The sequence below is a fragment of the Bradyrhizobium sp. CCBAU 11434 genome (genome assembly GCF_028128895.1).
GTDB lineage: Bacteria > Pseudomonadota > Alphaproteobacteria > Rhizobiales > Xanthobacteraceae > Bradyrhizobium > Bradyrhizobium zhengyangense.
In genome coordinates, this window is sequence record NZ_LBJX01000002.1 from 546,439 (window position 1) to 602,199 (window position 55,761).

56 protein-coding genes (2 of these 56 cut by a window edge) are annotated in these 55,761 nt (G+C 63.7%); 30 read left to right on the forward strand and 26 right to left on the reverse strand.

From position 1 onward, the window contains the following. A protein-coding gene (locus XI06_RS04860) for an ABC transporter ATP-binding protein (RefSeq protein WP_237866253.1) crosses the window boundary here: on the reverse strand, window positions 1-775 show its 5' portion. Its footprint begins 212 nt before the window's first position; 775 of the gene's 987 nt are visible here — the first part of the coding sequence; it begins with the start codon at window positions 773-775; its stop codon lies beyond the left edge, outside the window. 265 nt (window positions 776-1,040) lie between these two features. On the opposite strand from XI06_RS04860, the gene XI06_RS04865 reads away from it, so the two are divergent. Both XI06_RS04865 and XI06_RS04870 read left to right on the forward strand, forming a co-directional pair. Beyond that, window positions 1,041-1,748: a GntR family transcriptional regulator gene (locus XI06_RS04865; RefSeq protein WP_237873488.1), complete on the forward strand. Its 708-nt coding sequence runs from the start codon at window positions 1,041-1,043 to the stop codon at window positions 1,746-1,748. Between the two features lie 352 nt (window positions 1,749-2,100). After that, window positions 2,101-3,441 (forward strand): metal-dependent hydrolase family protein, encoded by a 1,341-nt coding sequence (locus XI06_RS04870; RefSeq protein WP_237866255.1) that lies wholly within the window; start codon window positions 2,101-2,103, stop codon window positions 3,439-3,441. Between the two features lie 77 nt (window positions 3,442-3,518). On the opposite strand, the gene XI06_RS04875 is transcribed toward XI06_RS04870, so the two are convergent. Beyond that, window positions 3,519-3,932 carry a hypothetical protein gene (locus XI06_RS04875; protein ID WP_237866256.1) on the reverse strand — a complete coding sequence of 138 codons (414 nt, stop codon included), beginning with the start codon at window positions 3,930-3,932 and terminating at the stop codon, window positions 3,519-3,521. A gap of 2 nt (window positions 3,933-3,934) precedes the next feature. Next, window positions 3,935-4,423 (reverse strand): hypothetical protein, encoded by a 489-nt coding sequence (locus XI06_RS04880; RefSeq protein WP_271604694.1) that lies wholly within the window; start codon window positions 4,421-4,423, stop codon window positions 3,935-3,937. 555 nt (window positions 4,424-4,978) lie between these two features. Between XI06_RS04880 and XI06_RS04885 the strand changes: the two genes are divergently transcribed. Further along, window positions 4,979-7,201: a tetratricopeptide repeat protein gene (locus XI06_RS04885; RefSeq protein WP_271604695.1), complete on the forward strand. Its 2,223-nt coding sequence runs from the start codon at window positions 4,979-4,981 to the stop codon at window positions 7,199-7,201. A 136-nt stretch (window positions 7,202-7,337) separates the two neighbouring features. Here the strand turns inward: XI06_RS04885 and XI06_RS04890 are convergent, their stop codons facing one another. From XI06_RS04890 to XI06_RS04900, 3 genes are all read right to left on the reverse strand, one after another. Continuing rightward, window positions 7,338-7,964 (reverse strand): transglutaminase-like cysteine peptidase, encoded by a 627-nt coding sequence (locus tag XI06_RS04890; protein WP_237866259.1) that lies wholly within the window; start codon window positions 7,962-7,964, stop codon window positions 7,338-7,340. A 330-nt stretch (window positions 7,965-8,294) separates the two neighbouring features. Continuing rightward, complete coding sequence (locus XI06_RS04895) at window positions 8,295-8,906, reverse strand: PilZ domain-containing protein (RefSeq protein ID WP_237866260.1); 612 nt, start codon at window positions 8,904-8,906, stop codon at window positions 8,295-8,297. A gap of 193 nt (window positions 8,907-9,099) precedes the next feature. Then, entirely contained in the window at window positions 9,100-10,341 is a 1,242-nt protein-coding gene (locus XI06_RS04900) for an MFS transporter (RefSeq protein WP_271604696.1), read from the reverse strand. A 133-nt stretch (window positions 10,342-10,474) separates the two neighbouring features. On the opposite strand from XI06_RS04900, the gene XI06_RS04905 reads away from it, so the two are divergent. The 3 genes from XI06_RS04905 (at window position 10,475) to XI06_RS04915 (ending at window position 12,758) form a co-directional block, all read left to right on the forward strand. Further along, entirely contained in the window at window positions 10,475-11,626 is a 1,152-nt protein-coding gene (locus XI06_RS04905) for a zinc-binding dehydrogenase (protein WP_237866261.1), read from the forward strand. Window positions 11,627-11,719: 93 nt separating this feature from the next. Next, a complete protein-coding gene (locus XI06_RS04910) occupies window positions 11,720-12,136 on the forward strand; it encodes a VOC family protein (RefSeq protein ID WP_271604697.1) in 417 nt (138 codons plus the stop codon). A gap of 109 nt (window positions 12,137-12,245) precedes the next feature. Beyond that, entirely contained in the window at window positions 12,246-12,758 is a 513-nt protein-coding gene (locus XI06_RS04915; RefSeq protein WP_271604698.1) for a hypothetical protein, read from the forward strand. A gap of 11 nt (window positions 12,759-12,769) precedes the next feature. On the opposite strand, the gene XI06_RS04920 is transcribed toward XI06_RS04915, so the two are convergent. After that, window positions 12,770-13,084, reverse strand: a complete 315-nt coding sequence (locus tag XI06_RS04920; protein WP_237866264.1) for a cupin domain-containing protein — start codon at window positions 13,082-13,084, stop codon at window positions 12,770-12,772. 351 nt (window positions 13,085-13,435) lie between these two features. Here XI06_RS04920 and XI06_RS04925 point away from each other — a divergent pair, with 351 nt between their 5' ends. Continuing rightward, window positions 13,436-15,436, forward strand: coding sequence for a DEAD/DEAH box helicase (locus XI06_RS04925; RefSeq protein ID WP_271604699.1), 2,001 nt, complete (start codon window positions 13,436-13,438; stop codon window positions 15,434-15,436). Window positions 15,437-15,455: 19 nt separating this feature from the next. On the opposite strand, the gene XI06_RS04930 is transcribed toward XI06_RS04925, so the two are convergent. Continuing rightward, on the reverse strand, window positions 15,456-15,959 hold the full coding sequence (locus XI06_RS04930) for a GNAT family N-acetyltransferase (protein WP_237866266.1): 504 nt from the start codon (window positions 15,957-15,959) through the stop codon (window positions 15,456-15,458). A gap of 143 nt (window positions 15,960-16,102) precedes the next feature. Between XI06_RS04930 and XI06_RS04935 the strand changes: the two genes are divergently transcribed. Next, window positions 16,103-16,492 (forward strand): COG4315 family predicted lipoprotein, encoded by a 390-nt coding sequence (locus XI06_RS04935; RefSeq protein WP_237866267.1) that lies wholly within the window; start codon window positions 16,103-16,105, stop codon window positions 16,490-16,492. A gap of 12 nt (window positions 16,493-16,504) precedes the next feature. Here the strand turns inward: XI06_RS04935 and XI06_RS04940 are convergent, their stop codons facing one another. Further along, window positions 16,505-17,059, reverse strand: coding sequence for a PAS domain-containing protein (locus XI06_RS04940; protein WP_237866268.1), 555 nt, complete (start codon window positions 17,057-17,059; stop codon window positions 16,505-16,507). Window positions 17,060-17,511: 452 nt separating this feature from the next. Here XI06_RS04940 and XI06_RS04945 point away from each other — a divergent pair, with 452 nt between their 5' ends. Together XI06_RS04945 and XI06_RS04950 are read left to right on the forward strand one after the other, a co-directional pair. Further along, the gene (locus XI06_RS04945) at window positions 17,512-18,321 is read left to right on the forward strand and encodes a rhomboid family intramembrane serine protease (RefSeq protein ID WP_237866269.1); all 810 of its coding nucleotides are present in this window, start codon (window positions 17,512-17,514) and stop codon (window positions 18,319-18,321) included. Window positions 18,322-18,509: 188 nt separating this feature from the next. Beyond that, window positions 18,510-18,938 carry a CBS domain-containing protein gene (locus tag XI06_RS04950; protein ID WP_237866270.1) on the forward strand — a complete coding sequence of 143 codons (429 nt, stop codon included), beginning with the start codon at window positions 18,510-18,512 and terminating at the stop codon, window positions 18,936-18,938. A 7-nt stretch (window positions 18,939-18,945) separates the two neighbouring features. Here the strand turns inward: XI06_RS04950 and XI06_RS04955 are convergent, their stop codons facing one another. Continuing rightward, window positions 18,946-19,977, reverse strand: coding sequence for a patatin-like phospholipase family protein (locus tag XI06_RS04955; RefSeq protein ID WP_237866271.1), 1,032 nt, complete (start codon window positions 19,975-19,977; stop codon window positions 18,946-18,948). Between the two features lie 235 nt (window positions 19,978-20,212). On the opposite strand from XI06_RS04955, the gene XI06_RS04960 reads away from it, so the two are divergent. Continuing rightward, complete coding sequence (locus tag XI06_RS04960) at window positions 20,213-21,286, forward strand: hypothetical protein (protein WP_237866272.1); 1,074 nt, start codon at window positions 20,213-20,215, stop codon at window positions 21,284-21,286. 36 nt (window positions 21,287-21,322) lie between these two features. Here the strand turns inward: XI06_RS04960 and XI06_RS04965 are convergent, their stop codons facing one another. After that, window positions 21,323-22,525 (reverse strand): MFS transporter, encoded by a 1,203-nt coding sequence (locus XI06_RS04965; protein ID WP_237866273.1) that lies wholly within the window; start codon window positions 22,523-22,525, stop codon window positions 21,323-21,325. Between the two features lie 89 nt (window positions 22,526-22,614). On the opposite strand from XI06_RS04965, the gene XI06_RS04970 reads away from it, so the two are divergent. Both XI06_RS04970 and XI06_RS04975 read left to right on the forward strand, forming a co-directional pair. After that, window positions 22,615-23,295 (forward strand): TetR/AcrR family transcriptional regulator, encoded by a 681-nt coding sequence (locus XI06_RS04970; RefSeq protein ID WP_237866274.1) that lies wholly within the window; start codon window positions 22,615-22,617, stop codon window positions 23,293-23,295. 10 nt (window positions 23,296-23,305) lie between these two features. Continuing rightward, window positions 23,306-23,827: a DUF2231 domain-containing protein gene (locus XI06_RS04975; protein WP_237866275.1), complete on the forward strand. Its 522-nt coding sequence runs from the start codon at window positions 23,306-23,308 to the stop codon at window positions 23,825-23,827. Between the two features lie 79 nt (window positions 23,828-23,906). On the opposite strand, the gene XI06_RS04980 is transcribed toward XI06_RS04975, so the two are convergent. Next, on the reverse strand, window positions 23,907-24,800 hold the full coding sequence (locus tag XI06_RS04980) for a LysR family transcriptional regulator (RefSeq protein ID WP_237866276.1): 894 nt from the start codon (window positions 24,798-24,800) through the stop codon (window positions 23,907-23,909). 104 nt (window positions 24,801-24,904) lie between these two features. Here XI06_RS04980 and XI06_RS04985 point away from each other — a divergent pair, with 104 nt between their 5' ends. Both XI06_RS04985 and XI06_RS04990 read left to right on the forward strand, forming a co-directional pair. Continuing rightward, window positions 24,905-25,888, forward strand: coding sequence for an aldo/keto reductase (locus XI06_RS04985; RefSeq protein ID WP_271604700.1), 984 nt, complete (start codon window positions 24,905-24,907; stop codon window positions 25,886-25,888). Window positions 25,889-26,193: 305 nt separating this feature from the next. Then, window positions 26,194-26,388, forward strand: a complete 195-nt coding sequence (locus XI06_RS04990) for a hypothetical protein (protein ID WP_237866278.1) — start codon at window positions 26,194-26,196, stop codon at window positions 26,386-26,388. Window positions 26,389-26,404: 16 nt separating this feature from the next. On the opposite strand, the gene XI06_RS04995 is transcribed toward XI06_RS04990, so the two are convergent. Then, entirely contained in the window at window positions 26,405-27,397 is a 993-nt protein-coding gene (locus XI06_RS04995) for a zinc-dependent alcohol dehydrogenase family protein (RefSeq protein WP_237866279.1), read from the reverse strand. Between the two features lie 106 nt (window positions 27,398-27,503). Here XI06_RS04995 and XI06_RS05000 point away from each other — a divergent pair, with 106 nt between their 5' ends. Both XI06_RS05000 and XI06_RS05005 read left to right on the forward strand, forming a co-directional pair. After that, window positions 27,504-28,364: a LysR family transcriptional regulator gene (locus tag XI06_RS05000; protein ID WP_237866280.1), complete on the forward strand. Its 861-nt coding sequence runs from the start codon at window positions 27,504-27,506 to the stop codon at window positions 28,362-28,364. 305 nt (window positions 28,365-28,669) lie between these two features. After that, entirely contained in the window at window positions 28,670-31,132 is a 2,463-nt protein-coding gene (locus XI06_RS05005; RefSeq protein WP_237866281.1) for a putative bifunctional diguanylate cyclase/phosphodiesterase, read from the forward strand. Window positions 31,133-31,190: 58 nt separating this feature from the next. Here XI06_RS05005 and XI06_RS05010 read toward each other — a convergent pair whose 3' ends face one another. The 3 genes from XI06_RS05010 to thrS all read right to left on the reverse strand — a co-directional run bounded on the left by XI06_RS05010 (window position 31,191) and on the right by thrS (window position 35,210). Then, entirely contained in the window at window positions 31,191-32,447 is a 1,257-nt protein-coding gene (locus XI06_RS05010) for a serine hydrolase domain-containing protein (protein ID WP_237866282.1), read from the reverse strand. A gap of 63 nt (window positions 32,448-32,510) precedes the next feature. Further along, on the reverse strand, window positions 32,511-33,074 hold the full coding sequence (locus XI06_RS05015) for a nitroreductase family protein (protein ID WP_237866283.1): 564 nt from the start codon (window positions 33,072-33,074) through the stop codon (window positions 32,511-32,513). 93 nt (window positions 33,075-33,167) lie between these two features. After that, a complete protein-coding gene (thrS, locus tag XI06_RS05020; RefSeq protein WP_237866284.1) occupies window positions 33,168-35,210 on the reverse strand; it encodes a threonine--tRNA ligase in 2,043 nt (680 codons plus the stop codon). A gap of 186 nt (window positions 35,211-35,396) precedes the next feature. Between thrS and XI06_RS05025 the strand changes: the two genes are divergently transcribed. Continuing rightward, on the forward strand, window positions 35,397-36,569 hold the full coding sequence (locus tag XI06_RS05025) for an MFS transporter (RefSeq protein WP_237866285.1): 1,173 nt from the start codon (window positions 35,397-35,399) through the stop codon (window positions 36,567-36,569). Window positions 36,570-36,659: 90 nt separating this feature from the next. Then, on the forward strand, window positions 36,660-37,052 hold the full coding sequence (locus XI06_RS05030) for a hypothetical protein (RefSeq protein ID WP_237866286.1): 393 nt from the start codon (window positions 36,660-36,662) through the stop codon (window positions 37,050-37,052). A 31-nt stretch (window positions 37,053-37,083) separates the two neighbouring features. On the opposite strand, the gene XI06_RS05035 is transcribed toward XI06_RS05030, so the two are convergent. Both XI06_RS05035 and XI06_RS05040 read right to left on the reverse strand, forming a co-directional pair. Then, a complete protein-coding gene (locus XI06_RS05035; protein WP_237866287.1) occupies window positions 37,084-37,410 on the reverse strand; it encodes a GrlR family regulatory protein in 327 nt (108 codons plus the stop codon). Between the two features lie 164 nt (window positions 37,411-37,574). Continuing rightward, window positions 37,575-38,879 carry an alpha/beta hydrolase gene (locus XI06_RS05040; RefSeq protein WP_237866288.1) on the reverse strand — a complete coding sequence of 435 codons (1,305 nt, stop codon included), beginning with the start codon at window positions 38,877-38,879 and terminating at the stop codon, window positions 37,575-37,577. Between the two features lie 367 nt (window positions 38,880-39,246). Here XI06_RS05040 and XI06_RS05045 point away from each other — a divergent pair, with 367 nt between their 5' ends. Both XI06_RS05045 and XI06_RS05050 read left to right on the forward strand, forming a co-directional pair. Next, window positions 39,247-40,611 (forward strand): APC family permease, encoded by a 1,365-nt coding sequence (locus XI06_RS05045; RefSeq protein WP_237866289.1) that lies wholly within the window; start codon window positions 39,247-39,249, stop codon window positions 40,609-40,611. A 2-nt stretch (window positions 40,612-40,613) separates the two neighbouring features. Beyond that, entirely contained in the window at window positions 40,614-41,828 is a 1,215-nt protein-coding gene (locus tag XI06_RS05050; protein ID WP_237891514.1) for a hypothetical protein, read from the forward strand. Here XI06_RS05050 and XI06_RS05055 read toward each other — a convergent pair whose 3' ends face one another. After that, window positions 41,829-42,041, reverse strand: a complete 213-nt coding sequence (locus tag XI06_RS05055; protein ID WP_237866291.1) for a hypothetical protein — start codon at window positions 42,039-42,041, stop codon at window positions 41,829-41,831. 91 nt (window positions 42,042-42,132) lie between these two features. Beyond that, the gene (gene yidD, locus XI06_RS05060; RefSeq protein WP_237866292.1) at window positions 42,133-42,471 is read right to left on the reverse strand and encodes a membrane protein insertion efficiency factor YidD; all 339 of its coding nucleotides are present in this window, start codon (window positions 42,469-42,471) and stop codon (window positions 42,133-42,135) included. A gap of 230 nt (window positions 42,472-42,701) precedes the next feature. Between yidD and XI06_RS05065 the strand changes: the two genes are divergently transcribed. Continuing rightward, entirely contained in the window at window positions 42,702-43,604 is a 903-nt protein-coding gene (locus XI06_RS05065) for a hypothetical protein (protein ID WP_237866293.1), read from the forward strand. A gap of 11 nt (window positions 43,605-43,615) precedes the next feature. On the opposite strand, the gene XI06_RS05070 is transcribed toward XI06_RS05065, so the two are convergent. After that, complete coding sequence (locus tag XI06_RS05070; RefSeq protein WP_237866294.1) at window positions 43,616-44,071, reverse strand: iron-sulfur cluster assembly scaffold protein; 456 nt, start codon at window positions 44,069-44,071, stop codon at window positions 43,616-43,618. 242 nt (window positions 44,072-44,313) lie between these two features. Between XI06_RS05070 and folE the strand changes: the two genes are divergently transcribed. The 4 genes from folE (at window position 44,314) to XI06_RS05090 (ending at window position 47,990) form a co-directional block, all read left to right on the forward strand. Beyond that, a complete protein-coding gene (gene folE / locus XI06_RS05075; protein WP_237866295.1) occupies window positions 44,314-45,006 on the forward strand; it encodes a GTP cyclohydrolase I FolE in 693 nt (230 codons plus the stop codon). A 27-nt stretch (window positions 45,007-45,033) separates the two neighbouring features. Then, window positions 45,034-45,456 carry a phosphoribosyl-AMP cyclohydrolase gene (gene hisI / locus XI06_RS05080; protein ID WP_237866296.1) on the forward strand — a complete coding sequence of 141 codons (423 nt, stop codon included), beginning with the start codon at window positions 45,034-45,036 and terminating at the stop codon, window positions 45,454-45,456. Between the two features lie 193 nt (window positions 45,457-45,649). Next, window positions 45,650-46,657 (forward strand): lytic transglycosylase domain-containing protein, encoded by a 1,008-nt coding sequence (locus XI06_RS05085; RefSeq protein ID WP_237873492.1) that lies wholly within the window; start codon window positions 45,650-45,652, stop codon window positions 46,655-46,657. Between the two features lie 157 nt (window positions 46,658-46,814). After that, a complete protein-coding gene (locus tag XI06_RS05090; RefSeq protein WP_237866298.1) occupies window positions 46,815-47,990 on the forward strand; it encodes a DUF2336 domain-containing protein in 1,176 nt (391 codons plus the stop codon). A 113-nt stretch (window positions 47,991-48,103) separates the two neighbouring features. On the opposite strand, the gene XI06_RS05095 is transcribed toward XI06_RS05090, so the two are convergent. The 3 genes from XI06_RS05095 to XI06_RS05105 form a co-directional block, all read right to left on the reverse strand. Further along, the gene (locus XI06_RS05095) at window positions 48,104-48,682 is read right to left on the reverse strand and encodes an Hpt domain-containing protein (RefSeq protein WP_237866299.1); all 579 of its coding nucleotides are present in this window, start codon (window positions 48,680-48,682) and stop codon (window positions 48,104-48,106) included. Between the two features lie 28 nt (window positions 48,683-48,710). Beyond that, the gene (locus tag XI06_RS05100) at window positions 48,711-49,256 is read right to left on the reverse strand and encodes a response regulator (protein WP_237866300.1); all 546 of its coding nucleotides are present in this window, start codon (window positions 49,254-49,256) and stop codon (window positions 48,711-48,713) included. 87 nt (window positions 49,257-49,343) lie between these two features. Continuing rightward, complete coding sequence (locus XI06_RS05105; RefSeq protein WP_237866301.1) at window positions 49,344-50,123, reverse strand: NAD kinase; 780 nt, start codon at window positions 50,121-50,123, stop codon at window positions 49,344-49,346. A 253-nt stretch (window positions 50,124-50,376) separates the two neighbouring features. Here XI06_RS05105 and XI06_RS05110 point away from each other — a divergent pair, with 253 nt between their 5' ends. Next, window positions 50,377-51,936 carry a S10 family peptidase gene (locus tag XI06_RS05110; protein ID WP_377803205.1) on the forward strand — a complete coding sequence of 520 codons (1,560 nt, stop codon included), beginning with the start codon at window positions 50,377-50,379 and terminating at the stop codon, window positions 51,934-51,936. On the opposite strand, the gene XI06_RS05115 is transcribed toward XI06_RS05110, so the two are convergent. Both XI06_RS05115 and XI06_RS05120 read right to left on the reverse strand, forming a co-directional pair. Beyond that, entirely contained in the window at window positions 51,923-53,311 is a 1,389-nt protein-coding gene (locus XI06_RS05115; RefSeq protein WP_237866303.1) for a serine hydrolase domain-containing protein, read from the reverse strand. The two genes, XI06_RS05110 and XI06_RS05115, sit on opposite strands and share 14 nt — an antisense overlap. A 110-nt stretch (window positions 53,312-53,421) precedes the next feature. Continuing rightward, the gene (locus XI06_RS05120; protein WP_237866304.1) at window positions 53,422-53,964 is read right to left on the reverse strand and encodes a tetratricopeptide repeat protein; all 543 of its coding nucleotides are present in this window, start codon (window positions 53,962-53,964) and stop codon (window positions 53,422-53,424) included. Between the two features lie 255 nt (window positions 53,965-54,219). Here XI06_RS05120 and XI06_RS05125 point away from each other — a divergent pair, with 255 nt between their 5' ends. The 3 genes from XI06_RS05125 to XI06_RS05135 form a co-directional block, all read left to right on the forward strand. Further along, window positions 54,220-54,588, forward strand: coding sequence for a His-rich protein BRANT (locus tag XI06_RS05125; RefSeq protein WP_237866305.1), 369 nt, complete (start codon window positions 54,220-54,222; stop codon window positions 54,586-54,588). Window positions 54,589-54,875: 287 nt separating this feature from the next. Beyond that, window positions 54,876-55,310 carry a hypothetical protein gene (locus XI06_RS05130; protein ID WP_237866306.1) on the forward strand — a complete coding sequence of 145 codons (435 nt, stop codon included), beginning with the start codon at window positions 54,876-54,878 and terminating at the stop codon, window positions 55,308-55,310. Window positions 55,311-55,597: 287 nt separating this feature from the next. Then, window positions 55,598-55,761: the 5' portion of an outer membrane protein gene (locus XI06_RS05135; RefSeq protein ID WP_237866307.1), read on the forward strand. The gene runs 544 nt beyond the window's last position; 164 of the gene's 708 nt are visible here — the first part of the coding sequence; its start codon is at window positions 55,598-55,600; its stop codon lies beyond the right edge, outside the window.

Sequence of the window (55,761 nt, forward strand, 5' to 3'; positions counted from 1 at the left end):
TGCCGAGCTGATCGGCGCGTACGGCGATGAGGCTGCCGGCGTCGCTGAGAACGTTGTGGCCGCCGATGAAGCGCGCCACGAATTCGGTGCGGGGATGGTGGAAGATGTCGCGGGCCGTGCCCTGCTGCTCGATCTTGCCCTGGTTCATCACCACGATGTGGTCGGCAAGCGCCATCGCCTCTTCCTGGCCGTGGGTGACCTGGATGAAGCTGATGCCGAGCTCGCGCTGCAGGCGCTTCAGCTCGCCGCGCATCTTGACCCGCAGGAACGGATCGAGCGCGGACAGCGGCTCGTCGAGCAGAAGGATCTGCGGCTCGGTGATCAGCGCCCGGGCGAGCGCCACGCGCTGCTGCTGGCCGCCGGAGAGCTGGGCCGGCAGGCGGCTGGCATAGGGGCTCATCGCCACCAGCTCCAGAAGCTCGCCGGCGCGCTTGTGCCTGGTCGCGCGGTCGATGCCGCGCATTTTCAGGGCAAACGCAACATTGTCGAGCACGGTGAGGTGCGGAAACAGCGCGTAGGACTGGAACATCATGGCCGTGCCGCGCTTGGCGGGCTCGAGGTCCGTGACGTTCTGCGGGCCGAGGATGATGTCGCCCTCGCTGACCGCTTCATGACCGGCGATCATGCGTAGCGTCGAGGTTTTGCCGCAGCCGGACGGGCCGAGCAGGCAGCAATAAGTGCCGGCCGGGATCTTCAGATTGACATTGTCCACCGCCAGCGTCGTGTCATAGCGCTTGGTGACGGCAACCAGTTCGAGAGCGGCAGGAGTGGCCATGGCGTGTCCGAGAGGAGGGCGGTGCTCCGCCTCTCTCCGCAAGGTCCGTGCCAACCGCGGCAGGATTGCCGAATTCGGAAACTGTGCTGCGGAGTCAGATCGTTAGATTGAATCCAGTACGATTGTGCGGCACATGGTGCCGGCAGAGATGTGCACACAAAATGGGCGAAGATTGTATAAAGTTTCGCCTGTGATTGGATACAGCTCGTCGATTACCATCGAAGGCCGAACGCTGATCGCGCCCTCAAACCCACACTTCGAACTGATGGCCGCCAAATCCCGCCCGAAACCCGATGCGCCCGACGTGAGCGATCGCGTCAGCCGGATCAGGGAGGGCGTGACCGCGGCGATCCTCGAGCATCGCCTGTTGCCGGGCACCAAGCTTGGCGAGGATGAGATCGGCGAGATCTATGGGGCGAGCCGCACGCTGGTCCGCACCGCGCTGCAACAGCTTGCGCATGAGGGCATCGTCAATATCGAGAAGAACCGCGGCGCTTTTGTTGCGCGCCCGACGCCCGCGGATGCCCGCGAGGTGTTCGAGGCGCGCCGCCTGGTCGAGCCCACTATCGTCGATCACGCCGTTGATGCCGTTTCGCCCGCGTGGATCGAGCGCCTTCAGCAACACCTCACTGAGGAGCGGGAAGCCGAGCTGCGCGGCGACGCGCGCGCCTCGGTCCGGCTCTCCGGCGACTTTCATCGGCTCATCGCCGAGATGAGCGGCCACAGCATCTATCTCGGCTTCCTCAAGGAGCTGATCGCGCGCTCCTCGCTGATCATCCTGCTCTATCGCCGCCACGACACGCCCGCCTGCGGCACTGATCATCATGCCGAGATCGTCACCGCGATCCGCAAGCGCGACAAGCAGGCGGCGCGCACGCAGATGCTGTCGCATCTGAATGAGATCGAAGCCGAGCTGTTCCTCAAGGATCCCGCCGCGGACGAGTTGCGGCTTGCCGACGTGCTCGGCGCGTAAGCGGGCCGCATCGCTCGGCTATGGCCGCGAAGATCCTTCGTTGCGCCTGACTGTGATGGTTGCAATCTTTCGTTGATTTGTCGGTTGCTCCTATTGCTCGACTTTTGAATAGAGTTCGATGCAAGCGAGGCAGCCTCGCTTACTTATGTGCCGCAACTTCCCGATAAATGTTTCTGGAAATGCATCTCCGTTGGACTCGAATGGCTGTAATGCAGAATCGCCCTATAGTTGCAAATTGACTCTGCCTGATGGCAGGCATCAACTCTCGCTCTCCCATGACATCGGCTGGCTGACTTTTGCCTGGCGACCTGTCGCAGTGGCCGCATAGCGGCACCCCAGCGGGGAGTTGAACATGTCGGGATTGCGTAGGCGGATCGGCCTCACGGCGGTGCTCGCGACGATCGTCTGCAGCGCATCGCCTGCACCGGCTCAGCAGGACGGCGCCGTCCTGTTCCGCAACGTCAAGATCTTTGATGGCAAGAACGCAGCGCTCTCGGCGCCATCCAATGTCCTCGTCAGGGACGGCAAGATCGAGAAGATCTCGATCGCGGATATCGCGGCCACTGGCCAGGTCATCGACGGCGGCGGCCGGGTGCTGATGCCTGGACTCATCGATGCGCATTGGCACGCGATGCTGGTACGCCCGACGCCGATGGCGGCGCTTGCAGGCGATATCGGCTACAACAATCTTGTTGCTGCAAGCGAGGCGACTGCAACGCTGATGCGCGGCTTCACCACGATACGCGACATGGGTGGACCGACCTTCGGCCTCAAGCAGGCGATCGACGAGGATCTCGTCGCCGGCCCGCGCATCTATCCGTCTGGCGCCATCATCACCATCACCGGCGGCCACGGTGACTTCCGCCAGCTCTCCGACCTGCCGCGAACCATCGGCGGAATGCTCAGCCGCATGGAGCGGATCGGCGGCAGCATGGTCGCCGACAGTCCCGACGAGGTGCGCGTGCGCGCACGTGAGCAGCTGATGCAGGGCGCCTCCCAGGTCAAGCTGACTGCGGGCGGTGGCGTGGCTTCGCCGTTCAGTCCATTGGACGTCTCGACCTTCACCGAGCCCGAGCTGCGCGCCGCCGTCGAGGCCGCCGAGAACTGGGGCACTTATGTTGCCACGCACGCCTATACGCCGGTTGCGATCCAACGCTCGATTGCAGCCGGCGTGAAGTGCATCGAGCACGCCCATCTCATGGACGAAGCGAGCGCGAAGCTGATGGCCGAGAAGGGAATCTGGCTCAGCACCCAGCCGTTCCTGGACATGTCCATGGGTGCCGGGCTTGGGCCGGCGGAGCAGGACAAGCTGCGGCAGGTTGTCGCCGGCACGGACCGTGTCTATGAGCTGGCCAGGAAATACCACCTCAAGACCGCGTTTGGCACCGACGTCCTGTTCTCGCAGGCGCTAGCGGAGAAGCAGGGCTCGATGCTGGCGGCACTGACACGCTGGTACACGCCGGCCGAAGCGCTGGCCATGGCAACGTCGACCAATGCGGAACTGCTGAGTTTGTCCGGCCCGCGCAATCCATATCCGGGCAAGCTCGGCGTGGTGGAGGAAGGCGCCTTCGCCGATCTTCTGCTGGTCGACGGTAATCCGCTCGACAACATCAACTTGGTCGAGGACCCCGCGAAGAACTTCGTGGTGATCATGAAGAACGGCAAGATCTACAAGAATGTTCTGCCACGCTGAGCATCGCGCCTTGGGCGGCGTGGGATTGTGGGATTGTAAGGCCGAGAGGCGCGTGCGCCTCCCGGCCGGAGTCGCCGTCAACGCCAGCGGGCCGTCACTGTCTTTGCCGCAGCCGCAGGCTTCACTTTCGGCACGATTGCGACCTCGCCACCGCGGCCGAACACCAGGATCTCGGTGACGTCGCGATCCATCTTGATCACATAGTTATAGCCGTCGAGCAGTCGCGCCACGACCCGCGACAGTGTGCCGGAGTAGCTGCCGCTGACCTCGCTCATGAGCGGGACCGCGGACCGGACCTTCACTGCGAACAGCTTGTCGAAGCGGGCCAGAACGTCGGCAAGGCTGTCGCCACTTGTCTGCAACTGTAATGCCTGCAGATCACCGTCGACGCGAATGTCGGCTTTGGCCGGGGCAATCAGGCCGCAGGCAAGACTCATCGCGACCGCCAGAGCGGCATGGCGGTCGCGCGGGGCGGAAGGACGATCAGCCACGGCTAATGATTGCCGTTGCCTTGATCGTCATCGTCATCGCTGTGCCTGAGCTTGATGTAGATTCGCGAGCGATGGCAGATCCGCGGCTCGACATCGCCATTAGAGTAGGTATGCGTTTCCACGGCTGTCGTCACATGCGCCGCGGTCAGCGTCTTGCCGCCCTCGGAGATTATGCCCGTCGTCGGCGGGATCGCGTCGACCGTCGAGGTCTGGCCAGTCCGCGGGCCGGTCAGGTGCGTCTCGGTGTAGCTGCCCGGCACCATGGTGCTGGTCCAGGTCCCGTCCTCGTTGACGGTGTAGGTAAAAGAGAAGCTGAAATCGGCGGAGCCGGCGGCCGGCGGGAAATGCGGAAAGCCGCCGGGGCCGGGGGTGGGACGAATGGTGATGCCGACCACGGTGCCTTTCACGGTGCCGGTGCCATTGCCGTTGAACTTGCGGATGCCTTCCACTGCGAATGAGTTGGCATAGGCGTCTGTCGAGGATCCCGGCACGGCGTCATTCGGGCGCAGATTGGTCTGGAATCCCGAGTTCGGCAGTGCAACGCCCGGCGTTGGGTTGGGAAGCCCCGGGCCGTTCGGATCGCCGACATGACCCGGCGCGACCAGGCATTCGGCCGATCCCGTGAAGCCGTAGGATCCTTCAGCCTGGGACCATCGAAATCGGCTGAGGCCGGGCCGACGCCGGCGAGCAAACCAAGAACGACAAGGCTGCCGGCCAAATCAATGCGTGAATTGAATTGCATGGAGTCCTCCTCAATGAATTTTCTGAGTGCCTGAACGGAAAAACGCCTGGTGATATCGGTGCTCACGACGTCGCGGACGCGGTGCCTCTGACGATCGTGCCGGATGTTGCAGCGCTTCCAAATCCAGCCTCCCGCGCTGTCGCACATCGAGATTCGAAACAGTGCGGTAGCCGCCGTCACGGGAGCGCAAAAAAAACGTGAAACCCGGCAGGAAGGTGTGACCTATCCCACTTGCCCTCGCCGGTGGCGCTCGTAGGATCGCGTGAAAAGAGCGGATCAACCGTCGCTAGGGGGAGGAGCCGGTGTGGGTCCGCAACTGACATCGCGCAGCACCATGCGATTGCGGCTGCTTGGCCGCTTGGTCGTGACGACCATTCATGACCAGTCCTCGGCAATCGCCCTGCCGACGCGCAAGTCCGGCGTCCTGCTTGCTTATCTTGCCATGAGCCGTGACTACGCGGCGCAGCGCGAAGAGCTCGCGACGCTGTTGTGGGGGGACTGTTCGGACCAGCAGGCCCGACAAAGCCTGCGGCAGGCGCTGGCGATGCTGCGCAAGCATCTTGGTCCATCGCTCGTTATCGCCGACGCGGGAGTGGTACGGCTCGACGGCGAGCTATGGTCGATCGACGCGCGCGAATTCGAGCAGCTGTCGCGATCGACCAAGGCCGCGGAGCTTGCGCTTGCCGCGCGTCTGTTCACCGGCGACTTTCTCGCCGGTCATCACATTGATGAGGAGGGCATCGAGGAGTGGGTGGCCGGTCAGCGAACGCGGCTCCAGCTTGCAGCGGCGCATCTCTGCGCGACATTTGTCGAGCGCCCTGATCTCGTCACGGATCCCAACGATGCGATCGCAGCGGTCGAGCAACTCATCGCGCTCGATCCGCTGCGCGAGGATGTCCAGCGGCTCGCGATCGCACTTTATGCGCGCTATCACGGCCGTCATGAGGCGCTGACCCGCGCCGCCGGATTTGCCGATGTGTTGCAGCGCGAGCTCGGCGTCGGCCCCGAGAAGGCGACGCGCGAGATGCTCGACGGCTTGCGCTCCAGCGCTGTCGAAGCCGATCGCGCGGTTGCGGTCGATTGCGCAGCTGCACCAGCTATCCCGGATGCGCCGCGCTTGTCGCCGGCGGCGGTTGCGCCAAGACACAAAAAGAGCGCGCTGCGCCAAATGGTGGGAAGGGTCCTGGCAGGATCCGGTCTGGTGCTGGTCCTGACTTTGGGCGCGCTGTTCGAGCTGCGCGCGCGGCAGCATACTGATGTCGCGGAACTTGCCGCGGGGGCGTCCCCCGAGGCCGGCGATTTCTGGCGTTCGCCGTCCTCAGGCGGCGAGGTGACACTCCCGAACGGCCTCGTGCCGATCCTGGTGCTGCCCTTCACGACGCTCGGCGCCGCGGACGACCATCTCCAGCTCACCGCCGACATGCTGACCGATGATCTCACCAACACGCTGTCCCGCCTGCCGTCGTTCCGCGTGATCTCGCAGCAAACGGCACGCAGCTTCGCCGGTCAGCCGATCGATGTCGGCAGGCTCGGCCACGAGTTGAAGGTACGTTACGTGCTCGAAGGCAGCGTCCGGCGGCAGGAGGAGGGGCTGCGCGTCAATGTCGAGCTGGTCGATCCTTCGAGCCGGCTGTCGATCTGGAGCAGCCGGATCGAACGCGATGGCGCCGACCGGCAGGGCTTGCGGGACGAGATCGTCGCGCGGCTCGCCCGCGAGCTCCAGTTCGAGATGCTGCCGATCGAGAGCTCGCGCCTGTCGCAGAGCTCGGACGCCGCCGCGCTCGCCTATCGCGGCTGGGCTGCGCTGTCGGAGGTGCGTCTTGACGGCTATCGCCAGGCGCTGGCGCTGTTTGAGGGCGCGCTGGAGAAGGAGCCGCAGAATCTGCGCGCCCTCACGGGCATCGGCGCCTATCACGCCCGGATGGGGGCGCAGGTGCTGGATACCGAGTCGAGGGCGCATCGCAAGGCGGCGATCGAGATCCTGCGCAAGGTGCTGGAACGCGATCCCGACTCCAGCAACGCGCATTTCTATCTCGCGCTCGCGCTCAACACGTTGCCGACGCTGCCGGAGGCAATGGAGCATCTGGAGCGCGCGATAAGGATCGATCCCAGCGATGCCAGCGCGCATGCGCAGATCGGCAACGGGCTGATCCGTTCGGGCCGCCCCGCGGAGGGGCTCGCGCATGTGCGTTACGCGATCCGGCTTAGCCCGCGCGATCCGATCATGCCGATCTGGCTGGAGTTTGCCGGTAATGGCGAGCTTGAATTGAAGAGATATCCGGAGGCCATCGTGCTGTTCAAACGTTCGGTCGCGCTCAATCCGCGCTATCCCCGCGGCTGGGCCGGACTGACCGCGGCCTATGCGCTGACAGGGGATGTGGAGGAGTCCCACCGGATGGCGGAGCGGCTCAGGATGTTCGCGCCAACGCTGGACAACAATGGCCTCGCCTCGCAATTCGGTCGTCATCCCGGTTCGGCCTTGCGTGCCGGCTTGCAACTCGCTCTTGCCGCTCCGGCAGACCGCTAGAGCTTGGAACACAAGCCCCAAAAAGTTGCGGCCAGCCATTGGGGGATGGCTGGCCGCGCGCGAACCGGTCTGGGACGGGGAGGGGTGGGGATGTGACCGGGTCGCGTAACTCGTTTGTTTGTCTCTACTGATCGAACTACTGGTCTCTCGCGCTGGCGGTCGAGACCGCCGGCTTGGTATCGCCAAGCGAGACCCAGACGTTGGCATCGCTCTGCGACTGGCGCTTGACAAAGCGGTAGCCGGTCTCCGTCCAGGCGACGACGTTCTCGTTCTGATTGTCGAGAACGAACTCGCCCTTGTCGGTTTTCACCGTCAGCACCGCGTGTCCTTCGCCCTTCTTGTCGCGCACGACCGTGATGAGCAGGGCCTCGCGCGGCCAACCGGCGTCCATCAGCATCTTGCGCTTCAGCAGCACGTAATCTTCACAGTCGCCGTAGCCGTCGGTCGGCAGCGACCATTTCTCGACGACGCCCCAGTGCTCCTGGTCGGTCAAAGGCTTGATCGTCTCGTTGACCCAGCGATTGACCTTGGTCAGGTCGCGCCACGCGGCCTGCGACATCACGATGTCGCGCGGCTGCGTCGCTCCGCCCTGACACTGAGCGGCGTTCTCTGCACAAAACTCGACCCAGCCGATCGGCGCACGCGTCGTGTCGCCGAGGCTCGCGTAGAGCAGACGGCTTTCGCCGGCCTGCACCGCCGAGCTCATTCCGAACAGCATGGCGGCGAGCGCCAGTGCCTTTCCCTGTCCCCTGAAGTCCAACATTGCGGCCCCCGTTTCTTGTTGGGACCACATTTCGCACGGAGCTTTTGAGTTGCCGCTAAGTCGACCAAGTCAAGTCGAGACGAATGCAAGTAAAACTGGCGGCGAATTCGATCTATACTTGAATAGAATTCGACTAAAATTCGAAAATACTGCAATTGATTCAAATTTTAGGGATTAACGCGGAAACGCTGGCGGAACCGCTGGTTGGGGGCATGAACAGGCCGCGCGTTAACCCGCCCGCGGCCGCTGCAAGACGCGAGAAAGGCGGCGTCTGCATCGCAGAGGCCGCCTTCAGAGCTGGTAAAACAGGGGTTTTGGCGCTGTCGCGCTTTACCGCGCGGTAACGCTCTCTTCGAGAGTCTCGATCGGCTGCGCGTGCATGAACTCGAGCGCGAAGCCGTCCTCGAGGTTTCGCACCACGCGGCCCTGGACCCGGCCGAGCAGAACGATCGATTTCAGCGGCGGGCGGTTCTCCGCAGCAATGGCGGCACCGGACAGCGACAGGTCGATGATGCGGCAAGTCATCTTGGTGCCGTCCTCGAGCGTCAGCACCGCGATCGGGTTGCGCGGCACAATACGGTCGTGGCGGCGGTCTTCCGGCAAATTGAGGATGTCGCGGTTGGCGAGCCAGGTCAGCTGGGCCGCGAGCTTGTCGCGCTTGCGCGGCGTCGCGCCCACCGTCATCGCGAAGCCGTTGTCGATGATCCTTGTGATCTTGCCCTCGACCCTGCCGATATGGTCGAGATAGGCGACCACGCGGTCGCCGACATTGCCGATGCCGGGCGCGAGCAGCGCAAGGCCCCCCGGCGACATGTTGATCACCTGGCAGGGGAATTCACGGCGATCCGGCAGCATGTAACGGCCGAGCAGGTGCACCTTCACCCGCTGGAAACGCCGACGTTCCTCGGCGGCCGGAAGAAATTTTTTGTTCGCCAACGCCATTTTCACTACCCGACCCCCCGCCCGGGCGGAGTCCGACACGACCCTAAGGTGCATAGGGTTAACGCCGCGTTATGATTTGGCGTGGCGATGACGGACCGACACAATGCGTTCAAAAAGCCACATCAGCGGCGGGCAGTATCCCAGTGTTCCCGGACCGGAGGAGCGCAGCCGTCCCGGGCCGACGACCGGGCCCCTAGGCTTTCCTGGTCGCCCGCCCATAGAGCAGGCACAGCAGCGCCAGCAGCACTGCGGCCGAGAGTCCCAGCGACCAGTGAATCCCGATCGCAGCACCAAAGACGCCGACGGTGATGCCGCTGAACGCGCGCATGCCAAGTCCCGCCATATTATAGAGGCCGACGACACGACCGCGAATGTCGGAGGGCGCATTCAGCTGAACCAGCGCCTGGGCCATGGTGTTGAAGGAAAGCTCGAAGAAGCCGGCAAAGAACAGCAGCACGATCGCGACGGGGTAGATCCGCACCGCGGCGAAGCCGAGCAGCGCGACACTCCAGAGCATCGCGAGCGTGATCGCCGTGCGCGCCGTGCCCTTCAACCGTCCCCAGGATTCCAGCGCGATGCCGGCGAGTAGCGCGCCGGCGGCGTCGGCCGCGAGCAGCACGCTGTAGGACACGCCAGGATCGCCATGACCGAGATCGCCGGCAAAGCCCGGCATCTGCGCGTGATAGGCATTGCCAATCATGAAGGAGGTGAGGCCGGCAAGCCATGTCATCGCCATCAGCACCGGCTGGGTGCCGATCGCGCGCATCGTCAGCAGGATGTCGGCAAAGCCGCGCACGGCGTAGCGCCGCATGGCGACGCTCTTGTCTCGGACCGGTGCCCAGAACAGCCACAGCAGCATCGGCAGATAGAACAGCGTGTTGAAGATGATGCCGTGCGAAGTGCCGAGCGTCAGCATGATGAGACCGCCCACGGCCGGCCCCACCAGGATGCCGAGATAACGCGCCATTGCATTTAGCCGCACCGCGCTCGGAAGATCGGCAGGACCGACTAGATCGTAGAGCAGCAGTTGGTTCGGCGTCTGCCACAGCACGCCGGCACAGCCGTGGATCACCAGGAGCAGCATCGCGTGCCACATCTGGATCGTGTCGGTGATGAAGAAGAAGCCCCATCCCGCCGAGGCGACGATGAACAGCAACATGCCGCACTGGATGATGCGGCGCGGGTCGAACCGGTCGGCGAGCCCGCCGACCACGACCGAGAACAGCAGGAATGGCAGCCAGTGCGACAGCACGGCAAAGCCGCCCAGCGTCGGCGAGTGGAATTTCTGGAACACCACCCAATAGCTGATCACGTGCTCGATATTATCCGCCATCATCGCCAGCACATAGGCGATGAACTGCAGCCGGTACGGCACGGACTTCATCGCCGCGAACGAGCCGGACGCGGCTACGGGATTTTGGGGGATTGGGTTCAAACGATCACCTTGGCAGGATTGCGCCCGCGGCACCTATGATCGCTGCCTCGGTTGGCATCTGGCCGAACCTCACATACGCTCTGTCCGAGCCCGCGCCATCATTCAACACAAGACGGGCCGCGAGGAAACAGCCATGGATTCAATCCGCGTATGCACCCACGCCGGACCGGGCTCGGAGCCCGTGATCAAGACCGTGCCGTGGCCGAAGGTCGGTCGCAAGGGTGCGCTGATCAAGATCGGCGCGTGCGGCGTCTGTGGCACCGATTTGCATATTTTGAAAGGACACTGGCCGAAGCCGCTACCCTGGCCGTTCACGCTCGGCCACGAGCTCGGCGGCGTCATCGTCGAATGCGGCGATGAATTCACGGAAGACTTCATGAGCAAGCCGCTCAAGGTCGGCTCGAAAGTGATGATCCCGCCACTGATGCCCTGCGGCCGCTGTTATTACTGCATTCACTATCCGCAGACCGCCAACAAATGCCTGACGCCGGTTTATTACGGCCGCTACCTTGGCTTCGACAAGGCGCCGCACATGTGGGGCGGCTGGGCTGAATATGTCTATGTCGATCTCGACATGCTGCCAGGCACCAAGATCTACAAGCTGCCCGACGATATGTCGCTGCGCTTAGGTGCGCTGTCGGAGCCGCTGACATCGTGCATCCGCGCGTTCAATCGCGCGAGCCGCGCCGGCGGCTTCACCTGGGCCGACACCGTGGTGATCCAGGGTTCCGGCCCGATCGGCATTTTGGCGGTCGCAGCGGCGAAGGAGATGGGGGCAGGGCGCGTCATCTGCGTCGGCGCGCCGGAGGAGCCGCGCCTAAAACTCGCGCGCGAGTTTGGCGCGGAAGCCACCGTGAACATCGAAGAGATCGCATCGCCGCAAGAGCGCATCGCGCGCGTCCGCGAGATCGTCGGCGGTTTTGGCGCCGATCTCGTGATGGATTGCTCGGGCCACCCCTCAGCCGGTCCCGAAGGCATTGAGATGCTGCGCGACGGCGGCACCTATGTCGAGATGGGCCAGTTCACCGACGCCGGCTCGATCGAGACCTCATGGCACCGCATCTGCACCAAGGACCTCAACGTGCTCGGCTCCTGGGGATTCACGGGTAACGATCTCCCGCTCGGTGTCGACATGCTCTACCGCACCCGCGATAAATATCCCTGGCTGAAGATGCAAACGATCTATCCGTTCACGGAGGAGGGCGTCGCGCGAGCCGTGAAAGATGCGATGGCGATGAAGACGGTGAAATCGACCATCGTGCCGTGGCCGGATCTGGTGGAGTGAGATCTAGTAGCCCGGGTGGAGCGCAGGCGTAATCCGGGCTGCCGGTCCGACATTGCGCCAGGCTACGAGTCGGAATCTGGAATAAGAGCTACGATGACAAACGAACAACCAAGCCGCACCAGCTCACCCTTCAGCGCCATCCGAGCGATCGACTACACCGTCATCTTCGTGCGCGACATGGCCGCGATGCGTAGCTTCTACGAGGACGTGCTCGCTCTATCCCTGCTGCGCGAGCTATCGCCGAATTGGATCGAGTATGGGATAGGGAGCAACACGCTCGCATTGGCGCGACCGAGCCGCACGGCGACTGATGCACCGCCGCCGGCGGGGAGTGCCTCACTGCAACTGGCGTTCAAGGTCTCGGCCACCGAGGTCGACGCTTGCGCCGAGGAACTCGTGCAGCACGGCGTGGTGCTGCTGTCGCCACCGACAAACCAAGCCTTCGGGCATCGCACGCTGTTTTTCCGCGATCCCGACGGCAATCTACTGGAGGTCTACGCCGAGATCTGAGATTGATGGAACCGCATGCCCTAAAAGTTCCACAGAGAATCCGCGAATGATCCACCTGGGCGTGAAACTTAAGCGCGGGTTCCGGCTTTCAGTTCGCGGGAGAGTATCCGTGAAGCGAATCCTGAAACCCATCACCTACTTCCTGGCGGCCGTCTACTTCCTGGTGGATGCGGTGTTCATGGCCGTGGCGCGGCCGATCTCGGCTTGGCTTGCCCGGCACTTCGAATTCAAGCGGCTGCGCGCCTGGATCAGATCGCTGCCGCCTTATCCGTCGTTGGCGCTGTTTTCCGTGCCCGTGCTCATTCTGGAGCCGATCAAGCCGGTTGCGGCGTACCTCGTTGCGACCGGTCAGTTCCTCAGCGGTATGGTGGCGTTCGTCGGCTGCGAGCTGCTCAAGCTGGTGCTGGTCGAGCGCCTGTTTCATCTGACGCGCGACAAGCTGATGCGGATCCCGGCTTTCGCCTGGGCCTACGGCAAATTCACTGAGATGAGGGCATGGCTGCAGGCGACCGAAGCCTGGCGCGCTATTCGCTCCCTAAGTCACGCGGCCAAGGACTCTGTCGCGCGGGTGAGAGCAAGGCTCGCCGAAAGCTTCAGCAGGCCCGTGACATCGAGGGATTAGAGCCGCGCTTGCTACGCGAGCTTGCGCGGCGCGGCCGTGGCCTTGTCGCCGGTGTTCGGCGTGCCGGTCGGCTCGATCAGCATCAGATGAACCTCCTCACGGGCCACCGGGCGGTGCTCGACACCTTTGGGCACCACATGGAGCTGGCCTGGGCCGAGCGTCACGGTGCGGTCCCGCAACTCGATGTCGAGCTTGCCCCTGAGTACGAGAAAGAAATCGTCAGTGTCGTCGTGCCTGTGCCAGGTGAACTCGCCCTTCACCTTCACCACCATCACGTCGCACTCTTTCGTAAGGCAGGATTTGGGGTGGCATGACTGACGTGGCATGACATGTGTCCGTCAACCTGCCGAGCGCTGCAATGGCTGTTACCTTGCGGCAAAGCAGGGCATGCATGCCTCCCTCGCACGGCCGATCGAGCCCAATTCAGGCGCGACGGCCGCAAAAGCCCGCCATTCCGGCCCGAAATCGCGCTAAAGGCAGGGCTGAGCGCCCCCGAACCTGTTCACCCTGTCGCCAATGCCATGCATCAAAGCCATGGTGATTTGGCAGCTTCTGGCGTAAAGAGCGTCCAAATCAAAATCATGATGGGTGTGACCGGGCCTTCTGCAGTGATTGCAGCGTCGAGGCCCCTCGGCTCTTTCCGCTCCGCGCCCGGACCAACCAAGGTTTTCCATTCCGTGTCTTTTCCGGCCGTGACCCCGCCGCTTGCCCGTGCTTTGGCTGAGCGCAATTACGATTCACCGACACCTGTTCAGCTCGCCGTGCTCGGCAAGGATGCCGTCGATCGCGACCTGCTGGTGTCGGCGCAAACAGGCTCGGGCAAGACCGTTGCCTACGGGCTGGCCATGGCCAGGGACCTTCTTGATGATGCCGAGCGGTTCGCGCAGGCCGCGGCGCCTCTGGCGCTGATCGTCGCGCCGACCCGCGAGCTCGCCTTGCAGGTCCAGCGCGAACTGACCTGGCTCTATGAGCATGCCGGGGCGCGCGTCGTCTCCTGCGTCGGCGGCATGGACCCGCGCCGCGAGCAGCGTGAGCTGGCCGCGGGCGCCCATATCGTCGTCGGCACGCCCGGCCGCTTGTGCGATCATCTGCGCCGCAAACGCCTCGATATCTCGGAATTGAAGGTCGTCGTGCTCGACGAGGCCGACGAGATGCTCAATCTCGGCTTTCGCGAGGACATGGAGTTCATCCTCAAGACCACGCCGGAGACGCGCCGCACCTTGTTGTTCTCGGCGACTTTCCCGCGCGGCATCGTGGCGCTTGCGAAACAGTATCAGCAGCAGGCGTTTCGAATCGAGGTCGCCGGCGACGAGGGCGGTCACGCCGATATCGAGTACCGTGCGATCCGGGTCGCTGCCGGCGATGTCGAGCATGCGGTCGTCAACGTGCTGCGCTTTTACGAGTCGCCGAGCGCACTGGTATTCTGCAATACGCGCGATGCGGTCAGGCATTTGCAGGCGGCGCTGCTGGAGCGCGGTTTTTCCGTGGTCGCTCTCTCAGGCGAATTGACGCAGAACGAGCGTACCTTGGCGCTCCAGTCGCTCCGGGACGGACGCGCCCGCATTTGCGTGGCGACAGACGTGGCCGCCCGCGGCATTGACCTGCCGAGCCTCGACCTCGTCGTTCACGCCGATCTGCCGAACGATCCGGAGGTCATGCAACATCGCTCAGGCCGCACCGGGCGCGCGGGCCGCAAGGGCGTGAGCGTTCTGCTGGTGCCGCCAATACGACGGCGGCGTGCCGATGTACTGTTAAATTTGTCCGGCATCGAGGCGAACTGGGGCACGGCGCCGCAAGCGGATGAGATTCGCAAGCTCGATCATGAACGCATGAAGGACGTGTTGTTCACCGAGGAAACGTCCGCCGACGATCTCGAGCTGGCGAAGGCCTTGCTGGCCGAGCGGTCGGCCGAGGACATCGCCGCAGCACTGGCTCGGCTCTATCGCGCGCGGCTTCCGTCGCCGGAAGACATTATCGATCCCGGTGAACGAAGCAGCCGGCCGCGCGATGATCGTCATCGCGACGATCGCGCACCGCGTGGCGACGACCGCTCCGAGCGGCCTCGCGCCAAGGCGGGGAAGTCATCGCCGAAACATGTGATGACGGAGCCTACCGTCTGGTTCCGGGCCGCCATCGGCCGCCGCAAGAATGCCGAGGCGCGCTGGCTGTTGCCGATGATCTGCCGCCGCGGCGGCATCGACAAGCGCGACATCGGAGCGATCAAGATCAGCGACACCACCACCGAGTTCGAGATTTCCGAGCGCGTCGCCGAATCCTTCGCCGCCAAGGTCAAGCGTCCGGACAAGGAAGACAGCATCCGCATCGAGCTGGTGACGGGCGCGCCGCAGGAGCAGGCTCCGGTGGAGAAGCGCGCACGCGCTCTGCAGCGCGATCAAGGCGACGACAATCAAGTCGCCCGCCGGAGCGACGATACCTGGAACGCCAAGGGGCCGAAGCCTCACGACAGGCCGCGCGGAAAGCCGGAGGGCAAGCATCAGGGCAAGCCGCACGCCAAGAGTGATTTCAAGCCTCACGACGGCGGCAAATCTGGCAAGCCGGCATTCGGGAAGAAGAACAAGAAATTCGGAGACAAATCCGGTGACGCCAAATATGCGCCGTCGGTCACCGAATGGCCAGGCGCGTCGGGTAAGAAGAACAAGAAGAAGCACCGCGGCTGAGCGGTCGCGGGGCAGGGGCCTATCGGGCGAGCTCGCGCAGCATGTAGGTCGCGCTCGCGCCGTAGGACGCGAGCTTGGCGCGCAGCGCCGCATCCGGCGTGACGGGCTGGAAGCCGAGGCGTTCCCACAGCACGCGCGTGCCATAGACCGAGACCAGCGCAAGCGTCGTGATGCCTGAAGATCGCGCGAGCTGTTCGATCTCCGCAACATATGCGCGCGCCACGCCGCCTCGGGCGTCGGGCAGCACGGCGACGTCGTGCACGTAGAGGCAGTCGGCGGCCTCAGGCAATTGGCCGAGGAAACCGTCGAGCGGCGGAATCTGTTGCTGCATCCAGGGATGTGCAAGACCGTAGCCTGCGATCCCGCTGCCCGTGGCGAGCACGCGGCAGCCATCCGGAGAGAGCCGCATCTTTTCCGCGAGCACGTCGGGCCGCTCGGGAAGATCGGGATGAATCCGCGCCGCGATCGCACTGATCGCCTCGAGATCGGTGATGTGCGCACGACGCCAATGTGGCCTGCTCATCTTCGCTATTCCGTATCATCAGCCGCAATTTATTCCGCCCCCTTGATGCGCGCAGCCAAAAATATCTTTGCCCGCTTTCGAGGAATAGTGCGGGGGCCGCGGCGTCCTACCCCGTGCAAGCCAATTGCATGACAGGAGACACCATGACGACATCCTCGATCCGCCTCGTGTTCACGCTCGCAGCGTCACTCGCACTCACCTCGGCTGCGTTCGCGGCGCCGCCGACCAAGACCGGCAAGACCGACAAGGGCAACGTGCTTACCGACGCCAAGGGCATGTCGCTCTACACGTTCGACAAGGACATGGACGGCAAATCGGCCTGCAACGGCCCGTGTGCGACTAACTGGCCGGCGCTGAAGGCCGAGGCCAGCGACGCGCCCGGCGACGGCTACACCATCATCACCCGCGACGACGGCTCCAAGCAATGGGCGCACAAGGGCAAGCCGCTCTACACCTTCGCCAAGGACACCAAGCCCGGCGACATCACCGGCGACGGCTTTCTGAATGGCGCCTGGCATCTGGCGATGCCGTGATAGGGAGGCTGCCTAGCGCAGCCCCTCATACACTATCAGCCCGCGTGCGATCTGCAGTTTGCGGATCGTGCGCGGCAGCAATTTCTCCGGCTGGTGCAGGTAGCGCCAGGAAGTGAGGGTGAACGGGCCGAGCGCGCCGCATTCGTCGTCGAACGGTGCGAGCACGCCGGTCACGCTGACAGGCGTATGCGGGCGGGCGTTGAAGGGCAGCAGCAGCAGCTCGAGATGCGCCTTGCTGCCGTCCTCGCGCTGCGCGGTGAGACCGGCGATCGCACCCAGCGTCTCGTCGGCGACGACGGTCGTGATCTCCTCGATCTCGCTGCGGCTCGCATCCGTGAACAAGGCGGCAAAGTCCCGGTCCTTGAGATCAAGGCCTGCGAGCGCGCAGACGCGGGTGCCGGCAACGCGGAACGGAAAGCCTGCCTTCGGCTCGCAGGACAGCACAAAAATGTCGCCCAGCAGCTCGCGCACCGCGGCCGGGTCGATATCGGCCCGGTCAGGAGCCCGCGCGCTACCGCGCTTTGTGTCCCAATACGCGAAGAATGCGCGGCTCGATGGATGTTTCATGATCGACGCTTACCCTCGGCGCAACCTCGTGGGACAAAGCTGTCCCGCTTCAGCGCACCTGAGATCCCTTTGATGTTGTGCAGGAGGGGAATTGCAGCGTCCATGCCGCGGAGGCGTTTTTGGCATCCGCAGGCCTGCCTTTACGGCGTTAACGTTAAATTAACTATGCGCTTTGCGTGTCCCGCGCGCCTGTTATGGTGATTCCAGTCGCAAGCCTCGCCGCTTTCTCCAGGTTCTCGGCGAGGCCTGTACACGGGCGTCAAACAGCTTGGTCACTGGCCGCGGGGAGGGGTGGGGATACACCTTATTCTCCCGTTGCGTCGGAAAGGCCGACACGGACAGGCAGGGCTTTCCCAGGGCCCTGCCTTTTCCTTTTGTGCACTTGCGCAAGGCCGGCAAACGCGACTATCTCCAGCTTTGTTGCCTCGATCGCGCCTGAAAGCGAAACCGCCTTGGATTCCCCGTCACAACCCCCGTCGAACCATCCGGTCGTCGCCGAAGAGGCCCGGCGCGAGCCGATCCTGACCTTGCCGTGGCCGCTGACGGCCTATGTCGTGCTGCTGGCGCTGATCCATCTGCGGGTGCTGCTGCCGCCGGAACTCGAGAACTGGACCATCGACGTGTTCGGCTTCATCCCGAAGCGCTACGATTCCTCCCTGGTCAATCTGCAATTCGAGGGCGGCGCCGGCGCGAAGGTCTGGACCTTCGTCACCTATTCGCTGCTGCACGCCAATCTCACCCATCTCGCCTTCAACGTGCTGTGGCTGCTGCCGTTCGGCAGCGCGCTGGCGCGACGCTTCGGCGCACTGCGCTTCTTCGTCTTCCTGGCGGTGACGGCCGCCGCCGGCGCGCTCGCCCATCTCGTCACCCACGAGCATGCGGTGGTGCCGATGATCGGCGCCTCGGCCTCAGTCTCGGGCGCAATGGCGGCGGCGATCCGGTTCGCCTTCGTGCGCGGCAGCTTCCTGTCGTTCAGTCGTTCGGACGCCGATACCGCCGCGAGAGTTCCGGCACTGCCGCTGGTCCAGGCGTTGCGCGATCGTCGGATCGTCGGTTTCCTCGGTGTGTGGTTCGCCCTCAACATCATCTTCGGCGTCGGCGCGATCGGCGTCGACAGCGAGAGCGCTGGCGTCGCCTGGGAAGCGCATATCGGCGGCTTTTTCGCCGGCCTGTTGCTGTTCGCACTGTTCGATCCCGTGCCGCGCGTGCGAAGCGATGATGCTGCGGATGCGTCATCACAGGACATTTCAAACGGTATTTGAAGCGGCGCTTGCGGCGCAGCCCGAATTCATCCATCATTCTGCGGAAGAATGTTCCGAAGCAGCAAGCTCATAGAAGCTGCACTTCGCAAAGCGCTCGAGCGTGAAACCGGCGCTGAAACTGTTAGTTGAAGACTCGCGAACAAGTCCGGACCGCGCAAAGCGGACGGAGCCGATTCAGGGAGGCGACAATGACGGTACGTTCCATTCTCAATACCAAGGGCCATCAGATCATGAGCGTCGCGCCGGACGCCAAGCTCGCCGCTGCCGTCAAGCTGCTCGGCGAGAAGAAGATCGGCGCGGTGCTGGTGATGGACCAGAGCCGGCTCGAGGGCGTCCTGTCCGAGCGCGACATCGTGCGCGTGCTCGGAGAGCGTGGCGCCGGCGTGCTGGACGAGGCGGTCTCCCAGGTCATGACGCGCAAGGTCGTGAGCTGCAAGGAGACCGACACGGTCGCCGAACTGATGGAGATGATGACGACAGGCAAGTTCCGCCATCTGCCAGTCGTCGACAACGGCAAGGTGGTCGGCCTGATCTCGATCGGCGACATCGTCAAATGGCGCGTGCGGGAATACGAGTCCGAGCAGGAAGCCCTGCGCGACTACATCAAGACGGCCTAAGCCCGTCTCATTCGACGGCTTTCGGCGCATCGCCTTGGGGCGCCGGTGCGAGCACGTGGATGGTTTCCTGGATCGACTCGAGCGCGCGCTCGGCGGCGCGCGCACCGTGCGCGATCAGATCTTCGGCACGATGAAAGTCGAACCAGCCGAATTGGCCGACCCGCGGCGTGATCAGGAGGTCCGGTGGATCGCCGGCGAGCCGCGCGCGGGTGATGCGGTCCTGCATGATGTTGAAGGCATCGATCATCACCGACGAGATGCCGGGCCGGCCGGCGCTGCCGAAGAACTCGCGCTTGACGGTCTTCTCCGGCGAGAAGATGCGCGGAAAGCGCCGCTTGGCCGGGACCTCTTCGGCGACAGGGGTGGCGACAGGCACGGGCATCGCCCCATGCGCATGGATCGTCGTCGAATGCGTGAAGATGTCGGTGGACAGATTGACCGCGATGACGATCTCGGCGCCGAGCGCCCGCGCCGCCGACACCGGCACCGGGTTGACCAGCGCGCCATCGACCAGCCAGCGGTCGCCGATCATCACCGGCGAGAAGATGCCGGGTAGCGCATAGGAGGCGCGCATCGCCTCGACCAGACGGCCGCGCGTCAGCCAGATCTCGTGGCCGGTCCGGACCTCGGTCGCGACCGAGGCATATTTCATCGGCAGGTCCTCGATCAGGGTCTGGCCGATCGATTCCTCCAGCCGGCTAGCGAGCTTCTCGCCGCCGATCAGGCCCGAGCCATTGAGGCGGATGTCGAGATAGCCGAGGATGTTGCGCACGCCTTGCAGGCTGCGGGCCCAGTCTTCCAGCGCGTCGAGCCGGTCGGCCGCATAGGCGCCGCCGACCGCAGCGCCGATCGAGGTGCCGACCACGACATCGGGCACGATGCCGTTGGCCAGCAGCGTTCTCATGATACCGATATGGGCAAAACCGCGCGCCGCACCGCCGCCGAGGGCAAGACCAATGACGGGCCGGCGGATGCTGCCGAGACCGACTTTCTCGCCATTTGCGCCGTTCACACCCCGACCTCTCAAGATATCCAGCACCGAAACTCTCCTACTCCGGGCCGTCCTCACTCCAGAGTAGGCGCCGCGCTTCCGCTTCGCCAGAAACAGGGCAAAGCATGGTTTATAGCGTTCGGGACGCAGGGGGCAGGAGTGTGGCGAGGGCCCGTTGCCTCAGAGATGTAATCACGCAGGCGTCAACCGGGTTCCATAGAACCGTAATCCATGGGATTTCAGAGGCTTGAATTTGCCGCGTTTTCGGTGAAAAGCAGGAAGCATGACTCCAGGGGGTGACGGCATCATCAGATGGCGGCGCGGCGGCAGGCTGCTGCCGGCGCTGATCGTTGCTGCGTGCCTCGTTACCTCAGGCCAAAACGCTGCGCAGGCGCAGCTTTTCTCTGATCGTCCGCCGCCGGTGCCGCCGGCCTCGGTGCCCGATCCCGGCGGCGCCGTCAGCCTGGCGCCGCCGTCCGGTCCAGGCGCCGGTCCCCTGAGCCTGCCGCCGACCCTGACCCAGCCGAATACGCCCAGCATGCCGCCGCCGGCCGTCTCGACCGTGCCGCCGTCCGCGCCGCTCAACGCGGCCGTGCCGGGCCAGGGTGTGCTGTCGCTGACCGCGAGATACGGCAAGGATTCTCCGGCGATCAACGGCGGCCTGGTCTGGCGCGTCTTTTCCGACCGTCCCGACGAGAACGGTACTTTCAAGCTGATCAAGGAGGACCGCAGCGCCACGCCCAGCATCGTGCTGCCGCCCGGCAATTACGTCGTGCACGTCGCCTTCGGTTTGGTCAGCGCGGTACGCACCGTCAGCCTGAAAGCCGAGACCGACCGCGAGTCCTTCGTGCTGCCGGCCGGGGGCCTGCGCATCGAGGGCCGCGTCGGCACCAGCCGCATCCCGCAGAACCAGATATCGTTCGCGATCTACAAGGGCAGCCAGTTCGAGTCCGGCGAGCGGGCCTCGCTGGTGCCGAACGTCGCCGCCGGCGACGTCGTGCTGCTGCCCGAGGGCACCTACTACATCATCTCCAATTACGGCGACGCCAACTCGGTGGTGCGCTCGGACATCCGCGTCCAGGCCGGCAAGCTCACCGACGTCACCATCACCCACCGCGCAGCCGTGATCACGCTCAAGCTCGTCAGCGACAAGGGCGGCGAGGCGCTCGCCAACACCGCATGGTCGGTGCTGACGCCCGGCGGCGACGTGATCAAGGAATCGATCGGCGCCTTCCCGCGCGTGGTGCTCTCCGAGGGCGAATACCGCGCCATCGCCAAGAACGAGGGCAAGGTCTACGAGCGCGGCTTCAACGTCGTCAACGGCGTCGACGGCGAGGTCGAAGTCGTGGCGCGGTAGGGCGCGAAGGTAACGCGGGCCTCGACGTAATGTGGCTTACCGCGACTCCCTTGCGAGTTGTGCCCCCTTGCGATTTGGTTCGGTAAACCAGACGCTCCCCAGCAAGACGATCGTGGCCAAGGCGGCCGTCAGGCCGAGCAAGGTCTGCCATCCGACCCGCTGGAGTAGCCAGCCGGACAATGCCGTGCTGATGGCGGTTGATAGGAAGACCGTTTGATCGTGGAATGCCTGAGCCTTGGCGCCCTCTGAAGTGCGATAGTTTTTCGTCAGCAGCGTGCTTCCGCCGACATAGAGAAAATTCCAGCCAACTCCCAAGAGAACCAGCGAAACCCAGAAGGCGTTTACGCCGGTTCCAAGAATTACGGCCGCGACAGCGCAAGCGAGCATCAAAAGCGCGCCAAGCCGGATGATCGCGGCTGCACCCGCGCGCTTGATCAATGCACCCGTCACGAACGACGGGGCGAACATTGCCAAAGCATGCCACTGGATCACGAACGCAGCGTCAGCGTATCCGTGATGGTGAGAGATCATCGCGATCGGAGCCGACGTCATCAGCATGCTCATGCCTGCATATCCGAGTGTGCTGCTGAGAACCGCCATGATGAATCCGGGCTGACGCGCGATTTGCGAAATCGGCCGACTCTCGGATTGCTCCATTTCGTCCTTGATGATCGGCAAACGCAGGCTGGCCTGGATTGCCAGGGCCACAAGCGCCAGGCAGGCCAGGAAAATGTAGGTCCCCGCGAATTGGACCGCAAAGAGGTCTTTGGTCCGCTTGGCTACCTCGGGACCCACGATTGCCCCCACGATGCCGCCGGCAAGGACCATCGAAATGGCGCGGCCAGCGAACTCTCGGCCGCTCATCTCCGCAGCAGCAAACCGATAATATTGTCCGAACGCGTTGTAGGCTCCAATCAGCAGCGTTCCGATGCACAAGATTACAAAGCTGCTCATGAACAACGCGGCGATGCAGATGAGTGCGCCTAATAGCCCGATGGCCGTCCCCACCAGAAACCCGTGTCGGCGTCCAAACCGTCTCATCCAGAGCGACGCGGGGAAGGTCATGGCTGCAGTACCGGCGATGTAGGTCGCGATAGGTAATGTTGCCAGCGACTTGTCTTCGCCGAGCAGGGCATAGCCCACCAAGCCGTTGAGGCCGATAACGACGATATTGTTTGTCAGTAGCGCTGCCTGGCAGGTCGCAAGAGGCATGACCAAGCGAAGCTGTTTGAGATCCAACGCATGCTCCTGTCGTTTGTGCGGAGTTGACAGCAAACTTCAAGGCCGATAGATAGTATGTACTCGCTATCTAATCAAGGATGTCAGAAATGGCCGCCGAAACCACCTCGTCTCTCAGCCGCGAACGCTTGCAAGCCGAAGACCGGAAGGAGCAGATCGTGCAGACGGTCTTGCGACTGGTCCACGAACGAGGTGCGGACTCGGTAAGTACGCAGCTCATTGCAGATACGATTGGTCGATCCCAAGGCGTGGTGTTTCGGCATTTCTCTACAAAAGAGGCGCTCTGGACCGAGGTTTTGGCGTGGCTGCAGGAGAGCCTGGAAGGCGTCTGGAGGCGCGCTCTACACGACCACAGCAACGAGCCGCCGCTCGCTCGCCTCGAGAAAATCCTCGTCGGTCACGTCGGGCTGATCGAGAAATTTCCCGCAATCGTTAAGGTGGTGATGTCGGACGATCTTCGGCATCGTTACCCGACGCTCAACGAACAGTTTCAAAAGCTTCATGTCCTGTACGAACGGCACGTGACCGATCTGCTGAAGGAGGCAGTCAAGGATGGTCAACTTCCGAAGGGCACAAGCATCTCCGATGCGGCAACCCTGTACTTCTGCATCATACAGGGTCTCGGTTTCCAGTCAGCGATCGCTGGTCTGCGGGCGAACAAGCTCGCGAGCCTCGCGTCCAGAATGTTTTTATTCTTCGTTACTGCGCTGGAGAATTTGCAGACGGGAGCGAAGACGCGGAAATCCGATCACGTCGAGAAAGCAAAATAGGAGTATTGCGATGCCCGAGATCGTTCCGAATTGGCATCCGATTTTTGTGCATTTCACGATCGCCCTGTACGTCGTGGCAACGGCGCTGTATGCCCTCGGTCAAATCGCGGGCGGACGCAGTTGGGCGGGCGTCGTGGTCGTCGCGGCCCGGATAAACCTCTGGACAGGAGCTGCGCTGTCGATCCTGACCGTGATTGCGGGAATCGACGCTTTCTTCACGGTCGCTCATGACGCGTCTCAAACGATCTTCATGATCGACCACCGGCGATGGGCGATCGCGACTGCCGTCGTCTGGTGGTTCATTGCCGTGTTTGAGGCGGCGAGAGCGATTCAAGGCAAGAAGGCGAATCTGGTAGTCGCGTTCGCGCTGGTTGTGGCTATCGGGCCGCTTGCCGTCACGGGTTGGAAAGGTGGCGAGTTGGTCTATCGAAATCGAATCGGCATCGTCGCAACGCGAATGAGTCCCGTCGATGGAATTGGCGAGCGCGGAGCGCATCCTTTGTCGGCGCCAGATCGAGGCGGCCGGAGTTAGCTCTGCCCTGACAGCCTTCGGAATTCGCCGCAAGCGGTATGACGAGCGCATCGCAGTTTGTCGCATTGTGCGCTGACCCTCACTTCCGATAGCGCAGCGCCTCCACTAGCACGGCGAAGGCCGGCGTCGGCTGTCGCCGGCTCGGGTAATAGAGATGATAGCCCGCGAACGGCGCGCACCACTCGGCGAGCACACGGATCAGGCGGCCATTGGCGATCTCGCGTTTCACCAGATCTTCTGGGATGTAGGCCAAGCCAAACCCGGCCAGCACAGCATTCATCCTGAGCAGGCCGGTGTTGAATACGAGCTGGCCGTCGACGCGAACCTTCACGACGCGGCCGCGCTTCTCGAACTCCCAGGCATAGATTCCGCCATAGGTCGGCAGGCGCAGGTTGATGCAATTGTGCTCGGTGAGATCCTGCGGCTGTTTCGGCTTGCTGCGCGCCGCAAAATAGGCGGGCGCGCCGACCACGGCCATCCGCATCTCCGGTCCGATCCGTACGGCGATCATGTCCTTGGCGACCTGCTCGCCGAGACGGACGCCGGCGTCGTAGCGTTCAGTGACGATATCGGTGAGGCCGTAGTCGATGATGAGCTCGACCTTGATGTCAGGATAGCGCGGTAGGAGCTTTGCGAGCGCCGGCCACAGGATCGCCTGTGCCGCGTGTTCGCCGGTGGTGATGCGGACCGTGCCCGCTGGCGTGGCACGCAGCGCGGTGAGCGCCGACAGCTCGGCGTCGATCTCGTCGAAACGCGGCCCGATCGTGCGCAGCAGCCGCTCGCCGGCCTCGGTCGGCGCCACGCTGCGGGTGGTGCGGGTCAGGAGCCGCAGGCCAAGCCGTTCCTCCAGCGCGCGCACGGTGTGGCTGAGCGCCGATTGCGACACCCCGAGCTGTGCGGCAGCGCGGGTAAAACTGCGCTCGCGCGCGACGGCGAGAAAGGCGAGCAGGTCGTTGGTGTTGGTGCGAGCCATTCATGAATCCAGATCATGAGTACATGCCGGTTTTATCATCTAATTGCAGGCTCGCGCGCGGCCTAAGTTCGCCGCCGGATATCAATCTGCAAGGAGAGCTTGACATGCAGACACGCAAACTCGGCAAAAGTGGCCTGGAGGTCTCGGCCCTCGGTCTCGGCTGCATGGGACTGAGTTACGGCTATGGCCCCGCGACCGAGACGTCGCAGGCGATCGCGCTGATCCGGACCGCGTTCGAGCGCGGCGTCAACTTCTTCGACACCGCGGAAGCCTATGGCCCCTTCGTCAACGAGGAACTGGTGGGTGAGGCGCTGGCGCCCTTCCGCGACAAGGTGGTGATCGCCACCAAGTTCGGCTTCAAGGGCGGCAAGGTCGAAGCCGGGCTCGACAGCTCCCCCGCCAACGTCAAGGCGGTGGCGGAGGCCGGATTGAAGCGGCTGAAGACCGACCGCATCGATCTATTCTATCAGCATCGCGTCGATCCCGCGGTGCCGATCGAGGACACTGCCGGCGCGGTGAAGGAATTGATCCGCGAGGGTAAGGTGCTGCATTTCGGCCTGTCGGAGGCGGGCGCCTCGAGCATTCGCCGCGCGCATGCGGTCCAGCCCGTCACCGCATTGCAAAGCGAATATTCGCTGTGGTGGCGCGAGCCGGAGCAGGAGATCTTGCCTGTTTTGGAAGAGCTGGGTATCGGCTTCGTGCCCTTCAGCCCGCTCTGCAAAGGCTTTCTCACCGGCGCGATCAACGAGAGCACGACGTTCGACAGCAGCGACTTCCGCAACATCGTACCGCGCTTCTCATCCAACGCACGCAAGGCCAATCAGGCATTGGTCGATCTGCTCGCCGAGATCGCTGCGTCCCGGAAAGTGACGCCGGCGCAGATCGCGCTGGCCTGGCTGCTGGCGCAAAAGCCCTGGATCGTGCCGATTCCCGGCACCACCAAGCTGCACCGGCTCGAGGAAAATCTCGGCGCGGCTGCAGTAACGCTGTCGCAAGCCGATCTTGCGGCCATTGCAGACGTGCTCGCCACGGTCGCGGTGCAAGGCGAGCGCTATCCTGCGCACCTCCAGGCACGGGTTGGCCGCTAACATTTGTTGTGAAGGCTCGGTGAGCGTTCGCTTACCGGGCATTCCCACTGTGTTTCGCTTTGAATACTGCAGTAAGCGCGACCAAGCCGCCAGCGAAGGAGATAGAGAACACCGGCGACATCGGCTTATTCCGGCCTCACCTCGACTTCGCTATTACCTTTGCAAGATACGCATTTCCGATAATCAATTTCATTCGCTTTCCATCCTGCTGGGTTATATGTCGGGCATCCGTCCAATGGGGGACGCCGGCGCAGCCTTGGCGGCTCGCGTAGCCGGCAAGGGGCAGGGGACCAAAGCGCGTCGGCATGTTCGAAGTGATCCTTACCAGGCGCAAACGGTTCGGTTGGCGGTGGCAGGTCTCCGACCAGTCCGGCAAGATCTTTGCCGACGGCTTCGAACGCACGCGGCCGTCAGCCAAATATCACGGCGAGCGCGCACTATTTTTCCTATTGTCGCAGGCCTATTTGCGCAACCGCTCGGCGGCGTCGAGCGAGGATTAGCGGCAGTTCTGCGCCGTCAGATATCGACCACCAATTTGCCCTTGGCGGCGTGATCGCGGATCAGCGCATAGGCCTCGCCAACGCTCTCCATCGAAAAGCGCCTGGCATCCAGCAACGGCACGAGCTTGCCGGCCTCAGCGAGGCGCGTGGCCTCTGCCATGATCTCCCCGTGATGCGCACGGCCTTCGCCTGACAGCAGCGGCAGCAGCGTGAACACGCCGGAATAGGTGGCGGCGCGGAACGACAGCGGGGCCAGCGCATGCGTGCCCCAGCCGAGCGCGCTGACGACATGGCCGAAGTGGCGCACCGCCGCAAAGGAGGCATCGAGCACCTTGCCGCCGACGGTGTCGTAGACGATGTCGAAGCCGCGGCCGCCGGTATGTTCGGCGACATAGGCCTCGACCGAACTGTCGCGGTCGATGAATACAGCACCAAAACCTTCGATAGTCGCGCGCTGTGAGGCCGAGCCCGTTGCGTACACCTCCGCGCCGAACGCGCGCGCGATCTGGATCGCGACATGGCCGACGCCGCCCGCGCCGCCATGGATCAATACCTTCTGTCCGGCCTTCAGGGCGGCACGGTCGATCAGGCCTTCCCACGCGGTGGTGAAAATGAGGGGCAGGGCGGCAGCCTCGCGCATGCTGAGATTGGCTGGCTTCAGCGCCAGCAGGTCGGCATCGACGGCGGCGAACTCGGCGAGCGATCCCTGCACGCCACCGACTCCGCCGGTCATGCCATAGACCTCATCGCCAACCTTGAAGCGCGAGACCTCGCGCCCGGTCTGCTCGACCACGCCGGCGAGATCGATGCCGGGGATCGCCGGCAGCGGCTGGCGCGCATGCGCGGCCGCGCCGGCATGGATCTTGGTGTCGAGCGGATTGACGCCGCTGGCGCGGATACGCACCAGCACCTCGCGCGGGCCGATCTCGGGCGTGGAGATGGTTGAGATGCGCAAGGGGGCGTTGTGGGTCTCCAGCACGCCTGCTCGCATCGTCGATGGTCTGGTCATGGCCGTCTTGCTCCCGTTGTCGGCCTCCAATATGCCCATGATTTTTTGCATGAGAAGAAACAATAGCGTACGATATTCGTGCATTTTTGAATGGGCGGGGGATCCGATGGAATGGAGCGATCTGCGCATCTTCCTGGCGATTGCGCGCGAGGGTACGTTAGGGGCTGCCGCGCGAAAAATCGGGCAGACCCAGCCGACGATGGGACGGCGGCTGCGTGTGCTGGAGCATGCGCTCGGGCAAACGCTATTCCAGCGCACGGCCGACGGTTTTGTCCTCACCGACGAAGGCATGGCTGTGCTCGCCCATGCGGAGCGGATCGAGGAGGAGGCGCTCGCGCTGCAGCGGCAGGCGACAGGTGCCGAGACGCAGCTCGACGGGACCTTGCGTCTGTCCTCGTCGGACTGGTTCGGCACGCTGATGCTGTCGCCGGTCATCGCGGCCTTCGGCAAGCGCCATCCCAAGGTGATTGTCGAGCTCCTGACCGATGCCCGGCTCTACAGCCTGCCGCGGCGCGAAGCCGATCTCGTCTTTCGCATCAAGCCGTTCAGCGAGCCCGAGGTCATTTCCAGGAAACTGCTGCACATTCCCTATGCGCTCTACGGCAAGAAAGGCTGCAAGCCGCCGCGCGCCGGCGACGGCAGCGGTGTCCGCGTCGTGACCATGAACGCCGAATTCGCCGAGATGCCCGACGCCGTCTGGCTGAAGCGCAATTTGCCGAAGGCGGAGATCGCCGCGCGCAGCAACAACAGGCAGGTGCAGGCCGAGCTTTGCGCCGCAGGTGGCGGCCTCGCAGTGCTGCCGCGTCCGCTCGGTGATCGCGACCGCCGCCTGGTCGCGCTCCACATCGGCGTGAGCCCGCCGGGCCGTGACACCTATGTCGGCTATCACCGCGATCTCCGGCGGCTCGCGCGCCTGCGCGCGCTGCTGGATCTCGTGATTGAGCGATTGGCCGGGGAGGCGTCGTAGCCGCGAGGATGCGAAGGTGTGTCTGCTTTGCTCCGTCATTGCGAGCGTAGCGAAGCAATCCAGAATGCGTCTGCGGAAAGACCCTGGATTGCTTCGCTACGCTCGCAATGACGACGTGGATGCAGCTGTTCGCAAAAGAGACACCCCGCATTTCAAGCAACCGTCACAGTCTCTAACGCCCACTAACCAACGCGCGACTTAAAACTGTCATAATCACTGATCCGGAACCTGCGTCTGCGTCCTTTTTACACGCCATTAAGCGAGCCAGCCCTTGGATGCGCACGGAAAGTGCGTTGGGGACTGCAATGAGTGCCGCGAAGAAGATGCCGGGCAAACCGGCCACCGAAATGTTCGACGACATCCCGGTGCTTCAGCGCAAATGGCGTGCCGCATTGAGGCCGGGTGACCGGCTGCCGCGATATGAAGACGTGATGCTCGGCAGCCTTGGACGGATGGCCGATCACATCGCGCTGCTCAAGGGTGAGGGCACGCTCGAACTGTCGCGCAGCGGACGCTACGTGCAGAAATGGCTCGGCGACGAGCGCTGGGACATTCCGGTCGAGGAGCTGGCGCCGGATTGCGCCACAGCGCTGTCGGAAGCGGTGTCAAGCGCGCTCAAGAACGGACGGCCGCACCAAGCCAGCGCCCATTGCGTGCGCGACGGCATGGTCAGGACCTACGATCTGCTGGCGCTCCCGACTGCCTCGCGCTGGGGCGCGACGCTGGTCGGCGCCTATGTCAACGAGCGCGGTGCGCAGTACAATCTGCTGGATGCGATCTTTTCCGCGACCGACGATGCCGTGGTCTCGCTGGCGACGCTGCGCGATGCCAATGGTCAGCCGTCCGATTTCCAAATCGTGCATCACAACAAGAGCGCGGAGCTGCTGCTTGATGTCGCGAGCGGCGGCCTGCTGTGGCGTAAGATCGGCCATGGCACCACACTGCTTGCCGCGGCCGAAATCTTGGAGTTCCTGCTGAAAGCGGTTTTGGGCGGCCGCGGTGAGCAGCTCGAGATCGAGAGCGACGGCCGTCATCTGCGCATGAGCGCGACGGCCTTCGCCGACGTCATTTCGCTGACCATCTCCGATGTCACTGCGATGAAGCGGCGCGACGCCTCGTTCCGCCTGCTGTTCGACAACAACCCGATGCCGATGTGGGTGTTCGACGCCGAGACCAGGCAGTTCCTCAGCGTCAATGACGCCGCTGTCCAGCATTACGGCTATAGTCGCGCCGCCTTCCTGCGCATGAAGCTGCACCAGATCTGGCCCGAGGACGAGTGGGAAAGCCACACCGAGGCGCTCGAGCGCGTCGGAGAAACCTATCACTCCCAGCGCAATTGGCGGCACCTGCGCGCCGACGGCAGCGAGATCGAAGTGCTCACCTTTGGCCGCCGCGTCCCCTTCAACGACCGTGACGGTTATCTGGTCGCAGTGGCCGACATCACCGAGCGGCGGAAGGCGGAAGCGCGGATCGCCTATATGGCGCACCACGACGGGCTCACCGACCTGCCCAACCGGGAACATTTCCAGGAGCGCTTGAAGCAGGCGCTCGACCAGGCTGCGGGAAAACGGGTCGGCGTGCTCTATATCGACCTCGACCTGTTCAAGAACATCAACGATTCCTTCGGGCATCCCTCAGGCGATCGCCTGTTGAAAGAAGTTGCCGAACGCCTCACCACCGCGGTTCGCGGCGCCAATCTCGCAGCGCGGCTCGGTGGCGACGAGTTCGCCGTGATCCTCGCCGCGGACGTTTCGCCGAACGAGGCGAGCGCCTGCGCGACGCTGCTGATCGAGATACTGAAGGCGCCTTACGACATCGACGGTCAGGAAATGGTCATCGGCGCGAGCATCGGCATCGCGCTGTCGCCGGGCGACGGCACCACGTCCGAGGAACTGATGCGCAACGCCGACATGGCGCTGTACCGGGCGAAGTCCGACGGCGGCGGCGTGCACCATTTCTTCGAGCGCGAGATGGACCTGCAGGCGCAGAAGCGCCGCGACATGGAGGTCGATCTGCGCCGCGCCTTTGCCAATGGCGAGTTCGAGCTGCACTACCAGCCGCTGGTGTCGATCGCCTCCGACCGCATCTCCGGTTTCGAGTCGCTGTTGCGCTGGCGTCACCCCGACAAGGGCATGGTCTCGCCGGCGGAATTCATTCCGGTCGCGGAAGACATCGGCCTGATCACCCAGCTCGGCGAATGGGTGCTGCGCGAGGCCTGCCATGAAGCGGTGAAGTGGCCGTCAGACGTCAAGGTCGCGGTCAATCTGTCGCCGGCGCAATTCCGCAGCCGCAATCTGGTTCAGGTCGTGATCTCGGCGCTGGCGCAATCCGGCCTGTCGCCGAAGCGGCTCGAGCTGGAAATCACCGAATCGATCTTCCTCGCCGAGACCGACGCCAATTTGGCGATCCTGCATCAATTGCGCGAGCTGGGTGTCGGCATTTCCATGGATGATTTCGGCACGGGCTATTCGAGCCTCAGCTACTTGCGCAGCTTCCCGTTCGACAAGATCAAGATCGACCGCTCCTTCGTGAAGGATCTGGCGCAGCGGCCCGATTGCGTCGCGATCGTGCGTGCGATCTCCGGGCTTGGCCGCAGCCTCAACATCACCACGACCGCGGAGGGCGTCGAGACCGAGGATCAGCTCGACTGGCTCCGCGCCGAAGGCTGCAACGAGGTGCAGGGTTTTCTGTTCAGCGCGGCGCGCCCGGCTGGCGAGATCGCAAAGCTGCTGGCCGAGTTCGGTCAGCGCACCTCACGGGCGGCATGAGCATGATCCGGAAAAGTGCGCAGCGGTTTTCCGAAAAGATCATGCTCGAACAAACGACTCATGCGGGCGAAAAGCTGCCGTAGACCAGTTCCTTGAACGCGGGCGTGATGCGGCCGCGTTCGTTCTGGGTCTGCTCCATCAGGATGTAGACCATGTCGAGTTTGGGGTCGACGCCGAAATAGGTGCCGCTGCCTGAGTCCCATTTCAATTCGCCGATCGAGCCCGCCGGCGGCGGCTTGGCGTTGCCGGGATCGGTTCGGACCGCAATTCCGTAGCCATAGCCGAAGCCATCGCCGGGGTAATAGAAATAGTCGCGTTCGACGCCGGAGCCGGGCCCGATCTGATCGCTCGTCATGGCCTTGAAGGCGGTCGGGCTGAGGTAACGCTTGCCGTCGAGCTCGCCGCCGCTGAGCAGCATTTGCGCGAAGCGTCGATAGTCAGTGATGGTCGAGAGCAGGCCGCCGCCGCCGGATTGCCATTCCGGATGGTCGAGACGTTCGCGCTCGCCATCGAGCAGGATCTGGTCGCTCGGCAGCGGTCGCGCCATCCGTTCGATCTCGTCCGGTGTCGACAGCACGAATTTGGTGCTGGTCATGCCGAGCGGATCGAAGATGCGCTGCTTCAGCGCATCGTAGAGCGACTGCTGGGTGATGATCTCGATGACGCTTCCGAGCACATCGGTGGAATGACCATAGCGCCACAGCGTCCCCGGCTCGCGCGCGAGCGGGAGCCTCGCGATACGGTCGGCGAATTCCCGGTTGTTGAAGGGGCCTTCGAAGATATGCGCAGCCCTGTAGGCAAGCTCGACCCACCTTCCGCCGATATAGTCGTAGGTGATGCCCGAGGTGTGCCGCATCAAATCCCTGATGGTCACCGGATGAACAGGCGGCACCATCTCGAGCGCCATCGAGCCGTCGGGCTTGGTGATTTCCATTCCCACCTTTGTAGCGGCAAAGAGGGGAATGTATTTCGACACGGGATCGGTAAGCGCAAGCTTGCCCTCGTCGATCAGCATCATGGCCGCGAGGCTGGTGATCGGCTTGGTCATGGAATGGAGGGCGAAGATCGTGTCCGGCGTCATGGACAGGCGGGTCCTGACATCCCGTACGCCGAACATCTTGAAATAAACAGGCTTGCCGTGCTGCTGGACCAGAACGATCGCGCCCGGCAAACGGCCGGTGGTCACCTCGTTTTCGAAGAACGCGGTGATGCCTCGCAGCTTGTCGGGTGCGGGAGCGGGGATGTCGCCAGCGCGGCTCCGCGCCATCGTGCCGGCCAGCATCGCTGCCCCGACCAGAAATTCACGACGCTTCATGCGGGCTTCCTCACTCGCCGGGAGCAAAGCCGCAAGACATCAGAAGCGTCAACAAAACTTCGATCAAAAACGGGTCACGATTTCGGAAAGCACCGGTCGCGGACGATCCTCGCTCGGCTTGGTCGGCTTGCCGATGTGCACGAGGCCTGCGAGTTTCTCGTCGGCCTTGAGGCCGAGGCCATCAAGCACGTCGCGATCGAAGGCGAACCAGCCGGTCAGCCAGGCCGCGCCGTAGCCGAGCGCGGTGGCGGCCGTGACGATGTTCATGGCGCTGGCGCCGGCCGACAGCTCCTGCTCCCACGCCGGCACCTTGGGATGCGGCTTGGTGAAGCTGACGATGCCGATCACCAGCGGCGCATCGGTGAGGCGCTTGCGTTCGGTCTCGATATCGGCGGCGGGGGCGCCGGGATTCTTCCGGGCAAAGACTCTTGCAATCACCTCGCCGGCGCGCTGGCGCGCATCGCCCTCGAAAATGATGAAGCGCCACGGGGCGAGCTTGCCGTGATCGGGCACGCGCGCGCCGATGGTGAGAATGGTCTCGAGCTCAGCCGGCGAGGGGCCGGGGCCGGTCATCTCGCGCGGCTTGACCGAGCGGCGGGTTTTCAGGAGTTCGATGGCATCTGGCATTGCGATGGCCTCTTCGGCTGGTCGGCGGGCGTGCCATGCCGAGATAGGCATGCACGCCCGCAACCGAAAGCGAGTTTAGATCGATTTCAGGGATCAGGCCGCGCCGCGCGCCCGCCGGACGTCAGGCGGGGTCGCCTCGTCGACCAGGGCGGCGATAGCCTCCCCGGTCGTCATCACCTTCTGGCCGTCGCTACCGAGTCGGCGAACCGAGACCGAATGCGTCTCGGCCTCTTTCTTGCCGACCACGAGCAGCGCCGGGATCTTGGCCAGCGAGTGCTCGCGGACCTTGTAGTTGATCTTTTCGTTGCGCAGGTCGATCTCGACCCGAAGACCCGCGCGCCGCGCCTGTTCCAGCACCACCTTGGCGTATTCGTCGCCCTCCGAGGTGATGGTGGTGACGACTGCCTGCACCGGCGAAAGCCAGAGCGGGAAGTTGCCGGCATAGTGCTCGATCAGGATGCCGATATAGCGCTCCATCGAACCGCAGATCGCACGGTGCACCATCACAGGCGGTTTCTTGCCGCCGTCATGGTCGATGTAGAACGCACCGAACCGTTCCGGCAGGTTGAAGTCAACCTGCGTGGTGCCGCACTGCCAGTCGCGGCCGATGGCATCGCGTAGCACATATTCGAACTTTGGCCCATAGAACGCGCCTTCGCCCGGGTTGATCTCGGTCTTGATGTGGTTGTTCTGCGCCTGGATCTCGCGCAGCACCGTCGCCATCACGCGCTCGGCGTGATCCCACATCGCATCCGTGCCTACGCGTTTTTCCGGCCGCGTCGACAGCTTCACGGTGAGATCGCCGGTGAAGCCGAAATCGGCATAGGTCGACAGGATGAGATCGTTGATCTTCAGGCATTCCTCGGCGAGCTGGTCCTCGGTGCAGAAGATATGCGCGTCATCCTGGGTGAAGCCGCGCACGCGCATCAGGCCGTGCATGGCGCCCGATGGCTCGTAGCGATGCACCACGCCGAACTCGGCGAGGCGCAGCGGCAGGTCGCGGTAGCTCTTCAGGCCGTGCTTGAAGATTTGCACGTGACCGGGGCAGTTCATCGGCTTCAGCGCAAACCAGCGCTTGTCCTCGGCCTCGTCGCCGGCCGACTGCGCCGCGAACATGTTTTCGCGGTACCAGCCCCAATGGCCCGAGGTCTCCCACAGCACCTTGTCGAGGATCTGCGGCGCGTTGACCTCGCTGTAATCGCCGGTCAGGCGGCGGCGCATATAGGCGATCAGCTGCTGGAAAATCGTCCAGCCCTTCGGGTGCCAGAACACGACGCCGGGACCTTCCTCCTGGAAATGGAAGAGGTCGAGCTCACGTCCGAGCTTGCGATGGTCGCGCTTCTCGGCTTCCTCGATCTGCTTGAGGTAAGCGTCGAGGTCCTCCTGCTTGGCGAAGGCGGTGCCGTAGATGCGGGTCAGCATCGGGTTGTTGCTGTCGCCGCGCCAATAGGCGCCGGCCACCTTCATCAATTTGAATGCGTTGCCGACCTTGCCGGTCGAGGTCATGTGCGGGCCGCGGCAAAGATCGAACCAGTCGCCCTGGTAGTAGATCTTGATCGGCTCGTTGCCCGGAATGGCGTCGACCAGCTCGACCTTGAACGCCTCGCCCTTGTCGCGGAACACCTGCTTGGTCTTTTCGCGGTCCCAGACTTCCTTCGTGAAAGGCTTGTCGCGCGCGATGATCTCGCGCATCTTTTTCTCGATCGCGGCAAAGTCTTCCGGCGTGAACGGCTCGTTGCGGAAGAAGTCGTAATAGAAGCCGTTCTCGATCACCGGGCCGATGGTGACCTGGGTGCCCGGCCACAGCGTCTGCACGGCTTCCGCGAGCACGTGGGCGCAGTCGTGGCGGATCAGTTCGAGCGCCTCCGGTTCGTCGCGCGAGATCAGCCTGAGCTTGGCGTCGGCCTCGATGGGATCGTTGAGATCGGTGAGCACGTCATCAAGCGTCATCGCCACGGTGCGCTTGGCGAGCGAGGGCGAGATGCCCTTGGCGATCTCGAGGCCGGTGATGCTCTTCTCGTATTCGCGCCGGGCGCCGTCGGGGAAGGTGAGGGTGACTTTGGCGGCTGGGGTCACGGGCTTCAGGTTGCTGAGGGAATATTGAAAGCCGGATTCGGATTTGGGCTGGTCGGACATTGCTTTTCTCCTGAGGCTCACTCCTGCGAACGAGCGCAGGTAAGCGGGAACGAGCGATATATCAGGCGATTCGGCCTGTGCAATCCGGCATTTCCAAGAAAGTGGCGCGCAAAAGCCGGGGCAGTGCGCCAACTATTTCGGACGACACCCTTTAACTGGCCATACGCCTGCTCTACATGCAGTTGCATGGAAAATACCCGCGCCGGCCGCCTCACGCCGACAGCCCTGATGCTTGGCAATCTCGTCACTGGCTGCTCGGTGTTGGCGCCGGCGGGGATGCTGCCGGAGTTGTCGACCGGGCTCGGCATCAGCATCCGTGCGGCCGGGCTGCTCATCACCTTTGGCGCGATCACGCTGTGTATCGGCTCGCCGCTGACGGCGTGGCTGACCAGCCGCATCGAGCGGCGGATGTTGCTCACGACCACGCTCGCGGTGCTTGCCCTTGGCAATCTCGCCTCCGCCTTTGCACCGGACTACGCAAGCCTCCTCGTCATCCGTCTGGCGATGCTCGCGGTCGGCGCGCTCTATACGCCGCAGGCGGCCGGCACCGCGGCGCTGATCGTGCCGGCGGAGCGGCGCGGCAGCACGATCGCGTATATCTTCCTTGGCTGGTCACTCGCGGCCGCGGTCGGCCTTCCGCTGATCACCTTCATCGCCAGCCGCTATGGCTGGCGCGCCGCCTATGGCATGATCGGTGCGCTCGGGTGTGTGAGCGTCCTGTTGCTGCTGGTGCGCTTGCCCGCCGGCCTGAAGGGCACCCCGGTCGACCTGAAGACCTGGAGCGAGGTCGGCCGTAGCAGGGCGATCCTGTTGCTGCTCGCGATCACGATGCTGCAGATGTCCGGCCAGTTTGCGGTGTTCACCTTCATGGGCCCGCTGCTCAAGAAGCTGACGGATGCGAGTCCGGACGCAATCGGCCTCGTGTTCGGTATCTATGGCGTGTGCGGCTTCCTCGGCGTTGTCGTGGCGAGCCGCATCGTCGACACGTGGGGGCCATATCGGACGTCGCTGCTGTTCACGTGCCTGTTACTGGCGGGCATTGCGGGGTGGGCAGTTGGCGCGGGCAGCCTCGTGTTGATGGCGACAGGCGTTGCGATCTGGGGACTGGGCTTTGCCTCGACCAATTCGATGCAACAGGTGCGGCTGGTCGCGGCCGCCCCGGCGCTCGCGCCCGCAACCGTCGCGCTCAATACGTCGGTCCTCTATATCGGCCAAGCCATTGGCTCTGCCGTCGGAGGGCTGTTGTTTGCCCGCGACCTGCTGCACAGCACAGGCTTCGTGGCGGTCGGCTTCGTCGTCCTGGCGCTGGTCCTGCTGGTCGTGAGCCGGCCCCGGCCGGCGGCTGCCGTCCTGGTCTGATGGCTGTCCTTGCCCGGCGCAAGGCGCTTGGCAAACGGCGCGGGAGAGCGCTAGAAGGCCAGACATGGGGACCAAAGAGAGTTGACTGAAATGAGGATGATTCTGGCGGTTGCCGCGGTGCTCTATTCAGCCTCCGCGTTTGCGCAAACCGACAAGCCACCGATGGTGGGGGACAAACCGCTGGTGCAGGTCAAGCCCAAAGGGACCAAGGCCGGTGCAAAGGAGGCGGCTGCCAAGCCGGCCGCCGCGGCGCCGAAGGGCAAGCCGCAGTCGATCGCGGCACGGCTCCAGGCCTGCCTTGACCTCGACGATGGCACCAAGGACCGGCTCAACTGCTACGACGCTATTATCCCGCCCGCGCCAAAGCCGAAGCCGGCGAAGGCCAAGGGCTACGCCGACTGCAAATTCTTCAAGGAAGAGGACGAGCGACTGGCCTGCTTCAACGGCTTCGCCGAAAGCATTCCGAAGCTGCCCAAAACCTGAAGCTCGAGAGGCTGATCTCAGAGCCGGCGGCCTAATCGCTGAGCCGGCTCAGCACGGCGCGGAAGGCAACGCCCGGCAGTTGCAGTGCGGTGCCCTCGAACTCGGCCGTGTCGCCATCCTCGCGGCCGGCGAGCGTCAGCATGATCCGGTCGATGCCGAACAAGGCCTTGAACGACGGGTCGTCGTTGTAGCGCTCGGTTGAGATCTTGACCTTGATGCTGTCGCCTTGGCCTGTATAGGTTCCGATGAAGGCGAAAGCCGAATTGCCGCCGCGCATCTTGCCTTCAGTCACGTACACGACACCGCAGCCGGTCCCGTGAACCGTGTGGAAGTCGACCTTGTACAGTCCTTGACGCACTGCCTGTCCCCGCAGAGCTCGAACTCAACTTGGCCGGCAAATTATGGTCGTGGCCAGCGGAAACAATCCGGTGGCTGCCGGGGATCGTGGGCCATCAACATCACATCTTGATCATGCGCTGAGAGAACTGCAGGCAGCGCGCCGAAATGCCGGCATGCGCAATATTAGCGGCTCGATGCTGATGAGCTGGTAGCTGCGACGCGCGTCAGCGCCAGCGCCGGCGTTGCCGACATCTTCACCAGAACATCCTTGAGCGGGTATTGCGTCCACGCGCGGTTGACGTAGTCGCGATGGGTGATGCCCTCACCGGTCTCGACGAACACCACGCTGCCGGGACGCAAGGGGCCGTCCATGTCCTCGGAGACACCGATGCCCTTTTGCCTGAGCGCGCTCATCAGCTCGCGGTCGCGCCGCGCCGTGTAGTGCGTGTAGGAGCTGACGAAGAAGCCGGAGCGGTGGCTCTCGATCCAGGACGCGAACTTGTCCATCTCGCCGTAGACCGCATCGAGCAGCACGACGCCGCGGACGCGATCGCTGATGCCGCCGACCTCGAGGCTCCAGGCGGTCGGGAGGAAGCCGCCGCTATAGCCGACGATCACGATCGGCATGTTGGCAAAGGCGCGCGCGCTGTTGGGATCACCGGTCAGCTGCGCAAGGTGGTTCGCCGATTCCTCCATGAAGCGTTTGAGGCCGCCGGGCTGCCAGAATTTTCCGGCGCTGGAATCGGCGGCGTCGACGGCCATCTGCGGCGCGAGCAGCACGGCGTTGGCGCCGGAATCGGTGATCTGCTGCGGCACCAGCTGCCGGTCGCGTACGTCGCGTTCGAGCGTCGCGCCATTACCGTGGAAGAACACCACGATCACGCCAGGCTTGCGCACGTCGAAATGTTCGGGGACGTGCACCAGCACGCGGCTGTCGTTATAGGTTTCGTCCTGCCAGAACACGCGTCCCGAATAGCTTCGATGGCCGCGGCGGTCGCCCTTGGAGATGTTGAGGAACGGCGCGTCGGAGGCGGGGTTGTTGCCGAAATAGGGGAAGGCCGAGGACTTCATGCTGACGAGTGTCGTCAGATCCTGGCGCGGTGGACGCTGATATGGGACCTGCGGCGCGAGCGAGGCAACCTTGTAGGGCGCCTGCTCCGGCTGCTGCTGCACGGCGCGCTTGGGCGAGAAGTCCGACATCTGTCGCTGCAGGAAGCTCTCGCTCGCCGAAGGAAAGCGCTCCTTGAACTGCGGGGCAGGGAAGCGATCCTCGAACGTGTCGCCGCTTGCGACCTGTCGAGTGGCAGCCTGCGGGTTGGTCTTCGCAACGACCTGGACATTGGCCTGCGAGCTTGCGGCGAGTGCTGTCGGGTTCGGCGACTGGCCGCATTGAACCAAGGTGAGCGACAGTGGCACCAAGCCTGAGATCAGGGCGATCCGAAGCGCACGACCGCGCGCCCCGGACGCCTTGGTCCGGTCAGCGCGCATGTCTGCTTTCAATTTCGGAACGGCCCCGACCATCCACCCATGACCCCAAGCATGACCCCAAGTCACGAACCATCGGCAATCATTAAGACAATTGAGCCGACTGGCGTTTAGGCGACGTTAAGTGTCCGGAGAAACTTCCCCACATCCGGAATGACCGAGAAAGACCACGCAATCGTGTCGCGATTGTGGGAGAGGCGGGCGCGTTTGCGCGGGCGACCACGGGTTTATTGGCTCAAAAGGGGCAAAGAAGGTGGCCAATTACCTATTTTGGCCGCCTCATTTAACCCTTGTTAACCCTGCTTGAATTGACTGAGCCAATCTGCACGATGCCTCTCACGGGGCTCGACGCCTGAGGTTAGGGACCCAGATGACGGCATCAGATGCGGGAACTGCGCCCTGGACGGGGCGACTGACCGGCGGCTCCGGGGTTTCCGTTCTGGTCGCGACCGCGATCGTCGTTGCCGACATGATCGGGGTCGGTGTGTTCACCAGCCTCGGCTTCCAGGTCAAGGATATCCCCTCGGGCTTCTCCATCCTCGCGCTCTGGACGGTCGGCGGCATCGTCGCACTGTGCGGGGTATTCTCCTACAGCGAGCTCGGCGCGATGTTTCCGCGCTCGAGCGGCGAGTACAATTTCCTCGGTCGCGCCTATCACCCGGCCTTCGGTTTTCTCGCCGGCTGGGTTTCGGCGACGGTCGGCTTTGCGGCGCCGGTGGCGCTTGCGGCCATGGCCTTCGGCGAATACGCCAAGTCGGTGATACCCGACTTACCGCCGATCCCGCTTGCCATCGGCGTGGTCTGGCTGGTCTCGATCGTGCAATTGACCGGCGTGAGGCATTCGTCGACCTTTCAGTTGATCTCGACCATCCTCAAGGTCGTGCTGATTGTCGCTTTCCTGATAGCCGGCTTCGTCGTCGGGACTCCGCAGCCGATCTCCTTTGCACCGCACGCGGGCGATCTCGCCCATATCGGGAGCGCGCCTTTCGCGATCGGGCTCGTCTTCGTGATGTACTCGTTCTCCGGCTGGAATGCCGCGACCTACATCATCGGCGAGATGAACACGCCGCAGCAGAGTCTGCCGCGCGCGCTGCTTGCCGGCACGCTGATCGTTCTGGTGCTGTATGTCGCGCTCAACGCCGTGTTCCTCTACGCGACACCAATCAGCGCGCTGGCCGGCCAGCTCGATGTCGCAAGCGTCGCCGGCAGCGCCATCTTCGGCGCGCTGGGCGGCCGGATCGTCGGCGCGATGATCTGCGTCGGCTTGATCTCCTCGATCAGTGCGATGATGTGGATCGGCCCGCGCGTGATGATGACGATGGGGGAGGACATTCCGGCGCTGCGCGTGTTCTCGAAGCGATCGGTGAGAGGTGCGCCGGCCTACGCCATCTTGTTTCAGCTCGCGGTCGCCAACCTGCTGCTGTTCACGCGCAGCTTCGAGGCGGTGCTCGACTTCATCCAGTTTGCACTTCTATTCTGCTCGTTCTTCACGGTGGCCGGCGTCATCAAGCTGCGCATCACCGCCCCTGATTTGCCGCGGCCCTACCGCGCCTGGGGATACCCGTTCACGCCGCTCGTTTTCCTGCTCGTGACCGCGTTCATGATGTACTACCTCTTGACCGAGCGGCCCGTGCAGTCGCTGTCGGGCATGCTCGTCATGCTCGCGGGCTTGTTGATTTATGCTGTTTTCCGCAGGCGGCCGGTCGCCGCTGCTACGTCACACAATCGCGAATAGACATGTTTCGACCCATGAGACTTGCGGCCGTCGCCCTTGCCCTTATGGCTGCGGCCATCTCGTCCACGCGTGCGGCCGAGGTGACTTTCGACGACACCGCGCGCTTCCTCGCGGGCATGCAGCCTTCGGCGGATTCGCCGCTGACGGCGTTGACCAAGGACCCGTCCTGGCAGCATCACGCAAAATTCTTCGACGGCGCCTTCGCCCAGCTCGAGCAGCGGCAGTTATCGAAAATCCGGAGCTGGTCCGACGTCAATCTCGCCGCGCCGCGGCCGACGATGTTCTATTTGTTCAGTGGCCCGGATTTCCTCTACGCCAACGCCTTCTATTCCAAGGCCAGCACCTATGTGCTCGGCGCGCTCGAGCCGGTCGGCGCGGTGCCTGATTTGACCAGGCTGTCGCGAGGCTCCGTCGATGCCGCGCTGTACAATGTCGAGCGCTCGCTCGGTTCGATCCTGAGCTTTTCCTTCTTCATCACTAAGCAGATGAAAGTCGACCTGCACACCAATCAGGTCAACGGCACCTTGCCGATCCTCTACGTCTTCCTGGCGCGCTCCGGCAAAACCATCCGCAACGTCGAGATGGTCGCGCTCGACGACAAAGGCGGGGTGCACACAGGCAATGACAATCCTGGGCCGAACGCCACGCGCGGCGTCCGCATCACCTTCGCGGGGGCGGACAGTGAGGCACGCACGCTGTATTATTTCTCGACGGATCTCTCCAATCCTGGTGCTCGCGCCGCAGGCTTCCTGAAATTCTGCGAGACGCTCGGCCCGGGCAACAGCCTTATCAAGAGCGCGTCCTATCTGCTGCACTCCGGCAATTTCACTGTCGCGCGTGACTGGCTGCTCGCCAACAGCGCGACCATCATCCAGGATGATTCCGGCATTCCTCTCGCCAGTTACAATCCGCGGCAATGGCGCTTCTTCCCGTTCGGCCGCTATCTCGGTCCGATCAACGAATTCCCCGGCCGCTATCAGGAGCGTTACGCCGAATTGTTCTCGCGCGCCCAGCCCATCGATTTCGGCGTCGGCTATCGCTGGCGCATGAACGAGTCGAATTTGCTGCTGTCGGTGAAGGTCGCGGGGAGCGATGCGCTGCCTGCCGCGGAGGCGTCCTCGTCCGCCGAGCCGCCGCCGAAGCCGCCGCGTCCGAAGCGGCCGCGTCCCCCCGAGCCAATCCCGCCGCCATCGGGACGATTCTTCTGGTTCCGCTAGCTACCAGTGCACGCTCTGACTCGGCACGATGAATGCTGTCGTGCTTGGCGGCGTTGCAAGGCTCGTTGCCAGATACCAGCCGGAGCCGACGACCAGCACGAGCAAAGCGACCATGGCGATCACGTCGACGGTACGTGGATCGTGATCCCTGGGATTGAAGCCAAGATGTAAACCAGGCCCGAAATGGAAATGATGGCTGATTTTCCAGCGCATTGTTGTTTCCTCCCGTGGGAGCAACACAACAACGCGAGGTGAAAGTTCCGGTTCCACTCAGGGCAGCAATGCGTAAAGCACCGCAGCATACCTACGAAGCGTTGACGCCGCGCCAACGGCCGTAGCGCCATGGTAAATACCAGCGCGCGCTTTGCGGCGCAGTGAGAGGCACGTTGTCGATGCCTGACGTACCGAAGGGATTGCAGCGCAACAGCCGGGCGACTGTCATCCAGCCACCGGCCCAGAGTCCGAAGCGCTCGATGGCTTCGTCGCCGTACACGGAGCAGGTCGGCAGATGTCGGCAGTTGTAGCCGACCAGCGGCGACAGTGTATGCCGGTAGAGCCAAATCAGCGCGCGACCGAATCTGCGCGGCAGCCGCAGTACTTGGGCAGCGGGTACGGAACAATGCTCGCAGGCTGAGTGCTTCATGTGCGATGTGCCGACATCCTGTGCGCGTTAATGCACGGTTCCAGCGCAGGGAACAGGAAGCTGTTGTATGCGCGCCATATTTTGCCTGCTTTCAGGGAGCAGTGCAGCAAGTACCTATGGACGATCTGTATTCCCCCGGATACCATTTTTGTGACGTCCATGTGTAGACTCAATGGAACGTTGGAACGGGGCTTGCCTGATTGCTTTTGGGGCTTGGGGAAGGAACCAGTTTGAGAGTTCTGAAGTCGCTCAACCTTCGTGGTTGGTTGCTGGTGGGAACCGCCGCTTGCGGCATCGTGTTGGCGGGGGCCATCGCGACCTTTGGCTCGCCGGCCAGCGCTGGCGCCTCGCTCGAAGAGCGCAAGCTGCCGATGAAGTTTGGCTGGGTTGCCTGCGAGCCCAATTGCCGCGGCTGGGTCAGCGCGGTCGGTATTATCACTGCAGACACACCAAAGGACTTTGACGACTTCGCCCGCGGCCGGCAGCTCGGGGGCGCCACAGTGGTGCTCGACTCCAGCGGCGGTTCGGTCAACGACGCGATCACGCTTGGCCGGCGTTTCCGCAATCTCGGTCTCCTGACCACCGTCGGCGTCACGCAGCAGAATCGCGGCGAGAAGGGCGCCCGTCCGAGGGTCGCTTCGGAGGCTTATTGTGAATCCATGTGCGTGTTCCTGCTGCTGGCGGGCAAGAAGCGGTATGTGCCTGATGCGGCCCATGTTCGCGTCCATCAGATCTGGATGGGCGATCGCGCCGACGATGCCAAGGCGGCAAGCTACAGCGCGCAGGATTTGATGATCGTGGAACGCGACATCGGCCGGCTCGCCAAATACACCTTCGACATGGGCGGGGCGGGGGACCTGCTGTCGCTCTCGCTGAACGTGCCGCCGTGGGAAGATCTGCATGAGCTCGATGCCTCTGAGCTGAAGCTGACCAATCTCGTGACGACTGACCTGGTGTCCGACGTGCTGCCACATGTGGACGTCACTGCGCCTGCAATGGCGGAGCTTGCGCCAAAGACGCAGGCAAGGTTCGGCGAGGAACCGGAGCCGCAGCCTGCCAAGTCGACCAAGACAGCGGAAGCGCTGGTCCCGACCGGGGGCGTAGCGACGCCGGCCGCGCCGCCGCAGAAGTAAGATCCTCAGCCTCAGGCTTGTACAGTGGCCGGCTGCTTCGCCTTGGCCTCGATCTGACCGATCGCATCGACCACGGCATCGAAGGTGAGGAGCGTGGAGGCGTGACGCGCCTTGTAGTCGCGGACCGGCTCGAGGAATTTAATCTCTTCCCATTTGCCTTCGGGAGGAGCGCCGTTCTCCTTGAGCATCTTGCGAACAGTTTCGCGTAACTCACGGAGTTCGCTCGCAGTCGAGCCGACCACGTGACTTGCCATGATGGATGAAGAGGCCTGTCCCAGCGCGCACGCCTTCACGTCATGCGCGAAGTCGGTGACGGTGTCGCCCTCCATCTTGAGGTCGATCTTCACGGTCGAGCCGCACAGTTTGGAATGGGCGGTGGCGGTGGCATCGGGGTCCGGCAACCGTCCAAGGCGCGGAATATTCCCGGCCAGCTCAATGATCCGCTTGTTATAGATGTCGTTCAGCATGTGATGGAGCCCAACACTTACCTGCCGGATCGGCCTTGGCGGGCGCGGTCCAGGGTCCTATATAGGGGCGGAACTGACGGAAAAACAGTCCGGCGGTGCGTCGGCGGTGATCCAGATTTGCGCGGCCGGCGTTGTCGGCAAGTGGCCTTTTTCGTCAAAACTGTTCTCTTCAGGCGTCCGGCGGCTTGTCCGCCCCGTCTGCCGGTGACACTCCGGCTGCAAGGCCGTCGAACGGAGTAGACATGGACGCAACGATCAAATCCATCCGCCCGAATAAGCCTTCCGACCGGCAGCCCGAGAGCCGTCCGGCCGAGCTTGATCCTGCCGAATTCCTCGCTGCCGCCGTCCGCGCCGACCAGCCGCGCCCCGCGCGCGCCGAGGCGGAAGCGGCTGTGAAGACGCTGCTCGCCTATATCGGCGAGAATACCGACCGCGAGGGCCTGCTCGACACGCCGCGCCGCGTGGTCGAGGCCTTCGACGAGCTCTATCAGGGCTATCACCAGTGCCCGGCCGAGGTGCTCGACCGGACCTTCGGCGAGACCGCCGGCTATGACGATTTCGTGCTGGTGCGGGACATTGAGTTCACCTCGCAGTGCGAGCATCACATGATGCCGTTCTACGGCAAGGCGCACATTGCCTATACGCCGGTGGAGCGCGTCGTCGGACTGTCCAAGCTTGCCCGCCTGACCGACATCTTCGCCCGCCGCCTCCAGACCCAGGAGCATTTGACGGCGCAGATCGCTGCCGCGATCGACGAGATTCTGAAGCCGCGCGGCGTTGCCGTCCTGATCGAGGCCGAGCACACCTGCATGTCGGTGCGTGGCGTCGCCAAGCATGGCGCCTCGACCTTCACCAGCCGCTACACCGGCATGTTCCGCGATAATCCGGCGGAGCAGGCCCGATTCCTGTCCATGGTGCGAGGCCTGACGCGCTGACCTCGCGATTAACTGGCGAGATCCGTCGTGTCCGCTCACTCCCATGAGATCGAGGAAGGCCTGGCCTTCCTCCCCAAATTCGATGCGAACGGCCTCGTGACTTGCGTGGCGACAGATGTCGCCACCGGTGACGTGCTCATGGTCGCGCACATGAACGATGAGGCGTTGCGCAAGACCATTGCCACTGGCGAAGCCTGGTACTTCAGCCGTTCGCGCAATGCCTTGTGGCGAAAAGGTGAGACCTCGGGTCAGACCCAGCGCGTGGTCGAGATTCGCACCGATTGCGACCAGGATGCGGTTTGGATTCGCGTCGAGCAGATCGGTGCGGCCTGTCACACGGGCCGCCGGTCCTGCTTCTACCGCAAGGTCGAGGCCGAGGGCCGGGGCGCAAAGCTGGTGTTCGTCGATGCGGACAGGCTGTTCGATCCGAACGCGGTCTACAAGAAATAGCCGCCGTCATTCCGGGGCGCACCGAAGGTGTGAACCAGGAATCTCAAGATTCCGGGTTCATCGCGGTGCGATGCCCCCGGAATGACGGTAGTCCCGGAATTAACCGCGCATTAACCATAACTGTCCAGGGTGGGACGATCAGGCGTCCGAATTGCCGGCGCCGCTCAACGCCACGCGGGCCGGGCACCCCATCATGTCGGTCGACAATTCCAGTGCCACGCAGACGGCCGCGACCGATGGCTTGAAGCGCGTCGCTGGCGCGATCAAGCAGGGCTCGAACCAGACCGGCGTCAGCTTCGAATACCTGCTGACGACCGCCAAGATGGAATCGGATTTCGATCCATCGGCTGGCGCCACCACGTCGTCTGCCCACGGCCTCTATCAGTTCATCGACCAGACTTGGCTCGGTACGGTGAAAGAGGCGGGTCCTCAGCTCGGCTATGGCAACTATGCCGACGCCATTACCAAGACTTCGTCGGGCAGCTACACCGTCGACGATCCCTTCATGAAGCGCTCGATCATGAAGTTGCGCGACGATCCGCAGGCTGCATCCAGCATGGCGGCGGCGCTGACGCAGTCCAACAGCTTCAAGCTCACTGGTCTGCTCGGCCGCAGGCCGTCCGACAGCGAGCTCTACATGGCGCATTTCATGGGTGTCGGCGGCGCGGCGAAGCTGATCGCCAATGCCGAGGACAATCCCCAAGCCGTCGGTGCGCGGCTGTTTCCGAATGCCGCATCCGCCAACCGTTCGATCTTCTACGCCAAGGATGGTCGCGCCCGCAGCGTCTCTGAAGTCTATTCGGTGCTGAACGCGCGTTACGCCAGCGCGTCGAACGCGAAATCGACGCGCACTGCGATGGCGATGTATGGCGACACGCCATCGACCACGCAGGTCGCCGCCGCCAACGGCGTGCAGCCGACGGTCAACAGCGCCGCGTATCTCCAGACCTTTCCGGAGACACGTGGCGTGACACCGGTGAGCGCAACATCGTCAGCCACGGTCGCCGACAACACGCCGGTCGCGCCAGCTTTCCGCTCGATCTATCAGCCTGGCGATGCGACACAGCCGGTCTCGACGACGGTGCAAAAATTGTGGGGTAACAACGCCTCGCTCACGTCAGTCGCCTCGGCGACGCCCGACGTGCGCCCGCCGCAGCCGCTCGATCTCTTCAGCGATCGCAGCGGCACATACTCGAGCTAGCACGCGGCCGCGCCGTCGGGCTCATCCCAGCCCTTAACAAATCATCAATAAAACCAGCCAGTTATGGTGAACGCTTTGTTAAGCGTCGTGGTTTATTTTGTGTTGCAGGTGACATCCAGTCACTGCCCGTTTTTTCGTTGCGTAAGCCGGAAGCAGCATGATTGTTCGGCAGTTCATCAATTGGATCAGGACCGCGCCCGCCGGTGAGCGGGCGGAGGCAACGCGGGCCTTGGCCCGGGCCTGGCTGATCTCAGACCTTTCTCATGACGACCGCGTCGCCGCTGAAGGCGCGCTCCTGATGCTGCTCGACGATCCCTCGCCGCTGGTGCGGCAGGCGATGGCCGAGGCGTTCGCACGCAGCACGGATGCGCCGGCGTCGATCGTGCGGGCGCTGTCGGCGGACCAGCCGACCGTGGCGTTGCCCGTGCTCGAACATTCGCCGCTGCTGATCGATGCGGATCTCGTCGACATCGTCGCGACCGGCAATGACGAGGTGCAATGCGCGGTCGCGCGCCGCATCGCGCTGCCGGTCTCGGTCTGCGCTGCTATCGCCGAGGTCGGCTGCGCGGCTGCGGCCCTCGAGCTGATCGAAAATCCCCATGCCGAGCTCGCCCCGTTCTCCTGGACGCGCATCGTCGAACGTCACGGCCATCTCGCCGCGATCCGCGAGGCGATGCTGGTGCTGGACGATATTCCAGCCGCAACGCGCGCCGCGCTGGTGGCAAAACTCTCCGAGACGCTGGCCCAGTTCGTCGTCGCGCGCAACTGGCTGAGCCCCGACCGCGCCGAGCGCGTGACGATCGAGGCGCGCGACCGCTCCACCATCAACATCGCGGCGCGCTCGCGCGGCGACGACATGCAGGGCCTGGTGAAGCATCTGCGCGTCACCGGCCAGCTCACCGCGGGCCTGATCCTGCGCGCGCTGCTGTCGAGCAATCTCGACCTGTTTGATGCGGCGCTGGCCGAGCTCGCCGATCTGCCGCTGGCGCGCGTCTCGGCTCTGCTGCACGATCGCGGCGGCAACAGCCTGCATGCGCTGCTCCGCCGCGCCGGATTGCCCGAGGCGACCTTCGCCGCGTTCCAGGTTGCGCTCGATGCCTGCCACGAGCAGGGCTATGTCGATACCGACGATACCGCGGCGCGCTTGCGCCGTCGCATGGTCGAGCGCGTGCTCACCCATTGTGAGAGCGATCGCGGTGCCACCGAGCCGCTGATGGTCCTGCTCCGCCGCTTCGCCACGGAGTCGGCGCGCGAGGAGGCGCGGTTGTTCTGCGACGAGCTGGTCGCGGAGGACACGATTGATCCGATCTATGACGACCTGATTGCGGCGTAGTCAGGTCAGTCAGTCCTCGAGATCCGTCATTGCGAGCGCAGCGAAGCGATCCAGACTGTCCCCACGGAGGGATTTCTGGATTGCTTCGCTGCGCTCGCAATGACGAGAGAGTGCTACTCCGCCGGCACGATACTCGGCGCCAGGATCACCTCGAGATGCTCGGGGCGGTCGCGATTGACGTCGGCGAGATAGTCGTCGGCGACCTTGCGCAGACGGCGGCTGAGCTCGGCGGAGACGCTGATGCTGTCGAGCTTGGTGTTCTCGTGCACGATGGCGAGGATGGCATTGATATGGTGCGTGAACAGCTCGGCCGGCACCTTCTCGAGATCCGGGGCATGCTCGATGATGCGGCACAGGCTCTCGGCAACGCCCGCCGCGGCCGGAAAACCGAACGTCGCAGCGTCGCCCTTGATGTCGTGCGCCGCGTGGAACAGCTCGTCGCGCCGTTCCTTGGTGAAGCCATCGTTACGGATGGCGACGTAGGCGGTCGAGAGCCGGTTGACCTCGGTTGTCATCCAGCTCTTGAACTCACCGGATAGACCGGCCAGCGCCTGCTCCGCGCGGCCGATCGGATCGTCCAGGTCCTTTTCCTCGACCCGGCGCAATACCTTGCGCAGCGGATTGGGCTGCGTGATCACGTGATGCGTGGCGAAGGCCTTGACCTCGATGTCCTTTGCGCTGTTCTTCGCCATGATGCCTGCCTTGCCTGATGACGTTGCGCTAGATGGTGGAGCGAGCCTTGTCGAGCAGTGAGGGCTGCTGAAGCACCTCGTGCTTTTCGCCGACGCGGCGCTCCGGACCCATATAGGCGGAATTGGTGTTGCGGCGCCGGTCGGGGCCGAAATAGGTCTTGGTCTTGATGAAGGGCCGGGGGCTGGCGACCACGTTGAGGATGCGCTGGTAGAGGCCCTTGGCCGAGATCGGCTTGGCGAGGAATTCGGTGACGCCGGCATCGCGCGCGACGGTGACGCGACGCTTTTCGGAATGCCCAGTCAGCATGATGATCGGTGCATAGGGATTGCCCTTGGAATCCGGCTGCCGGATCATCTGCGCGAGCTCGAGCCCGTCGAAGATCGGCATCGCCCAGTCGGTAATGACGATGTCGGGCACGTAGTGGCTGTACATTTCGAGCGCAGTGGCGCCGTCCTCGGCCTCATAGACCTCGCGTGCGCCAAACGAATGCAGCAGCGTCCGCAGGATGCGGCGCATGTGCGGATTGTCGTCGCAGACGAGGAAGCGCAGTTTGTTGAAATCGATGCGGAACATGACGCCCGGGCCAAAGCGGTCAACCTTCGTTAACCATATCGCGCCGGGAGTTAATGAAGCGTTGCCGCCTGGCGCCCCGGCAGGGGCTCAATTGCCGAACTGCTCCCGCAGAATTCGCTCCTCCAGGCTGTGGCCGGGGTCGAACAGCATGCGCATCGAGATGGTCTTGTCGGACAGGATCTCGACGCGCCGGACCCTGCGCACCTCCTCGTGGTCGGCGACCGCCGCGACTGGGCGCTTGTCGTCTTCCAGCACCTCGATCACGACATAGGCGGTGTTGGGGAGCAGGGCGCCGCGCCAGCGCCGCGGCCGGAAGGCGCTGATCGGCGTCAGTGCCAGCAGCGCCGCGTTGATCGGCAGGATCGGACCTTGGGCCGACAGGTTGTAGGCCGTCGAGCCCGCCGGCGTCGCAACGATGATGCCGTCTGCGATCAGCTCGGGCATGCGCTCGCGCTCGTCAATCAGGATCCGCAGGCGTGCCGCCTGGGAGGTCTGCCGGAACAGGTAGACCTCGTTGATGGCGTGGTGCAGGTGGACGCGGTCGCTGACGTCGGTCGCGCGCATCAGCAGCGGATTGATCTCGGATTCATGCGCCGCCTCGAGCCGCGCGCGCAGATCGTGCGTCGAGTACTCGTTCATCAGGAAGCCGACCGTGCCGCGATGCATGCCGTAGATCGGCTTGCCCGAGCGCATGTGGTGGTGCAGCGTCTGAAGCATCAGCCCATCGCCGCCAAGCGCGACCACGACGTCGGCCTCGTGAGGATCGCAATTGCCGTATTGCGCCGTAAGCTGGTGGAAGGCGGCCTCTGCCTCGCTGCTTGGGCTGGCGACGAAGGCGATCCGTTCGTATCGCGATGGCTTGGTCATGGCTTCCAGGTAGGTGCCGCTGGCTCGAGAAAGGTCCGCCGAGGTCGTCTATACGACCTTGGCCTGTATTGTCGAGGATGACCGGCCAGCAAGGCAAACGCGGGGCCGGCCAGGCGTCTCGTTTGAGGGTAAAAGCCGGGTTCATCGGCCCTGGAACGCGAATCCAGGGGCTCCGATCCCCCAAACCGTCGCAATTGGCGGCTACTTCTGAGATTGGGAAGCCGCGAGCGGGGCAGGGAGAACAATCATGTTGATGAGCTTGCCGATGCATCGCCGTGCGGGGCTGGTGCTTGCGGTCGTTGCTTTCGCGCTCGTGGGCGCGGCACGGGCGGACGATCCGCCTCAGCCTCGCAACGAGGCGGCAACGCCCGCCGGACAGAAGGCCGGTCGCGGCGGCAATGCACAAAATGCGGGGCAGGCTTCGCCAGCGGCTTCCGATCGTCGCCTTCCTGACGACTCGACCACCAAACAGACCCTCGATCTGCCAGGCCGAACGCTCAACTTCGCCGCGACCGCCGGCTCGATCCGGGTGTTCAATGAGAAGCGCGAGCCGCTCGCCGACATCGCCACCACGTCCTACGAGCTCGACGGCGCCGACCGCGCCACGCGGCCGGTGACATTCCTCTTCAACGGCGGGCCCGGCGCATCCTCGGCGTGGCTTCAGTTCGGCGCGGTCGGGCCATGGCGGCTGCCGCTTGATGGCGAGGGGCTGTCGCCGTCGGCCTCGCCCGAGCTGAAGCCGAACGCGGAGACCTGGCTCGACTTTACTGATCTCGTCTTCATCGATCCTGTCGGTACCGGCTACAGCCGTGTCATCGCGAATGATGAGGATGCGCGCAAGCGGTTCTACTCGGTCGACGGGGATGTCAACTCGATCGCGCTCGTCATTCGCCGCTGGCTCGAAAAGCACAACCGGCTGACCTCGCCGAAATATGTCGCGGGCGAGAGCTATGGCGGTATTCGTGGGCCGAAGGTCGTGCGCCAGTTGCAAATTCAGCACGGCGTGGGCGTCAGAGGCTTGATCCTTGTGTCACCACTCCTGGATTTCCGCGAGTTCACCGGCACGAGCCTCCTGCAATATGTCGCGAGCCTGCCGAGCTACGTGGCGGTGGCGCGCGAAGCCAAGGGACCGGTCAAGCGCGCTGATCTCGCCGACGTGGAGGCCTACGCACGCGGCGAATTTCTGGCTGATCTCGTCAAGGGCGAGGCGGACAAGGAAGCCACCAATCGCCTCGCCGACAAGGTTGCCGAACTCACCGGCATCGACCAGGCAGTAAGCCGCAGGCTCGCCGGCCGCTTCGATGTCGGCGAATTCCGTCGCGAACTCGATCGCAAGAACGGCATGGTGACCGGACGCTACGACGGCTCGGTGCGTGGTCTCGATCCCTATCCGGATTCGAGCAACTCGCGCTTTGGCGACCCCTCCGGCGATGCGCTTCAGGCGCCGCTGACGAGCGCGGCGGTCGATGTGCTCACGCGAAAGCTCAACTGGCGGCCGGACGGCTCTTATGAAGTCCTCAACGGCGCCGTCGAGCACAATTGGGACTTTGGTGGCGGCATCAACCCGCCGCAATCGATCTCGGAGCTGCGCCAGATACTCGCCACGGATGCGAAGCTGAACGTACTGGTCGCGCACGGTCTGTTTGATCTCGCGACGCCCTATTTCGGCACGCAGCGGGCGCTCGACCAGCTGCCGGCGTTTGCGACGTCGCGGGTAAAGTTCGTCGTCTATCCGGGCGGCCACATGTTCTATTCGCGTGATGGCTCGCGGCAGGCGCTGCGGAGTGAGGTCGAGGCGCTTATTCGGGAGTAGGCCTGCGCTTTCGCGGCGGATAGCGCCGCGCGATCTCCGGTGCAACGACCGCCGCTGGCTTGACGTTGGCGCCGGCGATCCAGATGTCGCTGACCTTGCCGCGCTTGTCGCGGACGCGGCGCACCGGCTCACCGTGGCTGGAATAGCCGGCCGCCCACACGAGCTTGCCGGTATCGCGGCCGGTGACTTCGATCTCGCCAGCGTCCATGAAGGGATTGTTGAACTGCGGGTTGGCGATCAGCACGCGGTTGCCGGCGGGCACGAAGTCTGTCGCGCCCCAGATCGTCCACCAACGGCCGGTCCAGTCGCGCACGCGTCGATCGGGTGCGCCGCGGCTCTTGAAAACGCGCAGGATCTGCATCGCGCCGTCCATCCAGAACGGTGCGGCGCCGTCGATGGAGTTGCTGAGGATGCTGATCGCGAGCTCGCATCCGGGAATTGAGCAGGTCCGCGAGATATAGCCTTGGAAGCCACCGCCGTGGCCGAACCAGTCCCAGCCGTCGGTCTTGCCGGCGTTGACGCCGAGGCCGTAATAGGCCTCGAAGCTTTGCGGGACGCGCCAATGATGCCGCGTCATCTCGCGGCGGCTCGCGACCGACAGAACGCTCTTCTTCGCATTGGGGGCAAGCTGGGCAAAGAATCGCGCGGTGTCCGCCGCGGTGGCAACGAAGCCTGCGGCGGATGCCATCGCATGGGCGGGATTGTCGCCTGGGATCACGCAACGCTCGCCGAGCGGCAGCTTGCGCGTATGGCCGCGCGCGAATTGCGCGCCCCTGGGAAGCGGCGCGTTCGGCTCGGTCTCGCGCAGACCCGCGGGTTCGATGATCTCGCGCTTGATCCAGGCGGAGTAGGGCTCCTTTGTCACCGCTTCGATGACGAGGCCCATCATGGCAAAGCCGTGGTTTGAATATTTGAAACGCGTGCCTGGTTCGATCGCGGTCGGCTGCTTCAGCTCGGCGAGCAGCTCATTCGCATTGAGGTAGGGTCGGCTGTCGATGAACTGGCCGGAATCGACGCCGTCGCGCGTCAGCCCGGCGCTGTGCGAAAGCACCTGTGCAATCGTCGTCTCGGCGACGCGCGGATTAAGGCCGCTGACGTACTGCCCGACGGGATCGTCGAGCCGGAGCCTGCGCTGCTCGCGCAGCTTCATGATGCCGGCCGACGTGAAGCTCTTGGAGTGCGAGGCGATGCGGAAGCGATGGCGCGGTGTGAGCTTCTCGCCGGTGTCGAGATTGGCAAGCCCAAATGCATGTTCGGCGACGACCTCGCCGCGATGGACGAAGGCGAGCAAGACGCCCGGCTGCTGGAAGGTCGTCTGCTGGAATTCGATCCAGGAGCCGATGTAGTCGATCGCGGATCGCAGCCACGTGTCCATTGCGTTACCAATTTGCGAGGGGGATGGGTGTGCGAAAGCTAGCCGAGAAAGCAGAACGGGCACAACCCGCAAAGGTCGTGCCCGTTCGCGTCATCAGAAGATGCGATATCTCAGTAGACGAGCGTCGCGCCGGTCGGCTTGTCGAGTGCGGCAGCCAGCGAGCGATACTCGGAGCTGTCGGTGCCGGCGAGGGAGGCGATCTTGTTCAGGTGATACTGTGCCTGTTCGCGGTTGCCCTGCTCGAGCTGCCAGAGGCCGTAATACTGCCAGGTGCGGACGTGGTTGGGATCGTCCTTCAACGCGATCTCGTAGTAGGCCTTCGACGATTGGTAGTCGCCGAGCTTGCGATAGGAGTAGCCGATCAGATTGGCGACGTCGGCGACGTCGTCACGCTTGAGCTGCTTCAGCTGGCCGATCGCGTCCGAATAGTCGTGCTTGTCGTAGATCGTGGTGTACGCGGTCCGGTAGGCCGCGAGGAATTTCGGATCGCTGACGGAAGAGCTCTTCTTCTTGCCCTTCTTGGTCGAGGTATCGGACTTTGGCGGCGAGGAGGGCTCGTCACTGCCGGCGGCATAGGCGCTGGTCAGAGCCGGTCCGGCCGCCAAGGTCATGGCGACAAGTCCCGGCACAAGAAGCGTTGACAGTCTGCGCATCTAAGTTCTCCCGAATGGAACGTGGCGATCCTACACGATTGCCCAAAGACCGGAACACCCGGCCTCCAAAAACATTCCCGGCCGTCTCCGGCCCTCGGCCTTCCCAAGGCGAAGATAACAAACTTGTCATCCAGATGAACAGAAGCCTGCCACGCGCTTCAGAACGGGTTCAGCGCGGGGCATCTAGGCTCTCCCCCATGATCGAAGAGTTGGCGAGAGGGCGCCGCCTCAAGATCCTTCCAAGAGGAGACAACGATGTTGAAGACCATTTCCGCAGCCTTGCTCGCAGCTTCCGTCATCGCCGCCCCGGCCTTCGCCAAGGATGCGGCCAAGACCACCACGACCGCCCCGGTGATCAAGGCGGATCAGACCCAGAGCAAGGTCTCGACCACCGCTGCCAGGCCCGACGCCGGCGTCAAGGCTGATGCCAAGACCGCCGACATCAAGTCGCCTGCCAAGGTCGATACCAAGACCAAGGCGATGAACGCCAATGCAGCAGTCACGCCGGACGAGCACAAGACCGTGCGGACGCATCGTCATCACCACAAGCATCTGTCGGCCAAGGAGTCGCTGAAGACGCAGTCGGGCCTCACCAAGCCGGTGACCGCCGAGAAGCGCAGCTAACGACTGATCCCGCGCGGCGGCATCCCTGGATTGCCCTGCCGCCGCGTGTGGAGTTCAGGCCCGGCTCGCTCGTCACGCCCGCGCGCAAGCGCGAGGCCTGGCGGCGGGCCGGTGCGCCGTTTTGCGAATCTCGAAAACAACCCCATGCACAGTAGACGACGGCAGATGACACCAACCTGCGGATTTTGCGAATCCGTTTGACTCGTCGGGCAAAACATCTCTAGACATGCATCATTGCACCCTTGGGGCTGGCACGCTCCAGGTCGATTGAGCGACGAGCGTGAATTGTGAGCCGATTGGCGAAACGTGCGGCGAGGCTGACGTTGATCCTGGTGCTGCCCCTGGCGCTCGCGGCCTGTTTCGGCAGCGAGGGTGACCGTCCGTCCCTGATGGAAGGGGCCCAGGCCGGCGGCCCGCAGCCGTTTCCCGACAATTTTCGCGGTGACGCGCTCGCTCTGATTCACGCCTATCTCAACAATCCTGTCGGAGTGCGCGACGCCAGCATGGCGGATCCGGTGCTGCGTGAGATCGGCGGACGGCAATTCTACATCAGCTGCCTGCACTTCACGCCGCGGGAGACCGATGGCAGCTACAAGGCCATGCGTGAGCGCGCCGTCGTCTACGTCAATGGCCGGGCGGACCGTGTCGTCGATCGCGCGAGCGAGCTCTGCGCCGGTGCGGTTTATGCGCCCTTTCCAGAACTGGAAAAGATGACGCGGTAGCGCAAAGTCCGTCTTCATCGCGGACTGCTAGGACAAAAGCTGCCGGAGCCGCTGGATCACTTTTTGGCGAGGTTTGAACGAGGCGGTTTTGCCTTGCGACAAATCGTTACGGCGGAACATGCGCGGGCGACAGAATCTGTCGGCGCAAGCGTCCGTGACGGAACAAAATCGCGATGTTGCCGCCCCGTCACAGTAACGAACGATCAACGTTCCGGCATCGCCGCGAAGCAACCTAATTCGCGCCACGTTGTTTCCAGAGTGTCGAATTTGAAAGAACGGGGATGATCATGAAGACGATTTTGCTGGGCGCAGCAGCTCTGCTGGCGTTGGCCGCACCGGCGGCCGCGGCCGACATGCAGGCGCGCACCTACACGAAAGCGCCGGCCTATACGCCGCCGCAGGTGATCTACAACTGGACCGGCTTCTACATCGGCGGCCATGTCGGCGGCGC

Excerpts from the sequence above, each read along its gene's own strand:
- XI06_RS04865 (WP_237873488.1), top strand. The coding sequence starts at position 1,041 with ATGGCCGCCAAATCCCGCCCGAAACCCGATGCGCCCGACGTGAGCGAT.
- XI06_RS04870 (WP_237866255.1), top strand. The coding sequence starts at position 2,101 with ATGTCGGGATTGCGTAGGCGGATCGGCCTCACGGCGGTGCTCGCGACG.
- XI06_RS04890 (WP_237866259.1), bottom strand. The coding sequence starts at position 7,964 with ATGTTGGACTTCAGGGGACAGGGAAAGGCACTGGCGCTCGCCGCCATG.
- XI06_RS04895 (WP_237866260.1), bottom strand. The coding sequence starts at position 8,906 with ATGGCGTTGGCGAACAAAAAATTTCTTCCGGCCGCCGAGGAACGTCGG.
- XI06_RS04905 (WP_237866261.1), top strand. The coding sequence starts at position 10,475 with ATGGATTCAATCCGCGTATGCACCCACGCCGGACCGGGCTCGGAGCCC.
- XI06_RS04910 (WP_271604697.1), top strand. The coding sequence starts at position 11,720 with ATGACAAACGAACAACCAAGCCGCACCAGCTCACCCTTCAGCGCCATC.
- XI06_RS04920 (WP_237866264.1), bottom strand. The coding sequence starts at position 13,084 with ATGCCACGTCAGTCATGCCACCCCAAATCCTGCCTTACGAAAGAGTGC.
- XI06_RS04930 (WP_237866266.1), bottom strand. The coding sequence starts at position 15,959 with ATGAGCAGGCCACATTGGCGTCGTGCGCACATCACCGATCTCGAGGCG.
- XI06_RS04935 (WP_237866267.1), top strand. The coding sequence starts at position 16,103 with ATGACGACATCCTCGATCCGCCTCGTGTTCACGCTCGCAGCGTCACTC.
- XI06_RS04940 (WP_237866268.1), bottom strand. The coding sequence starts at position 17,059 with ATGAAACATCCATCGAGCCGCGCATTCTTCGCGTATTGGGACACAAAG.
- XI06_RS04950 (WP_237866270.1), top strand. The coding sequence starts at position 18,510 with ATGACGGTACGTTCCATTCTCAATACCAAGGGCCATCAGATCATGAGC.
- XI06_RS04960 (WP_237866272.1), top strand. The coding sequence starts at position 20,213 with ATGACTCCAGGGGGTGACGGCATCATCAGATGGCGGCGCGGCGGCAGG.
- XI06_RS04970 (WP_237866274.1), top strand. The coding sequence starts at position 22,615 with ATGGCCGCCGAAACCACCTCGTCTCTCAGCCGCGAACGCTTGCAAGCC.
- XI06_RS04975 (WP_237866275.1), top strand. The coding sequence starts at position 23,306 with ATGCCCGAGATCGTTCCGAATTGGCATCCGATTTTTGTGCATTTCACG.
- XI06_RS04980 (WP_237866276.1), bottom strand. The coding sequence starts at position 24,800 with ATGGCTCGCACCAACACCAACGACCTGCTCGCCTTTCTCGCCGTCGCG.
- XI06_RS04985 (WP_271604700.1), top strand. The coding sequence starts at position 24,905 with ATGCAGACACGCAAACTCGGCAAAAGTGGCCTGGAGGTCTCGGCCCTC.
- XI06_RS04990 (WP_237866278.1), top strand. The coding sequence starts at position 26,194 with ATGTTCGAAGTGATCCTTACCAGGCGCAAACGGTTCGGTTGGCGGTGG.
- XI06_RS04995 (WP_237866279.1), bottom strand. The coding sequence starts at position 27,397 with ATGACCAGACCATCGACGATGCGAGCAGGCGTGCTGGAGACCCACAAC.
- XI06_RS05000 (WP_237866280.1), top strand. The coding sequence starts at position 27,504 with ATGGAATGGAGCGATCTGCGCATCTTCCTGGCGATTGCGCGCGAGGGT.
- XI06_RS05005 (WP_237866281.1), top strand. The coding sequence starts at position 28,670 with ATGAGTGCCGCGAAGAAGATGCCGGGCAAACCGGCCACCGAAATGTTC.
- XI06_RS05010 (WP_237866282.1), bottom strand. The coding sequence starts at position 32,447 with ATGAAGCGTCGTGAATTTCTGGTCGGGGCAGCGATGCTGGCCGGCACG.
- XI06_RS05015 (WP_237866283.1), bottom strand. The coding sequence starts at position 33,074 with ATGCCAGATGCCATCGAACTCCTGAAAACCCGCCGCTCGGTCAAGCCG.
- thrS (WP_237866284.1), bottom strand. The coding sequence starts at position 35,210 with ATGTCCGACCAGCCCAAATCCGAATCCGGCTTTCAATATTCCCTCAGC.
- XI06_RS05025 (WP_237866285.1), top strand. The coding sequence starts at position 35,397 with ATGGAAAATACCCGCGCCGGCCGCCTCACGCCGACAGCCCTGATGCTT.
- XI06_RS05030 (WP_237866286.1), top strand. The coding sequence starts at position 36,660 with ATGAGGATGATTCTGGCGGTTGCCGCGGTGCTCTATTCAGCCTCCGCG.
- XI06_RS05040 (WP_237866288.1), bottom strand. The coding sequence starts at position 38,879 with ATGCGCGCTGACCGGACCAAGGCGTCCGGGGCGCGCGGTCGTGCGCTT.
- XI06_RS05045 (WP_237866289.1), top strand. The coding sequence starts at position 39,247 with ATGACGGCATCAGATGCGGGAACTGCGCCCTGGACGGGGCGACTGACC.
- XI06_RS05050 (WP_237891514.1), top strand. The coding sequence starts at position 40,614 with ATGTTTCGACCCATGAGACTTGCGGCCGTCGCCCTTGCCCTTATGGCT.
- XI06_RS05055 (WP_237866291.1), bottom strand. The coding sequence starts at position 42,041 with ATGCGCTGGAAAATCAGCCATCATTTCCATTTCGGGCCTGGTTTACAT.
- yidD (WP_237866292.1), bottom strand. The coding sequence starts at position 42,471 with ATGAAGCACTCAGCCTGCGAGCATTGTTCCGTACCCGCTGCCCAAGTA.
- XI06_RS05070 (WP_237866294.1), bottom strand. The coding sequence starts at position 44,071 with ATGCTGAACGACATCTATAACAAGCGGATCATTGAGCTGGCCGGGAAT.
- folE (WP_237866295.1), top strand. The coding sequence starts at position 44,314 with ATGGACGCAACGATCAAATCCATCCGCCCGAATAAGCCTTCCGACCGG.
- XI06_RS05085 (WP_237873492.1), top strand. The coding sequence starts at position 45,650 with ATGTCGGTCGACAATTCCAGTGCCACGCAGACGGCCGCGACCGATGGC.
- XI06_RS05090 (WP_237866298.1), top strand. The coding sequence starts at position 46,815 with ATGATTGTTCGGCAGTTCATCAATTGGATCAGGACCGCGCCCGCCGGT.
- XI06_RS05095 (WP_237866299.1), bottom strand. The coding sequence starts at position 48,682 with ATGGCGAAGAACAGCGCAAAGGACATCGAGGTCAAGGCCTTCGCCACG.
- XI06_RS05100 (WP_237866300.1), bottom strand. The coding sequence starts at position 49,256 with ATGTTCCGCATCGATTTCAACAAACTGCGCTTCCTCGTCTGCGACGAC.
- XI06_RS05105 (WP_237866301.1), bottom strand. The coding sequence starts at position 50,123 with ATGACCAAGCCATCGCGATACGAACGGATCGCCTTCGTCGCCAGCCCA.
- XI06_RS05110 (WP_377803205.1), top strand. The coding sequence starts at position 50,377 with ATGAGCTTGCCGATGCATCGCCGTGCGGGGCTGGTGCTTGCGGTCGTT.
- XI06_RS05115 (WP_237866303.1), bottom strand. The coding sequence starts at position 53,311 with ATGGACACGTGGCTGCGATCCGCGATCGACTACATCGGCTCCTGGATC.
- XI06_RS05120 (WP_237866304.1), bottom strand. The coding sequence starts at position 53,964 with ATGCGCAGACTGTCAACGCTTCTTGTGCCGGGACTTGTCGCCATGACC.
- XI06_RS05125 (WP_237866305.1), top strand. The coding sequence starts at position 54,220 with ATGTTGAAGACCATTTCCGCAGCCTTGCTCGCAGCTTCCGTCATCGCC.